The organism is Streptomyces sp. CC228A, assembly GCF_021390935.1.
In the GTDB taxonomy this organism is placed as follows: Bacteria; Actinomycetota; Actinomycetes; order Streptomycetales; family Streptomycetaceae; genus Streptomyces.
Map to the genome: position 1 here is coordinate 1026643 of NZ_JAJPUI010000001.1, position 57671 is coordinate 1084313.

Sequence of the window (57671 nt, forward strand, 5' to 3'; positions counted from 1 at the left end):
CGCGTGCGGAGTACCCCTGGCTGCTGCCCTCCGACCTGGCCGGCGCCGCCGGACTCCCCGATCCCGCCGACCCGGCGGCCGGGCCGGCGGCGCCGGCCGGCCCCGCCGCCGTACCGTGCGGGACTGGATCGTCGACACGGTCGCCTTCGTCCTGGCCGTGCTCGTCGGCGTCGTCGCCGTCACGGCCGTGGAACGGGCCGCCGACCCCAGGCCGCTGCTGCTCGCCGACGCCGTCGTCGGGGCCGCGGCCTGCCTCTCCCTCTGGGCCCGCCGCCACTGGCCCTTCGCCGTGCCCGTCGCCATCTCCGTGGTCGGCTCCATCGCCCCGTCGAGCGGCGGCGCGCTCCTCGTCGCCGTGTTCGGCGCCGCCGTGCGCGTGCCGTTCCCGAGACTCGCCGTCGTCGGCGGCGCCGCTCTGGCAGGCAGCGTGGTGCAGGGCTTCATATGGCCGGACCCCGAGTTCCCGCCGCTGGTCAACCTCGTCGCCAGCCTCCTCCTGCTGCTCCTGGTCATCGGTTGGGGCATGCTCGTACGGGCCCGCCGCCAACTCGTCGCCGCCCTCCGCGAACGGGCCCGCCGCGCCGAGGCCGAGGCCGGGCTGCGCGCGCAGCAGGCCCAGCGCGCCGCCCGCGAGGCCATCGCCCGCGAGATGCACGACGTGCTCGCCCACCGCCTGACGCTCCTCAGCGTCCACGCAGGCGCCCTGGAGTTCCGCCCGGACGCGCCCCCCGCCGAAGTGGCCCGAGCCGCCGGCGTCATCCGCGACAGCGCCCACGAGGCGCTCCAAGACCTGCGCCAGATCATCGGCGTCCTCCGCGCCCCGGGAGAGGCGGACGACGGGCACGGCGACCGCCCGCAGCCCACCCTCGCCACACTCGACTCCCTCATAGCCGAGTCCCGCAACGCGGGAATGGCGGTCACCTTCGACAACCGTACGGGGGACCCCGCCACCGTCCCCGCGGCCACCGGCCGCACCGTCTACCGCATCGTGCAGGAAGCCCTCACCAACGCCCGCAAGCACGCACCCGGCACCGCCGTGACCGTCACCCTCGGCGGCCGGCCCGGCACCGACCCCTGGGCCGCCCCGGAACGCCTCCCGGACCAGGACCGCGGCCTGACCGTCGAGGTACGCAACCCCGCCCCCGACGGTCCCGTGCCGGACGTTCCCGGCTCCGGCCAGGGCCTCATCGGCCTGACCGAACGCGCAGCGCTCCTCGGCGGCCACCTGACCCACGGGCCCGAACCCGAGGGCGGGTTCGCCGTCCGGGCCTGGCTACCGTGGCCCTCATGACCATCCGTACCATCCGGCTGATCGTCGTGGACGACGACCCGCTGGTCCGCGCGGGCCTCGCCCTGATGCTCGGCGGCGCAGACGACATCGAGATCGTCGGTGAGGCCGCCGACGGCGCGGCCGTGCCCGCTCTCGTGGACCGGCTGGCCCCCGACGTCGTCCTCATGGACATCCGCATGCCCGGCGTCGACGGCCTCACCGCCACGGAGCGGCTGCGGGCCCGGCCCGCCGCCCCCGACGTCATCGTCCTCACCACCTTCCACGCCGACGAGCAGGTGCTGCGGGCGCTGCGGGCCGGCGCGGCCGGGTTCGTCCTCAAGGACACCCCGCCCGCCCAGATCGTCGACGCCGTACGGAAGGTGGCCGCGGGTGACCCCGTGCTGTCCCCGGCCGTCACCCGCCAGCTGATGACCCATGTCGCCGCGGCAGCCCCGCCGTGCCCGGCACCGCCGCCGGGGACACGACCCGGCGCGACGGCGCCGCCACCCGGCTCGCGGCGCTCGCCGAACGGGAGCGCGAGGTCGCCCTCGCCGTCGGCCAGGGCCGCTCCAACGCCGAGATCGCCACCGCCCTCTACATGAGCGTCCCCACGGTGAAGGCCCACGTCTCCCGCATCCTCGGCAAGCTCGGCCTCAACAACCGCGTCCAGATCGCCCTGCTGGTGCACGACGCCGGCCTCCTGGAGGAAGAGGGACCGCTCTAGAGAGGGACGGCGAGGAGCGCCGCCCCGCGGCGCCGGGCGGGCGGCGTCCGCCGCCTGCCTGCGCATGGCAGGCGCGGGCCACCGCCGAGGAGCCCCGGCGGCCTGCCCGGTGACGACGGACCCGCCTGCCCGGGAACGACGGCCTGCCCGTCAAGTGCCGGTAGCCGGAAGGCACTTCGAGGACACGACCTAGGCTGGGGTGATGACCGTCATCGACCTGGCAGAGTTCGGACCGGACTTCAACGCCGACCCCTATCCCTTCTACGCCCGGATGCGCGCCCGGGGCCCAGTCCACGAGGTACGCGACGGGGGTGGCAACCGGTTCTGGCTGATCGTCGGGCACACCGAGGCCAAAGCCGCCCTCACCGACCCCCGGTTGTCCAAGTCCGCCGCGACCATCGGCGCGACCATGCTCGACGAGGAGGTCATCGGCCGCCACATGCTGGGGCTGGACCCGCCGGACCACACCCGTCTGCGCCGCCTCATCGCCCGCGAGTTCACCGCGCGGCGCGTGGACGCGCTCCGGCCCCGGATCCAGGACGTCACCGACGGCCTGCTCGACGCCATGGCGGCCGAGCCCGACCGGCGCGCCGACCTCGTCGGCGCGTTCGCCTTCCCGCTGCCGATCACCGTCATCTGCGAACTGCTCGGGGTGCCCACCGCCGACCGGGACCGGTTCCGCGACTGGTCCAACGAAGTCGTCGCCCCCACCGGGCCCGACACGGAGAAGGCCGCCGTGCACGGCCTGGCCGCGTACCTGGACGCGCTCATCGAGGACAAGCGGCGCTCAGCAGCCGACGACCTGCTGTCGGCGCTGCTGCGCACCAGTGACGAGGACGGCGACCGGCTCTCCGCCAGCGAACTGCGCGCCATGGCCTACCTGCTGCTCATCGCCGGCCATGAGACGACCGTCAACCTCGTCTCCAACGGCGTCCGGGCCCTGCTCGCGCACCCGGAGCAACTGGAGGCCCTGCGCGGCGACTTCGGGCTGCTGGACGGGGCGATCGAGGAGATGCTGCGGTACGACGGGCCGGTGGAGACCGCCACCTTCCGCTTCACCCGCGAGCCGGTGCCCCTCGGCGGCACCGTCATCCCGGCAGGCAGCTCGGTGCTGGTCAGCCTCGCGGCGGGCGACCGGGACCCCGGAAAGTACGCGGAACCCGACCGCTTCGACATCCGCCGCGACCCGGCGGGGCACCTCGCCTTCGGGCACGGCATCCACTTCTGCCTGGGCGCCCCCCTGGCCCGGCTGGAAGCACGGATCGCCCTCCGCTCGCTCCTGGAGCGCTTCCCCGGCCTGGCGCTCGACCCCGACCCCTCCGGGGCGCCGCTCGACTGGCTGCCCGGCCTCCTCATGAGGGGCGTACGCCGGCTCCCCGTCAGGTGGTGAAGCAGCGATGACCGATCCCACGACCGACCCCGCCCTGGAACTCGCCCGCAAGGTGCTCGACGGCCAGCCCTTCAGCCGGCTCCTCGGCGCCCGGGTCACCGCCTTCCGGGAGGGGGCGGCGACGCTGGAGCTCGACATCCGGGAGGAACTGCACCAGCAGAACGGCTTCGTCCACGGCGGCGTCCTGTCGTACGCGGCGGACAACGCGATCACCTTCGCCGCCGGGACCGCCCTCGGGCCCGCCGTGCTGACGTCCGGGTTCTCGATCCAGTACGTACGCCCCGCCACGGGGCGCACCCTCGCGGCCCGCGCCACCGTGGTCCACGCCGGACGCCGCCAGGCAGTGGTGCGCTGCGACCTGGTGACCCGGGACGAAGGCGGCGCCGAGACGCTGTGCGCCGTCGCCCAGGGCACGGTGCTGGCGGCCGCCCCGGCGCCCGCGCCCGCAACCGCCCCGGGGCACGGCGCCGGAGCCGCGCCCGGGAGCTGAGCAGGCGGCGCAGCCGGGAGCTGAGCAGCGGCGCAGCCGAGGACCACCGCGGGCGCACCGCTCATGCAGGCGGTGCGAGCCCGGCGATCTCCTCCAGCCGCACCGGCCGGTGCTCCCGGCGCGACCGCTCGCACGCCTCCGCGACCCGCAGCGCCTCCAGGGCCTCGCGCCCGTCGCACGGGTTGCCGCGCTCGCCGCGCACGATCCGTACGAAGGCGTCCAGCTCCGCCTGGTACGCGGAGGCGAACCGCTCCAGGAAGCCGGGCCAGGGGCGGGTGGCGGGGGGCGGGCCCTTGGGCTCGGTCGACGTGATCGGGGTGCGGTCGTCGAGGCCCACCCCGAGCTGGTCGCGTTCCCCGGCCAGCTCCATGCGCACGTCGTAGCCGGCGCCGTTGCAGCGGGTCGCCGTCGATGTGACGAGCGTGCCGTCGTCCAGGGTGAGCAGGGCGGCCGCGGTGTCCACGTCCCCGGCCTCCCGGAACACCGGAGGCCCCGCGTCCGAGCCCACGGCGTAGACCTCCGTCACCTCGCGGCCCGTCACCCACCGCACCATGTCGAAGTCGTGCACCAGGCAGTCCCGGTAGAGCCCGCCGGAGACCGGCAGGTACGCGGCCGGCGGCGGCGCCGCGTCGGACGTCAGGGTCCGTACGGTGTGCAGCCGCCCCAGGCGTCCCGCCCGCACCGCCTCGCGGGCCGTGGCGTACCCGGCGTCGAACCGGCGCATGAAGCCGATCTGCAGCGGCGTACCGGCCTGCGCGACCGCGTGCAGGGCGCGCAGCGTGCTGTCCAGGTCGGGGGCGATCGGCTTCTCGCAGAAGGCGGGCAGGCCGGCGCGCGCCGCGCGGATGATCAGCTCGGCGTGCGCGGAGGTGGCGGAGGTGATGACCACCGCGTCCACGCCCCAGGAGAACACCTCGTCGACGCTGGGCGCGGCCGTGGCGCCGATGGCCCGTGCGACCTCCGCGGCCCGTTCGTGGTCCACGTCGGTGACGAGCAGCCCGCCCACGTGCGCGTGCCCGGCCAGCACCTTCGCATGAAAGGTGCCGATACGCCCGGTTCCGATCAATCCGATACGCATGTCCCCAAGTGCTCACGCTCGGGATGCCGTGTCAAGCATCGCATCCGACATTTGTCCGGACAATGTGACTTCACGACTTCCCGTCATCATTTCCCGCGGTTACGCTCGCCCCGTGGCCAAGCAGACCCGAGACGCGACCGGACCCGCCGTCGAGCTGCCGCTCGGCGTGGACCGCACCAGCCCCGTGCCGCTCTACTACCAGCTCTCCCAGCAGTTGGAAGCGGCCATCGAGAACGGGACCCTCACTCCGGGCAGCCTCCTCGGCAACGAGATCGACCTCGCCCACCGCCTCGGCCTGTCCCGCCCCACCGTGCGCCAGGCCATCCAGGCCCTCGTCGACAAGGGCCTCCTCGTCCGGCGCCGAGGCGTCGGCACCCAGGTCGTCCACAGCCAGGTGAAACGCCCCCTCGAACTCAGCAGCCTCTACGACGACCTGGAGGCCGCCGGGCAGCGTCCCGCCACCCGGCTCCTGGCCCAGCGCACCGAACCCGCGAGCGCCGAGGTCGCCGCCGCCCTCGCCGTCCCGGAGGGTGCCGACGTCCTGTACGTGGAACGGCTCCGCAGTGCTCACGGCGAGCCCATGGCGCTGCTCCGCAACCACCTGCCCGCGGGGCTGCTCGGCCTCGACGGCGGGCGGCTGGAGGCCACCGGCCTCTACCGGCTGATGCGCGGTGCGGGCATCACCCTCCACAGCGCCCGCCAGGCCGTCGGCGCCCGCGCCGCCCTGGACGCGGAGGCCGAGCTGCTCGGCGAGCCCGCGGGCGCGCCCGTCCTGACGATGGAGCGCACCACGTACGACGACACCGGGCGCCCCGTCGAGTTCGGCTCCCACATCTACCGGGCCTCCCGCTACGCCTTCGAGTTCCGACTCCTCGTGCGCGGCTAGGTCCTACCGCCTCCCCGCAGCCGCCTGCGCGGCGTGCCCCACGGCCGCAGGCCCGGCTCGCAGGACCGGGCCGAAGCCGACCCTCACCGTGGGCGACGAGACCGGGCGGGCCCGCCGCGTGCAGCGGGGCCGCCGCAGGGCCCGCCGGGCTCCGGCCGCACCGCGACCGGCCCGTGGAGGAGGGTGGCGGGCCCTTTCTGCCCCGCCCTTCCAGCGGGGCCGTGCTGCGCGACGGGTAAACGAACGGGGCGGCAGCGCAAGGCTCCTGCCGGCCTGTCTGGGTTCCTGCGCGGCTGCGGGTGTGACCGTTTCCTGTACGACCCGTGGCCCGCCACCACGCGGGTGTGCCGTGCCCGGAGCGCTCGGGGCACGGCACACCTCGGCGGGGTTCCGGTGGCGTCAGGTGCGCTGACCGGACTTCGCCAGGCCCTTGTCGGCGGCCATGGGGCCGGCGCCCGGCACCGGCACGCTGCGGGCGGCGACCTCCTCACCCGGCTGCGGGCTCGCGGGAGTCCACACGACGGGGTCCGAGCAGTCCAGCAGGTCCGGTTCGCCCCGGTCGACCTCGCAACTCGTCTCGTAGACCTCGCCCTCGGTGGTGACCACCTCGACGATGACCTCGTTCATGGTCTCCGCGATGGAGATGCCGCAGGGGTTCTCCGGGTAGCCCACGGCGCCGTCGGTGAGGTCGTACCAGGTGTACGCGGGCTCGTTCGGGTTCGGCGCGTTGAAGTCGTAGACACCGGCGTACGCGGTCCCGTCCGGGGTCAGGACGGCCTTGTACTTGACCTCCTGCTCGTCCCAGGACGTGGCGACGGACACGCACGGCCCGACGGGGCCCGTGGCACCCGTCGCACCTGTGGCGCCGGTCGGGCCGGTCGGTCCCGTGGCGCCGGTGGCGCCCGTCGGGCCCGTGGGGCCGGTGGCGCCGCCGCCCGGGCCGGCAGGACCGGTCGGGCCCGTGGCGCCGGTGGCGCCCGTGGGACCGGTCGGACCCGTGGGCCCGGTGGGGCCGGTCGGCCCGGTGGCCCCCTTGCACTTGTCCTTGTCGTGGCCGTGGTCACCGCCCGCGGCCGGGGAACCGGCCAGCGGCCCGTACAGGTCCTCGTCGGGGCCGCCGTTCTCGTGGGGCCGGCACTTGTCGCCGGTCGCCGGTACCGCGGCCGCCTGCGACGGGGACACGCCCGTCTGCGTCGCCAGTGCGGTGCCGCTGAAGCCCAGCAGGACGAGTGCCACCGAAGCCATGGCCCCGCCGGCCAGCCACGTGCCCCTGGAGGGGAGGGGGCCGAGGGGGGAGGGGGTCCTGTTCTCAGGACTCATGGGATGTGCTCCTCGTGGAAGCGAATGGAGTGGGTGCGGAGGCTTCAGGCCTCCATACGCATGAATGTGATCGAACGTGCACACACACGACGGACAAATCGTTCGATTCGTCAGATCGGATGACCGGAAGTGCGTCAGGGGGAGCAGCCTCCGGGAGCGGCCGCTCCGGGAGCGGGCCTCGCCTGCTTCGTCTCGGCTGTTCGGAGGATTCCGGCCGCAGCGGAGGGCGTCCGAGGGCCTGTCCGGAGCGGCGCTGGCATCGTGAGGGGCCTGGAACCCCGCTTCCGGAAGGGCACCGTCATGCAGGCACCCCCCACCCCGAGCCTCGCGTTCCCGCCCCGGCAGCCGGCCGCACCCGAAGAGGCGGAACCGGCGGCGCCGCGCGGCAGCGGCCCCGGCATCACCTGGTGGATGTGGTCCCTGGCGGGGGCCCTCTTCCTCGCGTACACGACGCTGTCGCTCCGGCTCCACCAGCGGATGCTGACGAACGCCTTCGACCTGGCCATCTTCGAACAGGTCGTGCAGTCCTACGCCGCCGGACACCTGCCGGTCTCCGAGGTGAAGGGACCGGACTTCCCCGTACTGGGGGACCACTTCCATCCCGTCCTGGCCCTGATCGCGCCCCTCTACCGGCTCTGGCCCTCACCCGTGGTGCTGCTCGTCGTCCAGGCCGCCCTGATCGCCGGGAGCGTCCTCCCCCTGACGCTGTGGGCCCGCCGGGCCCTCGGCACGGGCCCGGCCGCCGTCATCGGCGGCTGCTACGGCCTGTCCTGGGGGATCGCGAGCGGTGTCGCCGCCGACTTCCACGAGGTCGCCTTCGCGGTCCCCCTCCTCGCGTGCTCCCTGAGCGCCCTCGGCAGCGACCGGCTGACGGCCGCGGCGTGCTGGGCCCTGCCCCTGGTGCTGGTGAAGGAGGACCTCGGGCTCACGGTGGCCGTGATCGGCCTCCTGATCGCGGCCCGCGGCCGGCGCCGCCTCGGGTACGCCACAGCCGCGGCCGGCCTGGCCGGCACGGCCCTCGCCATGCTGGTCATCCTCCCGGCCTTCCACCCCGCGGGGTCGTACGCCTACACGCACTGGGTGGCGGGCAGCGGTGCCGGCGGGGCGGCGGACCTGCTGCACAAGGTCACGATCGGCATGATCACCCCGGAGGCCAAGGCCACCACCCTGCTCCTCGTGCTGGCGCCGACCCTGTTCCTGGCCCTGCGGTCGCCGCTGCTGTGGGTGGCGCTGCCGACCCTCCTGTGGCGCTTCGCCTCCGACCTGTCCACCCACTGGGGCACCGGCTACCACTACTCGCTGGTGCTGATGCCGGTCGTCTTCGCCGCCTTCGTCGACGCCCTGGCCCGGCGCCGCCCCGACCGCGGCAGCCTCCGCCGCCACCTCGCCGGCTGCGCCGCGGTCACCCTCCTGCTGCTGCCGAGCTACCCGCTCTGGTGGCTCGTGCAGCCGGAGACCTGGCGGCACGACCCGCGCGTCGCCACGGCGCACCGCCTGATGGACCGGATCCCCGACGGGGTCACGGTGCAGGCGTCCAACCAGCTCGTGCCGCAGCTCGCGGACCGGACCAGCGTCAGTCTGTACGGCTGGGCGGACAGCCGCCCCGACCCCGAGTGGATCATGGTGGACACGCGGGTACCGCAGCACCGCCGCTGGCCCCAGGACTTCTTCGCGGAGCGGAAATCACTGCAGCAGGCCCGGCAGCAGGGCTACCGCACCGTCGCCGAGCAGGACGGCTTCGTCCTGCTCAGCCGCTCCCGCTGACCACGCGCCCCGCCTCGCCTGCGCCCCGGCTCCCCTCCACCCAGCCTCCCTCCGCCCCGCCTGTCCCTGCGCCCCGCCTCTCCCGGCCGTCCGTCCCGCACGGGCGGCCCTTCCTCGGGGTACGCGGGGGGCGGGGGAGCGGCCGCCGCCGCGGGACGACCGCCTTGCTCACGGGGCGGTACGGCGGGGGCCGGGGCGCCGGCTCCGTACGGATCCGGACGCCGTACGGGTCCGCAGGCCGTATGGAGCCGGGCGCGGTACGGTCCGGGTGTTGCCGCGCCGTCGACGGACTTGAACAGCGCCATGCCGTAAGGCTGTTCCGTGTCGGCCGGATTGTCGGCGGGAAAGGAGCACCGGGGTCCTTGCGCGTCCCTTTCCCGCAAGCCGCCCCTATTCCGGATGTGGTGGCGATCCCGGTGGCACGGACTTTGCCGGTGGCGGCCCCTGCGTAAATCCGTTGAGGGTGCGAACTGCGCGGCGGACGGATTCCCCGATCCCCGTCCGGCCCGTTTCCCCGCACGCGCCGGCCCGCTCGCAGAGATCATCTCGCTGGGAAAGGCCCAGGGTTCCCCGGAGGCAGTGGCCGAAGCGGGGGGAATATCCCGGAGTGACTGTTTGCCTTCCAATCGTGATCCTCAATTTCCGCTCAAACGGGATGGCAATTCCCGCGCCCCGCGCCTAGCGTCCTCGGCGACCCGAACGGGGCAGAGGCGAGAGCGGCAGATGGGCGGAGCGTCAGTGGCGAAGAGCGCGGTGGTTGCCGCGGCGACTGACGGCCCGTCGGCGCCACCGGGCGGGCATGGAGGCTGTCGGCCCGCGTCCCGCAGGACATCGGGCTGATCGCAGCCGCGGCGAGGTGGAGGTCCGGAGATCCGGGCCGGGGCGGGCCATCTCGCGGCGCGCGGTCGGCGCCCCGGAAGCCGACCGGTCCGGGCGCGCCACCGCACGACGGCGGAGCACCCCCTTTCTCTCCGGACCTCTGTCACCGACCCCTCTGCATCCACGACTTGAGAGATTCCCGCATGAAGCTGCCCAAGGCCTCAGCCGCCGCCTCCGCCGTCGTCCTCGCGCTGACCCTCACCGCGTGCGGCGAGGAGAGGGCCGACGACGCACGGTCGATCGCCCCGGAGACGCCCCGATACGAGGTCGCGCAGGATGTCGAGCTGGACTCCCCGACGCTCGCCAAGGCCAAAGAGCGCGGCCGGCTGATCATCGGCTCGAAGGCCGACCAGCCGTACCTCAGCTACGAGGACCCGGCCACCAAGCAGCGTTCCGGCTTCGACATCGAGATCGCCCGGATGATCGCCGCGGACCTCGGCTTCGGCGAGGACCGGATCGAGTGGAAGACGGTCCAGACCGGCGTCCGCGAGGAGGCCATCGTCCAAGGACAGGTCGACTACTACGTCGGCACGTACACCATCAACGACCAGCGCAAGGAGCTCGTCGGCTTCGCCGGGCCGTACTACAGAGCCGGTGCGGACCTCCTCGTCCGGAAGGACGAGGAGAGCATCACAGGCCCCACCGCGCTGGACGGCAGGAAGGTCTGCTCCATCGTCGGGTCCACCGCGCTGCAGGAGATCAAGAAGCCCAAGTACGGTGCGCAGACCACGGAGCTGTCCAAGTACTCCGACTGCGTGCAGCAGCTCCTGGACGGCCACGTCGACGCCGTCACGACGGACGACGCGATCCTCAAGAGCTACGCGGCTTCCGACCCCGACAAGCTCAAGGTGATCGGCAGGGCCTTCACCTACGAGCCGTACGGCATCGGCATGGCCAAGGACGACAGGCCGCTCCGCGAGTTCGTCAACGACTCGCTGGAGCGGCGCTGGAAGGACGGCACCTACCGCAGGATCTACGACGCCACGCTCGGCCTGTCGGGCTCTCCCTACGACGAGCCGCCGGCCGTCGAGCGCTACTGAGCCGGACCGCGAGGCCGCCCCGCGCCGGCCTCGGCGCGGCCTCGCTCGGGGCGGGTGCGGGGCGTGGTCCCCGGCCCTGCGGCGGCGCGGTCCCGCTCCCGTCCGGACACCGGCCACGTCCACCGCGCACCGGCCGCGCTCGGGGCGGGTGCGGGGCGGTACCGCTCGCAGCGGTGCGGTGGCCTGCGGCCTCCGGTCCCGTGGCGCCGCGGCCCGGTCTCCCCGCCCCGGTGCCGCTCTCGTCCGTCCGGCCCGCGCCGCCCGGCGGGACGCGTGGGCCGGGCCCCAGGCGCGGGCAGTGCGGAGAACCCGTCCGCACCGGGATCGGCCGCCCGACACACGCGGCAGGTCTGCCGCAGCGTGCTTGTAGCGGCCCGGCCGACTGGATAGCGTCCCACGCGACGGTCTGCGCCATCGGAACGGTTGGGATGGGCCCGGTGAAACCAACAGTCTGCCTGAACATGATCGTCAAGAACGAGGCGCCCGTGATCCGCCGCTGCCTCGCCTCCGTACGGCCCCTGGTCGACACGTGGACCATCGTCGACACCGGGTCCACCGACGGCACACAGGACGTCATCCGGGAAGCCCTCGCCGATCTGCCGGGCACCCTGTACGAGCGGCCCTGGAAGGGCTACGACGGGAGCCGCACCGAGGCGATCGAGCTGGCCCGCGACCGCGCCGACTACCTCTTCTTCATCGACGCGGACGACGTCCTGGAGACCGAACCGGACTTCACCGCGCCCGACCTCTCCCACGACGCCTACCGGGTCACGCTGCACGACACGGGCATCGTCCACTGGCGGCCCGCCCTCGTGTCGACGCGGCTGCCCTGGCGCTACGTCGGGGTCCTGCACGAGTACATCGACTGCGGAGGCCCGTACACCCTGGGCACCCTCGAAGGGGCCCACATCCGCTCCGTCGGCGGCGGTGCGCGGCTGCGGGGCGAGGGGCTGCGGCAGAAGTACCTCCGCGACGCCGCGATCCTGGAGGAGGGCCTCGCCCGGGAGCCCGGCAACGCCCGCTACGTCTTCTACCTGGCCCAGAGCTGGCGGGACGCGGGCGAGCCGGAGAAGTCGCTCGCCGCGTACGACCGCCGGGCGGCCATGGGCGGCTGGGAGGAGGAGGTCTTCTGCTCCCGCCTCTACGCCGCACGCCTCGCCGCCGCCCTGGAACGGCCCGAGGCCGAGGTCGTGGACCGCTACCTCCGCGCCCACGAGAGCCGCCCCGCCCGCGCCGAGGCCCTCGGCGACCTCGCCCGCCACTGCCGCCTCAACGGGCCCCGCTGGCCGCTGGCCCACCTCGTCGCCCGGCAGGCGGCCCGCACGCCGTTTCCGGCGGACATCCTCTTCGTCGAGCACGAGTGGTACGCGTGGCGGGCCCTCGACGAGCTCGCCGTGGCGGCCTACTGGGTGGGGGAGTACGACGAGGCGCGGGAGTGCTGCGAGCGCCTCCTCGACGGCGACGCCCTGCCCGCGGACCACCGCGACCGCGTGCGGCGCAACCTGGAGTTCGCCTGGCGGGGAGCGGGAGCGCCGGGACTCGTCGACGCGTGACCGCCGACGCCCCGACGCCCCTGCACGCCACCCGCCGCCTCTCCCCGCCGCTCGTCGCTCGTCGCTCGTCGCTCGCCGGGCAGCCCGGCAGCCCGGCCGCCCGCCCGTCGCCCCTCCCCGCCGCCCGCCGCCCGCCTGGCCGATCTCCTCCCTTCCGACCGCCGGTCGGCGCTCCTCCTCCACGCCCGCCGGTCCGGCGTACTTCCCCGCCGCCCGCCGGGCCGGGCGGCGGCCGGCGCCCCCGTCTCCGGGCGCCGATCCGCCATGACCGATACTTGACCCGGCCGGGAGCGGACAAAAGCCCCTTCCCGGCCTCGGTACGGCAGCAGGACGGACAAGCGGGAGGCGGGCCATCGTGGCAAGGGCGCGGACGACAGGTCGGGCGGGTGCACGCGGGGCGGCCGCCGTGCTGGCGGTGGTGCTCGGCCTGATCGCGGCCACCGGCTGCAGCGCCACCGGCGGCAAGCGCGCCGAGGACGCGCGCAAGGCCGCCGCGGCCGCACAGAACGGCCGCCCCGCCGTGGACACCCCCCGCTGGACCATCGCCATGGTGACGCACTCCGGCGACGGCGACACGTTCTGGGACATCGTCCAGAAGGGCGCCCGCCAGGCCGCGGCCAAGGACAACGTCGACTTCCTCTACGCCCACAGCGACCAGGGCCAGGAGCAGGCCCAGCTCGTCGACGCGTACGTCGCGAAGAAGGTCGACGGGCTGATCGTCACCCTCGCCAAGCCGGAGGCGCTCAAGGCGTCCGTCGCCCGCGCGGTCGCCGCCGGCATCCCCGTCGTCACCGTGAACTCCGGCTCCGAGCAGTCCGCCGCCTTCGGCGCCCTCACCCACATCGGGCAGGACGAGACCGTCGCCGGCCGGGCCGTCGGCGACGCGCTCGACGAGCGGGGCCGCAAGAAGGCGCTGTGCGTCCTGCACGAGCAGGGCAACGTCGGCCACGAGCAGCGCTGCGACGGCATCCGCGAGACCTTCGACGGCGAGCTGCAGAACCTGTACGTCGACGGCACCAACATGCCCGACGTCACGGCGTCCATCGAGGCCAAGCTCCAGACCGACCCGGCCCTGGACGCCGTCGTCACCCTCGGCGCGCCCTACGCCGACGCCGCCGCCCAGGCCAAGCGCACGGCCGGAGCGAAGGCGGAGATCGCCACCTTCGACCTCAACGCCAAGGTCGCCGCCGCCCTCGGCAGCGGCACCCTCGCCTTCGCCGTCGACCAGCAGCCGTACCTCCAGGGCTACGAGGCCGTGGACCTGCTGTGGCTCCACCGCTACAACGCCCATGTCCTCGGCGGCGGCCGCCCCGTCCTCACCGGCCCGCAGATCGTCACGGAGAAGGACGCGGCCGCACTGGCCGAGTACACCGAGCGAGGCACCCGATGACCGCCACCGCCCCGCCCCGGCCCCAGGGCCCCGGCCCCGCCGAGCAGCTGCCTGCCGCGCCGCCCGCGAGGCGGCTCGCCCGCAGGCTGCTCACCCGGCCCGAGCTCGGCTCCGTCGTCGGTGCCCTCGCCGTCTTCCTCTTCTTCGCCGTCGCCGCCGACGGCTTCCTCACCGCCGCCGGCCTCGGCACCGTCCTGTACGCCGCGTCCACGATCGGCATCATGGCCGTCCCCGTCGCCCTCCTCATGATCGGCGGCGAGTTCGACCTGTCGGCCGGCGTCCTGGTCACCACGGCGGCGCTGACCTCGTCGATGGTCAGCTACCAGCTGACCGCGAACGTCTGGGTCGGCGTCGGCGTGTCCCTGCTGGCGGCCCTCGCCGTCGGGCTGTTCAACGGTTTCCTGCTGACCCGCACCCGGCTGCCCAGCTTCATCGTCACCCTCGGCACGTTCCTGATGCTGACCGGCCTCAACCTCGGCGTCACCAAGCTCGTCAGCGGCACCGTCTCCACCAAGACCATCGCCGACATGGAGGGCTTCCCCTCGGCCCGCGCCGTGTTCGCCTCCGAGCTGACCCTCGGCGGCGCCACCCTCAAGGTCACCATCCTGTGGTGGCTCGGCCTCGTCGCCGCCGCCACCTGGATCCTGCTGCGCACCCGCTTCGGCAACTGGGTCTTCGCCGTCGGCGGCGGCGCCGACGCCGCCCGCGCCGTCGGCGTCCCCGTACGGCGCACGAAGATCCTCCTCTACGCGGGTGTCGCCTTCGGCGCCTGGATCGCCGGCCAGCACCTGCTGTTCTCGTTCGACGCCGTCCAGTCCGGGGAGGGCGTCGGCAACGAACTGATCTACATCATCGCCGCCGTCATCGGGGGCTGCCTGATCACCGGCGGATACGGGTCCGCCGTCGGCTCCGCCGTGGGCGCCCTCATCTTCGGCATGACCGGCAAGGGCATCGTGTACGCCGAGTGGAACCCCGACTGGTTCACCTTCTTCCTCGGAGCGATGCTGCTCCTCGCGACCCTGCTCAACGCCTGGGTCCGCAAGCGCGCGGAGGCCACCCCGTGACGACCGCGACCACCCCCGCACCGCTCGTCGCACTCGACGGCGTCAGCAAGCACTACGGCACCGTCCGCGCGCTGGAGGACGTCTCCCTCCAGGTCCACGCCGGGCAGATCACCTGCGTCCTCGGGGACAACGGCGCCGGCAAGTCCACCCTCATCAAGATCATCGCCGGGCTGCACGCCCACGACGCGGGAACCCTGCGCATCGACGGCGAGGAGACCGTGCTGTCCTCCCCGCGCGACGCCCTCGACCGCGGCATCGCCACCGTCTACCAGGACCTCGCCGTCGTCCCCCTCATGCCGGTGTGGCGGAACTTCTTCCTCGGCTCCGAGCCCACCACCGGCAAGGGCCCCTTCCGGCGGCTCGACACCGCCCGCATGCGCGCCACCACCCGCGCCGAACTGCTCCGCATGGGCATCGACCTGCGGGACGTGGACCAGCCCATCGGCACCCTGTCCGGAGGCGAGCGGCAGTGCGTCGCCATCGCCCGGGCCATCCACTTCGGCGCCAAGGTCATCGTCCTGGACGAGCCCACCGCCGCCCTCGGCGTCAAGCAGTCCGGCGTCGTCCTGAAGTACGTGGCCGCCGCCCGGGACGCCGGCCTCGGCGTGGTGCTCATCACCCACAACCCGCACCACGCCCACCTCGTCGGCGACCGCTTCGTCCTCCTCCAGCGCGGCCGCATGGCGGCGAGCCACGCCAGGGGCTCCGTGACCCTCGACGAGCTCACCCGCCGGATGGCCGGGGGCAGCGAACTCGACGACCTGCGCCACGAACTGGAGCGGCCCACCGGAGCCTGAGCCGCCAGGGCCCCCGCCCGCCGACCGACCCGCACCCGCCGGCCCCCGCCCGCCGACCGACCCGCACCCGCCGGCCCCCGCCCGCCTTCCGGCCCGCGCCCGCCGCCGGGCGCGGCCCGCCGCCCCCGTACCGAAGGCGCGGGCCGCCGCGCCCGCCCGCCGCCACGGCCCGGCGGCCCGCGCGCACCGCCGCCCGGGACCGCGCACCTGGCAGAATCGGGGCGGCGGGCGCCGTCCGCCGCCGGACCGCCCCGGCCCGGCCCACCACCGCAAGGCGACAGGACCTCGTGAGCACCCACCGCGACCTCAGCCACCGCGGCAGCGCCCGCGGCACCGTCCTGCGCACCGTGGGCACCCGCGAACGCCGCTCCCACCTGAGCGCCCCCCGCGTGCCCACCGTCGGCATCGACATCGGCGGGACGAAGGTCATGGCCGGCGTCGTCGACGCGGACGGCGCCATCCTGGAGAAGGTCCGCACCGAGACCCCCGACAAGTCCAAGAGCCCCAAGGTCGTCGAGGACACCATCGTCGAGCTCGTCCTGGACCTGTCCGACCGGCACGACGTGCACGCCGTCGGCATCGGAGCGGCCGGCTGGGTCGACGCCGACCGCAGCACCGTCCTCTTCGCCCCGCACCTGGCCTGGCGCAACGAACCCCTGCGCGACAACCTCCAGAGCAGGCTCGCCGTCCCCGTCATGGTCGACAACGACGCCAACACCGCCGCCTGGGCGGAGTGGCGCTTCGGCGCGGGCCGCGGCGAGGACCACCTCGTCATGATCACCCTCGGTACCGGGATCGGCGGCGCCATCCTGGAGGACGGCCGCGTCAAGCGCGGCAAGTACGGGGTCGCCGGCGAGTTCGGCCACATGCAGGTCGTCCCCGGGGGCCACCGCTGCCCGTGCGGCAACCGCGGCTGCTGGGAGCAGTACAGCTCGGGCAACGCCCTCGTACGGGAGGCCCGCGAACTCGCCGCCGCCGACTCGCCGGTCGCCCACGGCATCATCGAACGCGTCAAGGGCCAGGTCCCCGACATCACCGGCCCCCTGATCACCGAGCTGGCCCGCGAGGGCGACGCCATGTGCGTCGAACTGCTCCAGGACATCGGCCAGTGGCTCGGCGTCGGCATCGCCAACCTCGCCGCCGCACTCGACCCGTCCTGCTTCGTCATCGGCGGAGGCGTCAGCGCCGCCGACGACCTCCTCATCGGACCCGCCCGGGACGCCTTCCGCCGCCACCTCACCGGCCGCGGCTACCGCCCCGAGGCCCGTATCGCCAAGGCGCAGCTCGGCCCCGAGGCCGGCATGGTCGGCGCCGCCGACCTCGCCCGGCTCGTCGCCCGCCGCTTCCGCCGCGCCAACCGCCGCCGCGTCGAGCGGTACGAGCGGTACGAGCGCTACGCACAGGCGTTCCGCGGCGGCGCGGGGGGCCTCACCGGCCGCACCGTCCGCGACAGGAACACCGCCACCGGCGGCACCGCCCGCCCCGCCAAGGAACCCGAGGCATGACGACGACCCCCACCGACGTCACCCCGACCGCCCCCGCCGCCCCGAACGGCCCGGAGGAGCGGCGCGCCAGGATGCGGCACCGCAGACTCGCCGCCCTGGTCATCGCGCTGCTCGTCACCGCGTCCACCACGTACTACCTGATCTCCGCCGAGCAGAGCCGCTCCAGCGGCCGCGACAAGCAGGCCGAGTCCTCGGCGGTGGGCCTGCAGGACAGCTGGCCGTCCAAGATGAAGCGCCGCATCTACGAGGTGCCGATCCCCGGCGGGTCCACGGACGTCGCCTACTTCGAGACCAGCAACTGGAAGACCAGCCGGCTGTACGTGCAGTTCACCACCAACTCGACGGGCCTCGACCGGTACCTCGAACGCTCCGGCACCGAGCGCGCCGCCCTGGAGCACGGCCGGGTCACCGTCGGCGAACGGGACGCGGACACCGTCGGCTGGGACTTCGCCGCCGACCGCGACTGGGCCGCCACCACCGTCCCCAACGCCGACCCGCGGCCCACCCGGGACATCACCGTCGACCTCACCGACCCGGCCGTCCCCCGCGTGTACGTGGTCTCCACCACGACCCCGTAGCCGCCGGGCGCCACCCGGCGGCCGGCGCCCGGCCCGCGTCACTACCCTGGGCCCGTGACCGAGGTGACCGAGACGACGACCCCCACGCGCGGCCCCGACGCGGCCGGCCCCGCCGCCCGGAAGACGCCGCGGCGCCGCGGACCGCGCCGCCGTCCGCCCCGCAGTCCCCCGCCGGGCCGCCCCCGCCGAGCCGTCCCGGCGCCGCCCCAGGACGCTGCAGCACCGCAGCGACGGCCCCGAGGACGCCCCCGTCCTCGTCCTCGGCCCGTCCCTCGGGACCACGTGGCACATGTGGGACCGCCAGCTGCCCGGCCTCACCGCCCGCTGGCGGGTCGTCCGCTTCGACCTCCCCGGACACGGCGGCGCCCCCGCGGAGCCCGCCTGCTCCGTCGCCGAGCTCACCGACCGGCTCCTCGCCACCCTCGACGGACTCGGCGTCCAGCGCTTCGGCTACGCGGGCACGGCCCTCGGCGGAGCCGTCGGCGCCGACCTCGCGCTGCGCGCTCCGCACCGGCTCGCCGCCCTCACCCTGATCGCGGCCTCACCCCGCTTCGGCACCGCCGACGAGTACCGCCAGCGCGCGGTCGCCGTCCGCGCGGGCGGCCTCGAACCCCTCGCCGCCGGCGCGCCCGAGCGGTGGTTCACCCCGGGCTTCGCCGCCGCCCAGCCGGCGATCGCGGACTGGGCCGTCCAGATGGTCCGCACCACCGACCCGGGCTGCTACATCGCCGCCTGCGAGGCCCTCGCCGCGTTCGACGTCCGTGCCGACCTCGCCAGGATCGGCGTGCCCACGCTGGTCCTCGTCGGCTCCGAGGACCGGGTCGCCGGCCCCGCCGAGGCCCGCACCCTCGTCGCCGGCATCCCCGACGCCCGGCTCGCCCTGGTGCCGGGCGCCTCGCACCTCGCCCCCATCGAGCAGCCCGCCGCCGTCACCGACCTGCTCGTCCGGCACTTCTCCGGCGCCCTGCAGGACACCCTCGCCGCCCTCCCCTCGCCGCCGCAGCCCCCGCGCCGCCCTTCACCCCCGGGCCCGCACCCGCACCGGCCGCCCCGGCGCAGCCGCCCGCCCCCGTGCCCCGCATCGAGGCAGACCCGTACGAGGCCGGTCTGCGGACCCGCCGCGAGGTCCTCGGCGACGCGTACGTGGACGGCCTCCTCGCCGCCGCCGACGACTTCACCCGGGACTTCCAGGACCTCGCCACCCGCTACGCCTGGGGCGGGGTGTGGACCCGCGACGGGCTCGACCGGCGCACCCGCAGCTGCGTCACCCTCGCCGCGCTGGCCGCCCGCGGCCACACCGACGAGCTCGCCGCCCACACCCGCGCCGCCCTCCGCAACGGCCTCACCCCGGCCGAGATCCGCGAGGTCCTGCTCCACACCGCCGTCTACTGCGGGCTGCCCGCCGCGAACGCGGCGTTCCGCGTCGCCCACCAGGTGATCAAGGAGGAGACGGCGCCCAGGCCATGACGGCGGGACATCGCGAAGAACCGCGTACGGAAGGCAGGATGGGCCCATGAAGCTGACCAAGAAGTCCCACGCCTGCGTCCGCCTGGAGAAGGACGGGCGGACCCTCGTCATCGACCCGGGCGGGTTCAGCGAGGAGGACGCCGCCCTCGGCGCCGACGCGGTCCTCATCACCCACGAGCACCCCGACCACTTCGAGGAGGGCCGCCTCCGGGCCGCTCTGGAGGCCGCCCCCGGCGCCGAGGTGTGGACGCTGCGCAGCGTCGCCGAGCGGATCTCCGCCGCCTTCCCCGGCCGCGTGCACACCGTGGGCGAGGGCGACACGTTCACCGCCGCCGGGTTCGACGTGGAGGTGCACGGCCAGTTGCACGCCGTCATCCACCCGGACCTGCCGCGCATCACCAACGTCGGCTATCTCGTGGACGGGTCCGTCTTCCACCCCGGTGACGCCCTCACCGTGCCCGGGCGGCCCGTCGAGACGCTGATGCTGCCCGTGATGGCGCCCTGGAGCAAGATCTCCGAGGTCATCGACTACGTCAGGGAGGTCAAGCCGCAGCGCACCATCGACGTCCACGACGCCCTGCTCACCCCGCTCGCCCGGCCGATCTACGACACCCACCTGGGCAACCTGAGCGGCGCCGAGCACCGGCGGCTGACCCCCGGCGCGTACACCGAGCTCTGACCCCGCGGCGGCGGGCGGCGGCCGTTGTCGGACCCCGCCGTTAGGCTTGCCGTCATGCGCATCGCCACCTGGAACGTCAATTCGATCACCGCCCGGCTCCCGCGGCTGCTGGCCTGGCTGGAGAGCAGCGGCACGGACGTGCTGTGCGTCCAGGAGACCAAGTGCACCGCCGAGCAGTTCCCCACCGCCGAGCTGCGGGAGCTGGGGTACGAGTCGGTGGTGAACGCCACCGGGCGGTGGAACGGCGTGGCCCTGGTGTCCCGGGTCGGCCTGGAGGACGTGGTCACCGGCCTGCCCGGAGGGCCGGACTACGACGGGGCGCAGGAGCCGCGGGCCGTCTCCGCGACCTGCGGTCCCGTCCGCCTCTGGTCCGTGTACGTGCCGAACGGCCGCGAGGTCGCCCACGAGCACTACGCGTACAAGCTGCGGTGGCTGGAGGCCCTGCAGGGCGCCGTCGCGGGGGACGCGGCCGGTGCCCGCCCCTTCGCCGTGCTCGGCGACTTCAACATCGCGCCCACCGACGACGACGTCTGGGACCGGTCGTTCTTCGAGGGCTCCACGCACGTCACCGCGCCCGAGCGGGCCGCGCTGGAGGGGCTGCGGGGCGTCGGCCTGAGCGATGTCGTGCCCCGCCCGCTCAAGTACGACCGCCCCTTCACGTACTGGGACTACCGCCAGCTGTGCTTCCCCAAGAACCGGGGCATGCGCATCGACCTCGTCTACGGCAACAAGGCGTTCGCGGCCGCCGTGCAGGACAGCTACGTGGACCGCGAGGAGCGCAAGGGCAAGGGCGCCTCCGACCACGCCCCGGTCGTCGTCGACCTGGACGTGTAGCGGACCGCGCCGCAGGGCGCGCAGGCGGACCGGAGCGCCGCCGCGCGCGCCCTGTCGTGCCCGCGGCGGCACCGGTGCCACCCTGGGCCGTATGAACTTCCCTTTCCTGGCCGCCTGGCGCAAGCGGCGCGGCGGCGGGCGGCACGCGACACTCGCCACCGCCTTCGAAGAGGACCCGGAGGGGGTCGCCGGCCTGCTGTCCGAGTGCTCCCTGCTGCGCGCCCGGGCGGCGGCCGCCGGAGTGCGCCTCGACGACAGCCCGCGCTCCCTGGAGGCCCTGGACCAACTGCTGCCACGCTGGCGCGAGGACCCCGAGGAGCTTCCGTGGGTGGGCAACGACGCGGGCCTGTACCTCGGCACGGTGATCGTGCGCACGGTCCCCGGGGCGGTGTGGGACGTGCTGCCCGCCGGGCGGCCCGTGGTGCGGCTGGTGTCGGGGCGGGAGCTGGACGTGGTCGCGGCGGGCCTGGACTGGGCGGTCACCGGCTCGCCGGAGCTGTCCCAGCGGTACGGCGAGGCCGCCGAAGGGTGACAGCCGCGACCCGTATGAGCGGTTCGCCCAGTTCACCCCCTTACGCAGCTTTTTGGGTAAATAGCGCTATTCCTGAGCCGTGCGTGTCGAGCTGTGGAGCGTCCCGGCGGCGCGCATAGTGTGCGCTGACCTCGAAACCTGCCCGGCCGAGGCCGAGGATCACTGCTCGCGCAGCGGCACCGACACGTACGAGGGGTCGGTGGGCGGCGAGGAGAAGGTCAGCCGCGCGCCGGTCGGGTTGTGGTCGATGTACAACGGGTCGACGCCGTCGAGCACCAGCGCCAGCCGGTGCCCGGCCGGCACGTCGTACGCGGTGGAGAACAGCTCCAGGTCCACGGTGAACGGCTCGCCCGGGGTGCGGCCGTGGAAGGTGTGGGGTGCGTTGCTCACCAGCCTGCCGAAACCGAGGGGGCCGACGTCGTAGAGGTACGCCACGAAGGTGCCGCTGCTGTCGGCGCTGGTGACGGTCGTGTGGAGGGTCGCGGTGCCGCGCACCTGCCGGGTGGTGCGGAACCGCTCGGACTGCCACACGGCGGCACGGGAGCGGGGGAGCAGCGGCACCGACACCGTGGGCGGCACGCGGAGGAACTGGTCGAGGGCGTTCGACAGCAGCGCGGTGCCGCCGTTGGCGCCCGAGTCGGCGTTCGCGTGGATGCGCTGCTCGCCGCCGAGGGGGATCCGGTGCCGGCGCTCGCCGACCGACCGCCAGTCGGGGTAGCCCTCGTAGGGGCCTCCGCTGCGGGACTTCAGCCGGACGGGCTGCTCGCGGTCGATGCCGTTGTCCGCGCCCTTCAGGTGGTGGTCGAACCAGCGCCGCGTGCTGGTCCACACGTCGTTCGGCAGGCCGAGCAGGCCGCCGGCCTCGGCGGTGGCGTGGTCGCCGGGGCGCAGTTCCAGCCGCTTGGGCCCGGCCAGTTTCTCGTAGAAGGAGGCGTACTGGTTGGGCGGGAAGACCGTGTCCCCCCAGGCGTTGCCCATCAGGATCGCGGGCCGGTGGGTGTTGAGCCGGTCCAGGTAGGTGGCGGGGGAGCGCTTGCGGCCCCAGTCGATCATCTCCTGCTCCCGGGACAGGTCCGAGGAGAGGAAGTCGTGCAGCACCTGGCGGAGCTCCGGACCCGGGCGTCCGGTGAGGTAGCCGGTGCCGCCCAGCAGGGCGGCCGCCTGGAGGTGCTGGGTGCGGCCGCTGTAGATGGAGTCGATGAGGTCGGCCCAGCCGCTGAGCGCCGCCACGGCCTTGATCCTCGGGTCGTGGGCGGCGGCCATGAGGCTGATGCCGGCGCCGTACGAGACGCCCGCCATGCCGATGCGCTCCGGGTCGGCGGGGGTGTGGGCCAGGGCCCAGTCGAGGACCGCGGAGGCGTCCGCCACGTCGGCGGGTCCGGCGACCTCGATGTGGCCGCCGGACTGCCAGAACCCCCGGGAGTTGTACGTGAGGACCACGTAGCCGGAGTCGGCGAGCTTGCGGGCCTGGGCGAGGTACTCGATCTGCGGGGTGGCCCAGCTGGTGGGGAGCACGACGAGCGGGAAGCGCCGGGTGCCGTCCGCGTGGGCGGGGGCGACGACGTTGGCCTTGAGTACCACCCCGCCGTGGCCGGTGATGTCGACGAACCGTATACCGGCCGCGGCCGCCGGTGCGGCGGCCGTCCGTGCGGGCTGCGCCGCCGCGGCGGCGGACCCGAGGGCCGTGCCGGCCGCCAGGGCGGCCGAGACCGCGCCGATGGCCGCGGTGCGCAGGGCGTTACGCGAAAGACCCACGGGTCACTCCTCACGTCGTCGCGTGATGGTTGAAAGTGAACCGAAGGTAACCGCAGCGGCTTACCGGAGGTAACTCCCCGGTAAGTTACGCGATGGTAACAATCGCGGCGGGCCCGGCGGCCGGATTCACCGCAGGGCGCTCTTCGCCTGCCACTGCTCCCACGACAGGTTCCACTCGCCGTAGCCGTTGTTCAGGGCCTGGGTGCCCTTGGCGTCGTCCCCCTCGATCTCGAACGGGTCGCCCACCTGCACCTGCCCGTACACCCACCGGGCGTCGGCGTCGGTCATGCCGATGCAGCCGGAGCTCCTGTTCGCGCTGCCCATGTACCGGGCGTTCCAGGGCGCCGCGTGCGCGTACATCCCGGACCAGGTCAGCCGCATCGAGTAGTCGACCATCTTGTCGTACGCGTCGCCGAGGCCGACCGTCTCGGAGTTCATGTTGATGGTGCCCTCCTTCGACATCAGGACGGTCCGGCCCCGCCACGACGCCTTCTCCCCGCCGGGCGTCCCGGCCGACATGGGGATCTCCTTGACGGTCTGCCCGTCACGCACGAGCGTGAGCCGGTGGCCGTCGAGGTCGACCTTCACGACCTGGTTCCTGCCGACGGCGAAACCGGTGACGTAGTCGCGGACGAACCAGCCGCCGTCCGGACCGGAGTCCACCCCGTTCAGCTCGGCGTTCAACGTGACCTTCGTACCCGGCTTCCAGTACTCGCGGGGCCGCCAGTCGACGCGGTCCTTGCCGGACCAGTCCTGCATCCAGCCCCAGGAGCCCTCCGTGCCGTTCGACGTGGTCACCTTCAGCGCCTTCTCGACCGCCGCCTTGTTCTTCACCGGGTGGTCGAAGACGATCGACAGCGGCTGGGCGATGCCGACCGTGGTGTTCTTGCCGGGGGCGAGGGTCAGCTTGTTCACCTTCTGCGCCGCGGCGGTCGCGAACTCCGCCTTCGCGGTGCCCCCGCCGGCATCGCGCGCCTCCACCGTGTAGCCGGTGCCCGGCGCGGCGCCGCGCGCGGACGTCCAGCTCCTCCCGTCGGCGGCCACCTCGCCGGCGAGCACGGCGCCCTGCGAGTCGGTCACGGTGACCTGCTTGAGGGTGCCCTCGGCCAGCGACACCTTCACGGGGCTGCCGGGCGCGGCCTCCTTGCCCGTCAGGTTCACGGCGATGCGGGTCTCGGGCTTGGCCTTGCCGTCCTGGCCGGCTCCTGCGGCGCCGCCGCCGGAGGGGCCGCTGCCGCCCGAGCACGCCGTCAGGGCCGCGGCGAGGACCGCGGTGCCGGCGAGGGCGCCGGCGCGGAGCGCGGTGCGGGGACGTATGCGGGCGCGACTGAGGGCGCGGGTGCGGCTCAACGGACAACCTCCGGTGTGTTCCTTCGTCTCTGGGAGAGAGGGCGAACAGCGGGGGCGGGTTGCGGAGAAACCGAAGAATTTCCGACGTGTCGGTCTGGGGCTGGCACGACCTCGACTCCCTGCTGAACACCAAGAACATCGACAACCAGAGCCGCGCCTCGCTGGGCGGCACCGTCCTCAAGGCCGGCAACCGCCACCAGCTGGCGGAGGCCATGGCGGAGGTCCGGGCGGCCAAGCACGCCGCCGACGCCGAAGCCGCGGACGGCACCAAGGTGTACGCGGCGGTGGGCGCCAAGAAGGGCCGCCAGTCCGTCGACTTCGGGGACGGCACGTCGGCCGACGTCAGCGCCATCGACGACGCGGACGTCGTGTACAAGGGCAAGGACGGCAAGGTCCATGTCGTGGAGGTCAAGAACACGGCCAACGCCACCACGCAGGCGTCCATGCCGGCCCAGGCCGAACGGCTCGCGGACTGGGCCGCGCAGGACGGGGCGAACCCGCCTCGGGCCGCCCGCTACGAGATCCAGACCCAGCAGGGCTGGGACAGGATTTTCGACGGCTTCCAGCGGGACAAGAAGACCGGCACGACCCCGCCCGGCACACCCGCGCAGACCTTCGCGGACAACGGACTCACCGCCCGCGTCGCCGGCCAGGACATCACCCCGTCGCAGCTGACGGCCATGAACGACGCGTGGAACGCCAAGTCCGACGCCGAGAAGCAGGCAGCCCGCGACTCCGGCAAGATGAAGGACCCGAAGACCGCGATGGAATACCTGGGGGTCTCGTGACCGAGGAGAAAGCCCTGGAACTGAGGCCGACGGACCCTGTTCCGGGCGAGACGCCGCTGCTGCCCGAGGTGGTGCGGGCGTACCCGTTCTCCTGGGGCGACGGCTTCGCATGGCCGCCGGAGACGGAGGAGAGCGACCGGTCACTCGGCTACGCCCGTGCCGTCTTGGAGGCCTGTCTGCCGCAGGAGCCGCCGGCCGGGCCGGAGCCGCCGGGCGAGCGGGGGAACGCGTTCGAGGACGAGTACGGAGGCTGGCCCGAGTGGTCGGCGGTGCGCCGAGTGCTGCGCGGCCGCATCTCGTACGCGAGCGAAGTGACCCGCGCGTCCATGGAACGCGCCGAGGCCGAGTGCGCGGCGCTGGGCCTGGACACGACCGCGTTCACCGAGCGGTGGGTGCTGCGGATCAAGGGCTGGATCGCCGAGGAGACCCTTTACTGGTGCGGCCTCATGGTCGACGACGAACAGGCCCTCGCCCCGTGGCTGCCGGAGCTCGCGGAGCGCTACGCCCGACGGGGGTTCGCCGCGCGGGAGGCCGTGGTCGCCCTCCTGTGCACCAAGGCGCTCCCGGAGAGCCAGGACGCCCTCCTCCGGCTCCGGGACTGCCCGACGCTGGACGAGGAGACACGCGAGCGCGTCGCGTACTGGTACGAAAAGGAGTACGAGGGACCGCGGGGCTAGGTGGTGGGGCTCTGGGCCGCGACCGGCTCGGTCGGGGCCGGGATCGGGGCCGGGGTCGTGGCATTGCGGGTGATGTCGGCGGACAGTTCGACGACGTCCGGGCCGTACGCCTCCGAGTTCACCACCTTCAGGAGGAGGACGAACGGCTCCCGCTTGTACGTGCGGGCCAGCTTCTCGTGGTGGCGGACCAGGTAGCGGGTGGCGGCCTGGTTGGTGATGGAGCTCTGGCCGCAGATGAGGAAGACCGGGCGTTCGCCCTCGCCCGCGGTGAGCCGGGCCAGCAGCACGTACTCGCTGGTCTTGGGCTCCTGCCGGTACTCGTCCGGGCCGATGTGGAAGACCACCCTGCGCGGCTCGGCCTCGAAGTCCACCCGCACACCGGGGAGCAGGGTGCGGAGGTGCGCCTGCGTGCGCTGGTTCGAGTACGGGCCGCCCAGGCAGAACTCCGTGCGCTCCCCGAAGCCCTGCTGCGCCTGGTCGTGGCGGACGATGCGGGCGTGCGCGTCGCAGTCCCGTATCAGCGCGGACAGCTCCAGCAGCGCGAACACGTCGTTGCGGTGCACGCCGTCGCCGTCCGCCTCCCGGTTCACCACCAGCAGGCACTCGGAGTTCCCCGGCAGGCCGAAGAACGCCTGCTTGCGCCGGAGCCTCCTGCGCCACAGCGCCGTGCGCGCCAGCCAGCCCAGCGAGGCGCTCACTCCGGCGGCCGCCACGCCCAGCACGATGTCCCGCAGGTTCTCGTCCATGAGGGCGCATGCTAGCGGGGACACGCGCCGGTGTTCGAGGGGGTCCTGGCCCCCGGAGCCGGCCGAAGTTACCGTGTGCGGACGGCCGTTGACTGGAGGTATGCGGTGCTGCGTCGGTCCCGTCGGTTCCTCGTCCGGTACGCCTCCCTCGTCGCCGTCTCCGCGACGGCGCTGACCACCGGGGCGGCGCCGCCTCCGGCCCCCGCCCCGCCCCCGCCCGCCAAGACACCCGTCGCCGTCGGCCACGGCGGGGCCGTGGCCAGTGTGGACGCCGACGCCTCGGCCGCCGGCATCGCCGTGCTCAAGGCCGGCGGCAACGCCGTGGACGCCGCCGTCGCGACCGCGGCCGCGCTCGGCGTCACCGAGCCGTACTCCGCGGGCATCGGCGGTGGCGGCTACCTCGTCCACTACGACGCCCGCACGCGCACCGTCCACACCATCGACGGGCGCGAGACCGCACCCGCGTCGGCGACCGCGACCCTGTTCCTCGACGGCGCAGGCGCGCCCCTGCCGTTCGGCGAGGCCGCGACCAGCGGACTCGCCGTCGGCGTGCCCGGGACTCCCGCGACCTGGGACGCGGCCCTGGACGCCTGGGGCACGAAGTCCCTGCGCGAGCTGCTGAAACCGGCCGAGCGGCTGGCCCGCGAGGGCTTCGTCGTCGACGAGACGTTCCGCGCGCAGACCCGGGCCAACGAGGACCGGTTCCGCGACTTCCCCGCCAGCGCCGCACTGTTCCTGCCCGGCGGCGCGCTCCCCGAGGCCGGCTCGGTCCTGCGGAACCCCGACCTCGCCCGCACGTACGCCAAGCTCGGCCGCCAGGGCAGCACCCGCGCCATGTACCGGGGCGACCTGGCGCGCGACATCGTCCGCACGGTGCGCAACCCCCCGGTACGGGAGGGCGCCGGACGCACCGTACGGGCCGGGGACCTGACGGCACGCGACCTCGCCGCGTACGAGACGGTGCGGCGGCGGCCCGCGAAGGTGTCGTACCGCGGGCTCGACGTGTACGGCATGGCGCCCTCCTCGTCGGGCGGGACGACGGTGGGCGAGGCCCTGAACATCCTGGAGGGCACGGACCTGCGACCCGCCGCCGCCCCCGAGGACGCGTACCTGCACCGGTTCGTCGAGGCCAGCCGGATCGCGTTCGCGGACCGCGGCCGGTGGGTCGGGGACCCGGCGCACGAGGACGTGCCGCTGGAGGGGCTGCTGTCGCAGCGGTTCGCGGACGCCCGGGCCTGCCTCATCAAGGACGACACCGCCCTCACCAGCCCCCTGCCCCCGGGCGACCCGCACGACGCCGCCCCCGGCTGCGAGCCGTCCGGGAAGGCGGTCCCCACCCCGTACGAGGGCGAGAGCACCACGCACCTGACGACCGCCGACCGGTGGGGCAACGTCGTCGCCTACACCCTGACCATCGAGCAGACCGGCGGCAGCGCCATCACCGTGCCGGGCCGCGGCTTCCTGCTCAACAACGAGCTCACCGACTTCTCCTTCGCCCCCGCCGACCCCGCCGTCCACGACCCGAACCTGCCCGGCCCGGGCAAGCGCCCCCGCTCCTCGATGGCCCCCACGATCGTGCTGGACCGCCACGACCGCCCGGTCCTCGCCCTGGGCTCCCCGGGCGGCGCGACCATCATCACGACCGTGCTGCAGACCCTGACCGGGGTCCTCGACCGGGGGCTCCCGCTGGTGGACGCCATCGCCGCGCCCCGGGCCAGCCAGCGCAACCAGGAACGCACCGACATCGAGCCCGGACTCGCCGGACAGCACCGGGCCCGGCTGGCCGAGCGCGGCCACGCCTTCCGCGAGGTCCCCGAGATCGGCGCGGCGACGGGCGTGCAGCGCCTCCCCGGCGGCCGCTGGCTGGCGGCCGCCGAGAAGGTGCGGCGCGGCGGCGGCTCCGCCATGGTCGTCCGCCCCGCGAGCTGACCCGGGAGCGAAGCCTCCGGTTCGCAAACTCCCCGTAGCGGCGCCGTAACACGACTCGGGTCGAATGCGGTGCGTGGCAGGGTCGCCGTCGAAGCGTGCAGGGGCGTGGGTGTGCCGATGACCGAGCAGCAAGCCGGCCGGGCTTCCGTGGAGTTCGCACACTGGCTGGGGGAGCTGACCGCGCTGATCGACCCCGGGAGCGGGTGGTACGGCGTCTTCCTGGCGCGGGACCCGGACGGCATGCGGGCCTGCCTGTCCGGGGACGAACTGCCGCCCTGGGACGTCGTGGAGGCGCTCCTCGGGGACTTCGCGGAGCTGCGCGGCGAGGAGCCCGGCCGGGCGCAGACCGCCCGGGCCCGCCGGCTCCACGCGTCCGCCGCCGCAGAGCGCGACGCCCGGCCCGGCGCGCGCCGCGCGCTCCTCGACCGGCTGCAGGCGGCCCTGCGGGAGCAGGCCCGCGCCGCCGAACGCGCCCGGGAGCTCACCGCGCGGGCCGGCACCGCACCCGACGGGGCGGGGCGGCTCGCGCACGACCTGGCGTGGCTGCGCGACGACCACGCCCGCGCCACCGCCCGGGCCGCCGAACTGCGGGCCCGGCTCGCGGCCCTCCCGCAGGACGCCGGACCGCGCCCCGCGCCCGTACGGCCCGAGCCGACCGCCCCCGCGGAGAGCGGGGCCGCAAGCGGCGCAGGCCCCGCGGTGCCCGGTACGCCTGGCTGGACGAGTCCGGCGGGGACGGCGGGCCCGTGACCGCTCCCCCGAGGCCGGGCCCGCCGTCCCCGCGGGGGCCGCGCCGACCGGCGCCCGCTTCGGCGGCGGGGGCGCGGACGACGGGCCGCCCCGCCCGCCCTGCCCGAGGCGGGACCCGTCGCCGCCGGTGACCGGGCCGCGGTCGCCCGCGCCGTGTCCGCGCTCCTCGGCCTGCGGGCCGGAGGCCGCGGCGGCGAGGCGCACGCGCTGCTGTGCGAGGCCGCCCGCTGGCCCGCCGTACGGCTGCCGCTGCTCGCCGCGGGCTGCACCGCGCCGGGCTGGCCGCCGACTGGGCGACCCTGCTGTGGGAGGCGGTGTCCCTGCCGACCGCGCACCTGGCCGACGTCGCCGCGGCGCTCGCCGCCGCCGGCCGGGAGGACGACGCCCGGCAGCTCCTGCGGCAGGGCGTGACCCGGCCGGGCGAGGACGTCGCGGCGGCCGTGACCGGGCAGCGCGCCTCGCGGTGGGGCGCCCGTGCCCTCGTCGAGGTCTTCGTCGCGGTGCGGTCGCCGGAGGACACCGCCCGGTTCGCCGCCTGCGCCCCGCACCGGCTGGTGCCCGAGGTGCTCCGGGCCGTGCGGACGGCGGCCCCGGCGCGCGAGGCGGCGGTCGTGCACGCCCTGCGCGTGGCGGGCCTCGTCGTCACCTGAGGTGCCGACGGGCGCGAACCGTCGCGGCACGGCCTCGGTGTGACCGCTATGGACCAGTCGGGTGCGAAAAATGATCGACTTCAGTGGGCGACAGCGGCGGTCTTGCCCCGGGATGTGACGGGGCTTACGTTCTCCTCCTACGCATCGCTCTACGTGCGTAGAGGCTCTCTGACGCCGTGCCGAAGGAGCAGCTCATGTCCCAGCCCGCCCAGACCGTGCGCGCCGCGCTCGTCCAGGCCACCTGGACCGGCGACACCGACTCGATGATCGCCAAACACGAGGCCCACGCCCGCGCGGCCGCCCGCCAGGGCGCCCGGGTCATCGGCTTCCAAGAGGTGTTCAACGCCCCCTACTTCTGCCAGGTGCAGGACACCGAGCACTACCGCTGGGCCGAGCCCGTTCCCGACGGGCCCACGGTCCGCCGCATGCAGGACCTGGCCCGCGAGACCGGCATGGTGATCGTCGTCCCCGTCTTCGAGGTCGAGGACTCCGGCTTCTACTACAATACCGCCGCCGTCATCGACGCCGACGGCAGCTACCTCGGCAAGTACCGCAAGCACCACATCCCGCAGGTCAAGGGGTTCTGGGAGAAGTTCTACTTCCGGCCCGGCAACCTCGGCTGGCCCGTGTTCGACACGGCCGTCGGCAGGGTCGGCGTCTACATCTGCTACGACCGGCACTTCCCCGAGGGCTGGCGGCAACTCGGCCTCAACGGCGCCCAGCTCGTCTACAACCCCTCGGCCACCCACCGCGGCCTCTCCTCCTACCTGTGGCAGCTGGAGCAGCCCGCGGCCGCCGTCGCCAACGAGTACTTCGTCGCCGCCATCAACCGCGTCGGCCAGGAGGAGTACGGCGACAACGACTTCTACGGCACCAGCTACTTCGTCGACCCCCGCGGCCGGATCGTCGGCGACACCGCCTCCGACAAGGAGGAGGAACTGGTCGTCCGCGACCTCGACTTCAGGCTCATCGACGAGGTCAGGCAGCAGTGGGCGTTCTACCGCGACCGGCGCCCCGACGCGTACGAAGGACTGGTGGAGCCGTGAACGACGACCTCCTCGCCCGCCGCAGGACCGTGCTGCCCGACTGGCTCGCCCTCTACTACGACCGCCCGATCGAGATCACCCGCGGCGAGGGCCGCCACGTCTGGGACGCCGACGGCCACCGCTACCTCGACTTCTTCGGCGGCATCCTCACCACCATGACCGCCCACGCCCTGCCCGAGGTCACCCGGGCCGTCAGCGAGCAGGCCGGCCGCATCATCCACTCCTCCACCCTCTACCTGAACCGCCCGATGGTCGACCTGGCCGAGCGGATCGCCGCCCTCTCCGGCATCCCCGACGCCCGGGTCTTCTTCACCACCTCCGGCACCGAGGCCAACGACACCGCGCTCCTCCTCGCCACCGCGTACCGCCGCTCCAACCAGATCCTGGCGATGCGCAACAGCTACCACGGCCGGTCCTTCTCCAGCGTCTCCGTCACCGGCAACCGCACCTGGACCACCAGCACCCTGTCCGCGCTGCGCACCCTCTACGTGCACGGTGCCGTCCGCACCCGCGGCCCCTTCGCCCGGCTCTCCGACGCCGACTTCACCGCAGCCTGCGTCGCCGACCTGGAGGACCTGATCGGCCACACCGGGGACATCGCCGCCCTCATCGCCGAACCCGTCCAGGGCGTCGGCGGCTTCACCGCACCGCCCGACGGGCTCTACGCGGCGTTCCGGGAGGTCCTCGACCGGCACGGCATCCTGTGGATCAGCGACGAGGTGCAGACCGGCTGGGGCCGCACCGGCGAGCACTTCTGGGGCTGGCAGGCGCACGCCGCCGGCGGCCCGCCCGACATGCTCACCTTCGCCAAGGGCATCGCCAACGGCATGTCCGTCGGCGGCGTCGTCGCCCGCGCCGAGGTGATGAACTGCCTGGACGCCCAGTCCATCTCCACCTTCGGCGGCTCCCCCGTCACCATGGCCGCGGGCCTCGCCAACCTGTCGTACCTCCTCGAACACGACCTCCAGGGCAACGCCCGCCGCGTCGGCGGCCTCCTCCTGGAGCGGCTGCGCGCCATCTGCGCCGCAGTCCCCCTCGTCCGGGAGGTGCGGGGCCGCGGCCTGATGATCGGCGTCGAACTCGCCGACCCCGACACCGGCGCCGCCGCCCCCCAAGCCGCCGCGGCCGTCCTCGAAGCCGCCCGCGACCGCGGCCTGCTCATCGGCAAGGGCGGCGGCCACGACACCAGCGTCCTGCGCATCACACCGCCGCTCAGCCTCAACGTCGCAGAGGCCGAGGAGGGCGCCGCCCTCTTCGCACAGGCCCTGCACTCCGTCCGGTGAGCCCGGTACCCGTCCGCGTCCACGGCAAGCAAGGGGGCCGACCCGCACCATGAGCACCCGCATTCTCGTCCGAGGCGGCCTCGTCGTCACCGCCGCCGAGGAGACCCACGCCGACGTCCTCATCGAGGACGGCCGCATCGCCGCGCTCGCCGCGCACGGCAGCAGCGCGGCGGAGACCTGGGCCGACGGCGCCGACCGCGTCCTCGACGCCACGGGCAGGTACGTCATCCCGGGCGGCGTCGACGCCCACACCCACATGGAACTGCCCTTCGGCGGCACGTTCGCGTCCGACGACTTCGAGACAGGCACCCGCGCCGCCGCCTGGGGCGGCACCACCACCATCGTCGACTTCGCCGTCCAGACCGTCGGCCACACCCTGCGCGAAGGACTGGACGCCTGGCACGCCAAGGCCGACGGCAAGTGCACGATCGACTACGCCTTCCACATGATCCTCTCCGACGTCGACGACTCGTCGCTGAAGGAGATGGACCTCCTCGTCCAGGAGGGCGTGACCAGCTTCAAGCTCTTCATGGCGTACCCGGGGGTCTTCTACAGCGACGACGGCCGCATCCTGCGCGCCATGCAGCGGTCCTCCCTCAACGGCGGGCTGATCATGATGCACGCCGAGAACGGCATCGCCATCGACGTCCTCGTCGAACAGGCCCTGGCACGGGGCGAGACCGACCCCCGCCACCACGGAGAGGTGCGCAAGGTCCTGCTGGAGGCCGAGGCCACGCACCGGGCCATCCAGCTCGCCCGGGTCGCCGGAGCCCCGCTGTACGTGGTGCACGTGTCGGCGGAGGAGGCCGTCGCGGAGCTGGCCGCCGCACGCGACAAGGGCCTGCCGGTGTTCGGGGAGACCTGCCCGCAGTACCTGTTCCTGTCCACCGACAACCTCGCCGAGCCCGGTTTCGAGGGCGCCAAGTACGTGTGCAGCACGCCGCTGCGGCCGCGCGAGCACCAGGCGGCGCTGTGGCGGGGCCTGCGCACCAACGACCTCCAGGTGGTGTCCACCGACCACTGCCCGTTCTGCTTCAAGGGCCAGAAGGAACTGGGCCGCGGCGACTTCTCCAAGATCCCCAACGGGCTGCCGGGCGTGGAGAACCGCATGGACCTGCTGCACCAGGCGGTGGTGGACGGCCACATCAGCCGCCGCCGCTGGATCGAGATCGCCTGCGCGACCCCGGCCCGCATGTTCGGGCTCTACCCGAAGAAGGGCACCATCGCCCCGGGCGCGGACGCGGACCTCGTCATCTACGACCCGCACGCCCGGCAGACCCTGTCCGCCGCCACCCACCACATGAACGTCGACTACTCGGCGTACGAGGGCAGGACCGTCACCGGACAGGTCGAGACCGTCCTCTCCCGCGGCCGGGTCGTCATCGACCGCCGCACCTACACCGGCCGCCCCGGACACGGCGTCTACACCCCGCGTTCCACCTGCCAGTACCTGGACTGAGGAAACCCCATGGACTTCGGACTCGTCCTGCAGACCGACCCCCCGGCCTCCCAGGTGGTCAGCCTGATGAAGCGCGCGGAGCGCAACGGCTTCCGCTACGGCTGGACGTTCGACTCCGCCGTGCTGTGGCAGGAGCCGTTCGTCATCTACAGCCAGATCCTCGCCCACACCACGAAGCTGCACGTCGGCCCGATGGTCACCAACCCCGGAACCCGCACCTGGGAGGTCACCGCCTCCACCTTCGCCACACTCAACGACATGTACGGCAACCGCACCGTGTGCGGCATCGGCCGCGGCGACTCGGCGATGCGGGTCGCCGGCCGGAAACCCGACACCCTGGCCCGCCTCGGCGAGGCCATCGGCGTGATCCGCGACCTGGCGGAGGGCCGAGAGGCCGAGGTGGACGGCCGGCCCGTCCGCATCCCGTGGATCCGCGACGGCCGCCTGCCGGTGTGGATGGCCGCGTACGGCCCCAAGGCCCTCGCCCTGGCCGGGCGGAAGGCCGACGGGTTCATCCTCCAACTCGCCGACCCGTTCCTGACGGAGTGGATGGTCAAGGCCGTCCGCCGGGCCGCCGCCGACGCCGGCCGCGACCCCGCGTCGGTCACCGTCTGCGTCGCCGCGCCCGCGTACGTCACCGCCGACGACTCGCCGGCCGCCCTGGCCCACGCCCGCGACCAGTGCCGCTGGTTCGGCGGCATGGTCGGCAACCACGTCGCCGACCTCGTGGCCCGCTACGGCGAGCACTCCGACCTGGTCCCGGAGGCCCTCACGGCGTACATCAAGGACCGGCAGGGCTACGACTACAGCCACCACGGCCGCGCCGGGAACCCCTCCACCGACTTCGTCCCCGACGAGATCGTCGACCGCTTCTGCCTCCTCGGCCCCGCCGAGGCCCACCGCGACAAGCTGCGCCGCCTCCAGGACCTGGGCGTCGACCAGTTCGCGGTGTACGCCATGCACGACCACCGCGAGGGCACCATCGACGCGTACGGCTCGGACGTCATCCCGGTGGTCGGCTGAACACCGCCGCCTCGGGCTGCTGCGTCAGCACGTTCCCCTGCGGGTGCGCCTGCCCTCTGCCGCTCCGCGGTGTTCGCGCGGCGCGTGCTGCCGCTCCCCGACGTACGGGCCTCGACCCGCACAGCGGACGGTGGGGAGCCCCGGCGTGGCCGCATGACGGCCTCGCCGCGGGCCCGCCACACCGGCGGGCACACGACTGCGGTACAGGGCGGGCCGGCCGCCCGCGCAGCAGATCGCCGTCGGCCGGGAGCGGTGGGAGGAGGTGGCAGGCCGTTCCTGTACGACTGCGGCATGACCCGCACGGCACACGACCAGGGGACGTGGAGCGATACCGGCGGCCGCCGCCCCGCTGCAGTGCGCGCCGCCCCTCAGGCCGCCCGGCTCCGGCGTGCCGAGCCGGAAAGGGCGGTGGCCTGCCTGCCTGGGCGCGGGCAGGCGGTGAAGCGTGACTTTGGTGAGGACGCAGGGCTCGCCCCACCCCCCGGCGCGGCTGGGCGCACTGATAGAACCCCGTCATGACATACCGGTTCATCGCCCGTGTCGTCACGACCGAGATCGACCCCGACGGGTACTTCACCGAAGCCGCTCTTGCCGAGGGTGAGGACGGAAGCGGTTTCCTCATGATGTTCATGGCAGGAGAAGAAGACCCCGATGAGCAGGAGGCCGCCCTCGGGATGGACACGCACTGCCTGGTCACGGCCGGACAGGGCACCGCGTACGGCTGTGTTCGGGAAGCCGTCCTGACGGGCAACGTCCTCCGCATCGTGCTTGACCCCGAAGCGCTGGGAGATCTGCGGCTGACCGACCCCGAGGTCGAGGCCGTCCTCGAGGCACCGGCCGAGGACGTCAGGCGGTTTCGCGAAGTCCTCGCTCAGGTGCTCGGGTACGGGCGGGTGGACGCGGTGCCCAGCCGGGTCGGTATCTGACGCGCGGTCTGCGGAGGCATCCACGGCTGACAGCCCTGCCGATCGGCGGGACCACCGTCGCCCGCCGCCCCGTAGGGCCATCCGGGAAGGGCCGGGGCGCCTGCGCCCTCATCACCGTTCCCCTCGCCCCGCCCGATTCGTCCACGGCATCGACGCGCTTCGACACCTGTGCGGAGGCGGGAACCACGAGACGGGATCAGGGTCGGGGTGTTCATGAAGCTCGACCGCACCCGCACGGGGCGACTGGGGAAGAGGCCGAGCACTGGCGTATGTTCGCGCCTGTGACACGTACCGTGAGATCCCGACGGCCGGCCCGGTGAGCGGCTGGTGGAAGTATCTGGATGAGCGGACCCGGCGGGAGGTCGATGCCGACGTGCTGCGCGACCGCCGGCTGCCGGCGGTCAGATCCGTCCGGGAGGCGTTGCGCCCGCTGGGGGTGGGCCTGCACGAAGCGGAGGGGGTGGTCCGCGCGCGGTACGAGGCCCTGGGCGACCGCGTACAGCACACGCCGCCGGATCCGCTGGACCTCCCCTCGCTCGCCGCCCGCGCCGCGGCTCTGCCGGGCCGTGTGGCGGCGGTGGAGGCGCTGTGGGACGGGGACACGGTGCACGACTGGTTCGTGCTCCTGGTCGCGGTCCTGGACTCCCCGGAAGGGGAGGGCCACCTGGCGACTGTCCACCGCCGGTCCGACGGCCCTCCCCTGGGTGTCACGGCCACCGAGGCCGGGCAGGCGCTGGCCGACCACCTTTGCGTGCCCTTCCACTTTGCGTCTCCGGACCTCCCTGATGACGACGCCCCGCGCTGGAGGACGACCCGACGGTCGGTGGAGGACCCGTGACCGGGGGCGTGGAGCGGGGAGCGGGAGGAGGGCCCGCCGCGAGGCCCACTGCGGGGACACCGCGTGAGAGGGCATGCCGGCACGGCGGTGCCCGCCGGGCGGCGGCACCCGGCGGGCGCGGGTGGCGTCAGGCGCCCGCCCTCCGCTTGTTCCACACGTCGAAGCCGACCGCCGCGAGCAGCACGAGGCCCTTGATCACCTGCTGCCAGTCGGTGCCCACGCCGACGAGGTTCATGCCGTTGTTGAGCACGCCGAGGACCAGACCGCCGATGATGGCCCCCAGGACGGTCCCGACGCCCCCGCTCATCGACGCTCCGCCGATGAACGCGGCGGCGATGGCCTCCAGTTCGAAGGTCACCCCGGCCTTCGGGGAGGCCGCGTTGAAGCGGGCCGCGAAGACGAGACCGGCGAGGGCCGCGAGCATGCCCATGTTGAGGAACACCGCGAAGGTCACCTTCCTGTCCTTGACGCCGGACAGTTTCGCGGCGGGCAGGTTCCCTCCGATCGCGTACACGTGGCGGCCGATCACCGCGTTGCGCATCACGTAGCCGAAGCCGACCAGCAGCGCGGCCAGGATCAGCAGGACCACGGGCGCGCCCTTGTAGCTGGCGAGCAGCAGGCTGGTGACCAGGACGGCGGCGACCAGCGCCGTCACCTTGAGCGCGAACAGGCCCGCGGGGAGCGTCTCCAGGGCGAACTCCCGCTGGCGACGGCGGTCCCGCACCTCCTGGAACACCACGTAGGCGATCAGCCCCAGGCCGAGGAGCAGGGTGAGATTGTGGTAGTTCGTCTGCGGGCCGACCTCGGGCAGGAACCCGTTGGCGACCTGCTGGAGCCCTTCCGGGAAGGGGCCGAGTGTCTGGCCCTTGAGGAAGATCTCCGTGAGCCCGCGGAACAGCAGCATCCCGGCGAGGGTCACGATGAACGACGGTATGCCGACGTACGCGATGAAGAATCCCTGGAGCGCGCCCGCGACGGCGCCGAGGAGCAGGGTGAGGAGCACCGCGACGGGCCAGGAGACCCGGTGCTCGACCATGAGCACCGCCCCGACGCCGCCCACCAGGGCCATGAGGGAGCCCACCGACAGGTCGATGTGCCCGGAGATGATGACGATCATCATGCCGATGGCCAGGATGAGGATGTAGCTGTTCTGCAGCACCAGGTTGGAGACGTTGCGCGGTAGCAGGAGGTCGCCGCCCGTCCAGACCTGGAACAGGAGCACGATCAGGCCGAGCGCGAAGAGCATCCCGTACTGGCGCATGTTCCGCCGGACGCCGTCCAGGAGGACCCGGCCCACCGGTGTCCCGGTGGACGGGGGTCCGCTGTCCCCGGGCGCCGGGGCGTTCGTCCTCGTGCCGACTTCGGTGCTCATGCCTGGTGCCCTTCGCTGGAGGCGGGGTCTGCGCTGACCGCCGGTGGTGCGGGGGTGTCCTGTGTCATGTGCCGCATCAGCACTTCCTGGGTGGCGTCCTCGCGGGAGACCTCGCCGGTCAGCCGTCCGGCGGCCATGGTGTAGACGCGATCGCACATGCCGAGCAGTTCGGGCAGCTCGGAGGAGATGAGGAGGATCGCCTTGCCCTCGGAGGCGAGCCGGTCGATGACGGTGTAGATCTCGTACTTGGCCCCGACGTCGACTCCGCGCGTGGGCTCGTCGAGGATGAGGACGTCCGGTCCGGCGAGGATCCACTTGCTGAGGACGACCTTCTGCTGGTTGCCGCCGGAGAGCCGGCCGACCGGTTCGAGGACGTTCGGGGCCTTGATGTTCATGGTCCGCCGGTACTGTTCGGCCACCTTGCGCTCCTCGTGCCCGTCCACGATGCCGCGGCGGGCGAGGGTGCCGAGGGACGCGAGGGAGATGTTCCGGCTCACGGAGTCCCCGAGGTCGAGCCCGTAGTGCTTGCGGTCCTCCGTGACGTACGCGATGCCGTGGGCGACCGCCTCGGGGACCGTACGGGTCCGTACCTCGCGGCCGTCCCTGAGCACGGCGCCCCGCTCGTAGCGGCCGTAGGAGCGGCCGAAGACGCTCATGGCGAGCTCGGTCCGGCCGGCCCCCATGAGTCCCGCGACGCCGACGATCTCGCCGCGGCGGACCCGGAGCGAGACGCCGTCGACGGCCTTGCGGCCGCGGTCGACCGGGTGGCGCACGGTCCAGTCCCGGATCTCCAGGGCGGGTTCGGCGTCGGTCGGGCCCTCGTACGGCGTGCGGTCGGGGAAGCGGCTGTCGAGGTCCCGTCCCACCATGCCGCGGATGATGCGCTCTTCGCTGGTGGCCGGGTCCCCGACGTCGAGGGTCTCGATGGTCCGCCCGTCGCGCAGGATGGTGACGGAGTCCGCGATCCGGGCGATCTCGTTCAGCTTGTGCGAGATGATGATCATGGTGACGCCCTGGCTCTTCAGCTCCCGCATCAGCCGCAGCAGCTTCGCGCTGTCCTCGTCGTTGAGCGCCGCCGTGGGCTCGTCGAGGATCAGCAGCCGGACGTCCTTCGCCAGCGCCTTCGCGATCTCCACGAGCTGCTGCTTGCCGACCCCGAGGTCACCGACCCGGGTGCCCGGGTGTTCGTCCAGACCGACCCGCCTGAGCAGGGCGGAGGCGCGGCGCAGCGCCTCGTGCCAGTCGATGATCCCGCGCCGGGCCGGCTCGTTGCCGAGGAAGACGTTCTCGGCGATCGAGAGATGGGGGACGAGCGCGAGTTCCTGGTGGATGATGACGATGCCGCGCTGCTCGCTGGCCCTGATGTCCTTGAAGCGGCACGGCTCGCCGTCGAGGAGGATCTCGCCCTCGTAGGTCCCGTGCGGGTGGACGCCGGACAGGACCTTCATGAGGGTCGACTTCCCGGCACCGTTCTCTCCGCACAGGGCGTGCACTTCGCCGCGCCGCACGGAGAGGGTCACCTCGGAGAGCGCCCTGACCCCGGGGAAGGTCTTGACGATGGACCGCATTTCGAGGACGGGGCCGCCCTGGGACGTGACCGGGATCCCGGGGGAGTGCGGCGGGGCGGGGGTGCCGGGGGAGTGCGGCGGGGCGGGGGTGCCGGGGGAGTGCGGCGTGGCGGGGGTGCCGGGGGAGTGCGGCGCGGCGGGGGTCACCGCAGCTCGCCGGCGTCGATGTAGCCGGAGTCGACCAGCACCTGCCGGTAGTTCGACTTGTCGACGCTGACCGGGTCGAGCAGGTAGGCCGGGACCACCTTCCTGCCGTTGTCGTAGGTGGTCTCGTCGTTGGTCTCGGGCTTCTCGCCGGCGAGGACGGCGGTCACCATGTCCGCGGCGACCTGCGCGAGTGCGCGGGTGTCCTTGTAGACGGTCTGCGTCTGCTCGCCTGCGATGATCGACTTCACGGAGGCGACCTCCGCGTCCTGGCCGGTGACGATGGGCAGCGGCTTGTCCGCACTGCCGTAGTCGTCGGACTTCAGGGCGGACAGGATGCCGATGGAGATGCCGTCGTACGGGGACAGCACGGCGTCGACGCGGGCCGTGGAGTACGAGGAGGTCAGCAGGTCGTCCATGCGCTTCTGCGCCGTCCCGCCGTCCCAGCGCAGCGTGGTCACCTGGTTGAGCCGGGTCTGCTGGGAGCGAACGACCAGCTGCTTGGTGTCGAGGTAGGGCTTCAGCACCTTCATCGCGCCGTTGAAGAAGTACTTGGTGTTGTTGTCGTCGTTGGATCCGGCGAACAGCTCGATGTTGAAGGGGCCCTTCTTCGCGCCGCTCTCCAGTCCCAGCTTCTCGACGATGTACGAGGCTTGGAGCTCGCCGACCTTCGCGTTGTCGAAGGACGCGTAGTAGTCGACGTGGGGCGAGCCCAGGATGAGCCGGTCGTAGGCGATGACCGGGATGCGGGCGTCCGCGGCCTGCTGGAGGACGTTGGACAGGGCCTCGCCGTTGATGGCGGCCACGACGAGGGCGTCGACGCCCTGGGTGATCATGTTCTCGATCTGCGCGACCTGCTGGTCGGGGTCGTCCTCGCCGTACTGCAGGGTCGTGGAGAAGCCGGCCTTCTCCAGGCTCGCGGTCATGTTGCGGCCGTCGGCGATCCACCGCTCGGAGGACTTGGTGGGCATGGCGATGCCGATGGTGAGGTCCTGCTTGTCCTTCGAGTCCTGGCTGCCCCCCTCGCTGTCCTGTCCGCAGGCGGTCAGAAGCAGGGCGCAGCTGGTGGTCACGGCCAGGAGGGCGGATACGGATCGGAACTTCTTCATGGGCGTTACCTGGCAATCCCGTCGTCGAGGGCGGCTCCGGCCGGGACGGCCTCAGCGGCGGCGCGTGTCCCCGCACCACCGGGACGGCACCGCTCCGGCTGGGTGGCCGGGGCGTCCGCACCCCGGTCGAGCTAGATTGTTAGCGCTCACAACAGCGTGATACAAGAGGCGCTAAGGTTTTTCTCGCATCGATACGCAGCCGTGAGCAGGGAGAGGGAAGGCAAACGTGGCGCATCCCGCGGAAGGCGTCCGCCCCCCGACGATGGCCGACGTCGCACGGGAGGCCGGGGTCTCCCACCAGACCGTCTCCCGCGTGCTGAGCGGTCACCCGAACGTGCGCGCGGCCACCCGCGAGCAGGTCACCCTGGCCATCGACCGGCTCGGCTACCGCCGCAACTCCGCCGCGCGCGCCCTCGTGACGCGCCGCACGAGGACGCTGGGCGTCATCGCCGTCAACACCGCCCTCTACGGCCCCGCCAGCACCCTGACCGGCCTTGAGGAGGCCGCCCGCGAGGAGGGCTACCTCGTCTCGACCGTCAGCCTGCGCTCGGGAGGGGGGCAGGGGCAGGGGCTCAAGGACGCCATCGACCACCTCGCGGCCTGGGGCGTGGAGGGGGTCGTCGCCATCACCCCGCAGCGCTCCCACGTGCAGGCGCTCGCCGAACTGGACGCGCCCTTCCCCGTGGTCACCGTGGAGGGAGGCCACCAGTTCGACCTGCCCGGGGTCTCCCTCGACCAGGAACGCGGCGCCCGCATGGTCACCGAGCACCTGCTCGCCGCCGGGCACGCCAACGTCTGGCACGTGGCGGGGCCCGACGACTGGCTGGAGAGCGAGGCCCGGACGGCGGGATGGCGCGCCGTCCTGGAGGAGAGCGGCATCCGCCCGCCGCGCGTGCTGACGGGGGACTGGAGCCCGCTGTCCGGCTACCGTGCGGGGCAGGAACTCGCGGGCCTCGCCCTGAGCCGCCGGGGGGCCACGCCCGTCACGGCCGTCTTCGTCGCGAACGACCAGATGGCCCTCGGCGTCCTGCGGGCGCTGCGCGAGGGCGGCATCCGCACCCCCGCGCAGGTGGCCGTCGCCGGCTTCGACGACATCCCGGAGGCCGAGTACTTCCCTCCGCCGCTGACGACGGTCCGCCAGGACTTCGCCGCCATCGGGCGCCGCAGCATCGGGCTGCTGGTGGACCATATCGAGGGACGCGCCCGGAAGGCCGAGCACCTCCTGGTCGAACCGCAGCTCATCATGCGCGCGAGCACCCGCCCCCCGTACGAGCCCTGACGCATGCCGGGCGGCTCGCGCCGCCGCCGCCCGGCCCCCGGGCGGGAGACCTCCTGCGGGAGGCCTCCGGTCGGTCGCGCGTCGCGGTGCGGCGTGCGTGCGACGGTGCGGGCGGGGGTGAGTGCGGGGGCGCCGGCGGGTGCGGGTGGGTGCGGGGGCGCTGGTCCGGGTGGTGCTGGGGCGTTGGTCGTCGGCTCGCTCGTGGTCTGGCGGTGTGCGGTTGCCGGTTCGCCCGCGCCGGTGTTGGGTCCGGGCGGCGTTGGATTCGGCAGCGTTGGGTGCGGCTGGCGCTGGTCGGGGTGGCGTTGGGTGCGGGTGGTGCTGGGTCGTTGGTTGTCGGCTCGCTCGTGGCCTGGCGGTGTGCGGTTTCCGGTTCGCCCGCGCCGGTGTCGGTCTGCCGGTCGTCGGGGTGCGTGACCGGCTTCCCCCGCGTGCAGAGTGAGCGCTCACTCTGCACGCCCCCTTTTCCTCGTGTGCCGGACAGAACCGCTCTCGGTCTTGCCCCACAGGATTGTTAGCGTTAACAATCTGAGTGCTCCTCCGGCCCTGCCCATCACGAGAGAGACCCACTGTGACCGCACCCGCCCTTCCCGACCCCGCGGACCGCCACCACCCCGGGGCCTGCACCATCGGAGTCGACTTCGGCACCCTCTCCGGGCGTGCCGTCGTGGTCAGGGTCCGGGACGGCGCCGAACTCGGTTCGGCGGTCCACGAGTACCGCCACGCCGTCATCGACGACCGCCTGCCCTCCGCGGGAGCCCTGCTGCCGCCCGACTGGGCCCTGCAGCACCCCGAGGACTGGCGCGACGTCCTGCGCACCGCCGTTCCGGCGGCACTCGCCGACGCCGGAGTCGATCCGGCCCGCGTCATCGGCATCGCCACCGACTTCACCGCCTGCACGGTGCTGCCGACCACCGCGGACGGGACCCCGCTCGCCCTGACCCCCGAGTGGGCCGACCGCCCCCACGCCTGGCCCAAACTGTGGAAGCACCACGCGGCCCAGGCCCAGGCCGACCGCATCAACACCCTCGCCCACGCCCGCGGCGAGAAGTGGATCGCGCGGTACGGCGGCAGGATCTCCGCCGAGTGGCAGTACGCGAAGGCCCTGCAGGTCCTGGAGGAGGACCCCGCCGTGTACGCCGCCTGCGCCCGCTGGATCGAGGCGGCCGACTGGATCGTCTGGCAGCTGACCGGCACCGAGTCCCGCAACGCCTGCACCGCCGGCTACAAGGGCATCCACCAGGACGGGGCCTACCCGTCGCCCGCCTTCCTCGCCCGGCTCCACCCGGACTTCGCCGACTTCGCCGCCACCCGCCTGGAGCACCCGCTGTCCCCGCTGGGCTCCCGCGTCGGCGCCCTGAGCGGCCGGGCCGCGCACTGGACCGGACTGCCCGAAGGCATCGCCGTCGCCGCCGGCAACGTCGACGCCCACGTCGCCGCACCCGCCGCGGGCGCCGTGGAGAACGGCCGGATGCTCGCCATCATGGGGACCTCCACCTGCCACGTCCTCAACGGCGCCGCACTCGCCGAGATACCCGGCATCTGCGGGGTCGTCGACGGCGGCATCGTCGAGGGCGCCTACGGCTACGAGGCCGGCCAGAGCGCGGTCGGCGACATCTTCGCCTGGTGGCTCCGCCAGGGCGTCCCGGACCACTACCGCGCCGAGGCCGAGGCCACGGGCGAGGACCTGCACGCGCTCCTGACCCGCAAAGCCGCCGACCAGCCGGTCGGCGCGCACGGTCTGGTCGCCCTGGACTGGATGAACGGCAACCGCTCCCCCCTGGTCGACCACCACCTCTCCGGGGTCATCGCCGGTCTGACCCTCGGCACCCGCCCCGAGGACGTCTACCGCGCCCTCCTCGAATCCACCGCCTACGGCACCCGCGTGATCGTCGAGAGCTTCGAGAGCGGCGGCATCCCCGTCGAGGAGTTCATCGTCACCGGGGGGCTGAAGAAGAACGCCCTGCTGATGCAGATCCACGCCGACGTGCTGCGCCGCCCCGTCTCCGTCGGCGCCTCCGACCAGGGGCCGGCGCTCGGCTCGGCGATCCACGCCGCCGTCGCCGCGGGCGCCTATCCCGACGTCCGCTCCGCCGCCTCCGCCATGGGCAGCGTCCAGCGCCACGCGTACGTGCCCGACCCCGTACGGGCGGACGCCTACGACGCGCTCTTCGGCGAGTACCGCGCCCTGCACGAGCACTTCGGCACCGGCACGGACCTCCTCCTGCACCGGCTGCGGCGGATCCGCAACGCCGCACGCGCGGCCACGGCCGGCTGACCGGCCGCAACGCCGCACGCGCGGCCACGCCGGCTGACCGGGGCGCCCCTTCGCGCCGCTCCGCCTCCCGGCCTGCCTCGCCCCGACCCGTCCGCCCCAGCACCTGCGAGGAGCACCATCGACATGACGCCCGCCCCTTCCGACCGCGAGATCTGGTTCCTCACCGGGAGCCAGGCGCTCTACGGCGACGACACCCTGGCCCAGGTCGCCGACCAGTCCCGCGCGATCTGCGACACCCTCGCCGGCCGGACCGAGATGCCCGTCCGCCCGGTGTGGAAGCCGGTCCTCACCGACGCGGCCGCCATCCGCAGGGTCTGCCTGGAGGCCAACGCCGAGGACCGCTGCATCGGCCTGATCGCATGGATGCACACCTTCTCCCCGGCCAAGATGTGGATCGCCGGCCTCGACGCCCTGAGCAAGCCCCTGCTGCACCTGCACACCCAGGCCAACCGCCGGCTCCCGTGGTCCACCATCGACATGGACTTCATGAACCTGAACCAGGCCGCGCACGGCGACCGCGAGTTCGGCTTCGTCCAGACCCGCCTGGGCGTCCCCCGCAAGACGGTGGCCGGCCACGTCTCCACCCCCGGTGTGGTCGACCGCATCGCCGGCTGGGCCCGCGCCGCCGTCGGCCGGTCCGAACTCACCACCCTCAGACTCGCCCGGTTCGGCGACAACATGCGCGACGTCGCCGTCACCGAGGGCGACAAGGTCGAGGCGCAGCTGCGGTTCGGCGTCTCCGTCAACACCTACGGCGTCAACGACCTCGTCGCCGCGGTCGACGCCGCCCCCGACGACGCCGTCGCCGCCCTCCTGGAGGAGTACCAGGACCTCTACACCCTCGCCCCCGAACTGCGGCCCGGCGGTGAGCGCCACGACTCCCTGCGCTACGCCGCCCGCATCGAAGCCGGTCTGCGGGCCTTCCTCACGGAAGGCGGCTTCCGCGCCTTCACCACCAACTTCGAGGACCTCGGCGGGCTGCGCCAGCTGCCCGGCCTCGCCGTCCAGCGCCTGATGGCGGACGGCTACGGCTTCGGCGGCGAAGGGGACTGGAAGACCGCCGCCCTGCTGCGCACGCTCAAGGCGATGGCCCACGGACTGCCCGGCGGCACCTCCTTCATGGAGGACTACACCTACGACCTCACACCCGGCCGGGAACTCGTCCTCGGCGCCCACATGCTGGAGGTCTGCCCCTCCCTCACGACGGCGGCGCCCGCCTGCGAGATCCACCCCCTCGCCATCGGCGGCCGCGAGGATCCCGTACGCCTCGTCTTCGACGCGGATCCCGGCCCGGCGGTCGTCGTCGGCCTCGCCGACATGGGGGACCGCTTCCGCCTCGTCGCCAACCGCATCGACGTGGTCGCCCCGCCCGAGCCGCTTCCCCGGCTCCCCGTCGCCCGGGCCGTCTGGCGGCCCCGCCCCGACCTGCGCACCTCCACCGAGGCGTGGCTGACGGCCGGAGCGCCCCACCACACCGTCCTGACCACCGCTCTCGGCGGCGAGGAGCTCGACGACCTCGCCGAGATGCTGCGGACCGAACTCGCCGTCGTCGACGAGCGCACCACCGTCCGGCACTTCACGCGCGAACTGCGCTGGAACCAGGCGTACCACCGTCTGGCCCAGAGCCTGTGAGCACCCCCGCCACCTCCACCCCGACCAGGACGGAGCCCACGTGAGCACCACCGTTTCCCGGGAACTGCGCCGAGAGGTCCTGGAGGCGAACCTCCGCATCCCCGAAGCCGGCCTGGCCACCCTCACCTGGGGCAACGTGAGCGGGGTGGACCGACGCGCCGGCGTCTTCGTCATCAAGCCGTCGGGTGTGGCCTACGACGCACTGAGCGAGGACGACCTGGTCGTCGTCTCGCTGTCGGACGGGAGCGTCGTGGAAGGCCGTCTGCGGCCGTCCACCGACACGGAGACGCACCGGAGCCTCTACCTGGCCTTCCCCTCCATCGGCGGCGTGACCCACACGCACTCCACCCACGCCGTCGCCTTCGCCCAGGCCCGGCGTCCGATCCCGGTGCTCGGTACGACCCACGCGGACACCTTCAACGGTCCCGTCCCGGTCACCGCGCCGCTCACCCCCGAGCAGTGCGCCGCGGACTACGAGTACCACACCGGTCAGGTCATCGTGGACCTGCTGGAGGGCGACGACACCCGGGCCAGGGAGGTCCCCGGCGCCCTCGTCGCCCACCACGGGCCCTTCACGTGGGGGGCCGACGCCACCGGCTCCCTGGAGCACGCCGTCATCTGCGAGGCGGTGGCCGAGATGGCCCTGCACACCATCGCCCTCGGCACGGTGGAACCGCCGCAGCACGTCCTGGACCGCCACTTCACCCGCAAGCACGGTCCGGGCGCCTACTACGGCAACCCGGCCTCCGCCTGACCGCACCGGCCCGGCGGCGGCGTGTGCCGGGCGGGACGCCGCGCTCCGACGCACCCGGAAGACGACGCGCCCCCGGCGGCGCCGCACCCGCCCCTGCGCGTGAGCCGACGGGTGCGGGTGCCGGGGGCGGTCAGGGAGCCGGGATCCTCCCGGCTCCCCTCGTCCGCCGCGGCGTCAGGTGCGGGTCCAGCGCTGGTTGCCGCCGTTCCAGCAGGAGTAGAGCTGGATCAGGGTGCCGTTGGCCGTGCCGTTGGCAGCGGCGTCGAGGCAGAGACCGGACTGCACGCCGACGATGGACCCGTCGGCGTCGAGGCGCCACTTCTGGTTGTCGCCACCCCAGCAGCTGTGGATCTGGACCTTGGCGCCGTTGCCGGTGCCGGCGGCGTCCAGGCACTTGTCGCCGTAGACCCTGAGCTCGCCTGCGGCGGTGTGGGTCCATTGCTGGTGGGGGCGGCCGTTGCAGTCCCACAGCTGGAGCTGGGTGCCGTCGGCCGTGCTCGCCCCCGGCACGTCCAGGCAGCGGCCCGAGGCGACTCCCTTGATCTGTCCGGAGCCGGGCGGCGGCGTGGGCGCGGGGGAGGCGGCGTTGAGCGCGTCCAGGACGGCGGCGTAGGCGGGCTTCTTGCTGCCGTCGCCGTTGAACAGCAGCGGTGTGTGCTCCGCTCGCCACGAGTCGGTGTCGCGCACCCCCCAGACGGTGATGCCGACGCAGCGCGACACGGCCAGGCAGTCGTTGGCCACCTGGGCGTAGGTGGCGGGTGAGGCGCCCTGGATGTCGAGTTCGGTGACGGCCACGTCGACGCCGAGGGCGGCGAAGCTCTGCAGGGTGGTGCGGAAGTTGCCGTGGTAGGGGTTGCCGGTGTTGAAGTGCGACTGGAAGCCGACGCAGTCGATGGGCACGCCGCGCTGCTTGAAGTCGCGGACCATGGCGTACACGGCCTGCGTCTTGGCCCAGGTCCAGTTCTCGATGTTGTAGTCGTTGTAGCAGAGCTTGGCGGCCGGGTCGGCGGCGCGTGCGGTGCGGAAGGCGACCTCGATCCAGTCGTTGCCGGTGCGCTGCAGGTTGGAGTCGCGCCGGGCTCCTGTGCCGTCCGCGAACGCTTCGTTGACGACGTCCCACTCGACGATCCTGCCCTTGTAGTGGGCCATCACGCCGTTGATGTGGCCGACCATGGCCTGGCGCAGCGCGCTGCCGCTGAGGCGCTGCATCCAGCCGGGCTGCTGGGAGTGCCAGGCCAGGGTGTGGCCGCGTACCTGCTTGCCGTTCTGCACCGCCCAGTTGTGGACGCGGTCGCCGGCCGTGAAGTCGAACCGCCCTTGCTGGGGTTGGGTGGCGTCGATCTTCATCTCGTTCTCGGCCGTCACCGAGGTGAACTCGCGCGCCGCGATCGTCGTGTACGTCGAGTCGCTGAGCCTCCCCGAGGCGATGGCGGTGCCGAAGTAGCGGCCGCTCTGCGCGGCGGCGCTGCCGAGCGTGCTCTCGGCGGCGTGTGAGGCCGGCGGCGCCGCCAGTACGGTGGCGGAGCCGAGGACGCCGACGATCAGCGCCGCCCACAGGCCGCTGATTCTCCGGCGGGCGGTGGACGGGAAGACGGTGGGTGAACGCATCACGGGACCTCCAGGAGTGGATCGCGGAAGGGTCGGAGTGACGGCGGCCATGACAAGCTCCCCATAGGCGGCCATTTACCGCCCCACTGATGGCCACGGGATTCCCCGAGTACGGCCAGATTTCTCCCCGCTCGCCCCGACAAGTCCTGCTCGGCGACGCTTGAGCGGGTGAAGAACAGCAGGGAGATCATGGAAATCCTTGAGGCTTACGACCTCACGGGGAGTTACCGCGCTGCGGCCGAGCTGGCCGGGTGCGACCACCACACGGTGGCCCGTTATGTGAAGATGCGGGCCGCCGGCCAGAACCCTGGCCAGCACCGTCACCGGGCGAGGGCGATCGACGACTATCTGCCGAAGATCGAAGAGCTGGTGGTCCGCTCGCAGGGCAAGGTCCGTGCGGACGTGGTGCACAAGCGGATCACCGCGATGGGCTTCACGGGCGGGGAACGCACCACCCGCCGCACCGTCGCCGAGGCGAAAGCCCAGTTCAGGGCCGGTCGGCGGCGGATCTATCGGCCGTGGGTGACCGAGCCGGGGCTCTGGCTTCAGTACGACTTCGGCGACGGCCCGGTCATCGGCGGCCGCAAGACCACGCTGTTCTGCGCATGGCTGGCCTGGTCCCGTTTCCGGGTCGTCATCCCGATCTGGGACAAGACGCTGCCGACGATCACCGCGGCTCTGGACGCCACGTTCCGCCGGATCGGCGGGGTCCCGGCGTTCGTGCTGACGGACAACGAGAAGACGGTCACCACCGACCACGTTGCCGGGATCGCCGTCCGCAATCCGGAGATCGTCGAGGTCGCCCGCCACTACGGCACGACCATACGAACGTGTCTGCCGGCCGACCCCGAGACCAAGGGCGGATCGGAGTCGACCGTGAAGATCGCGAAGGCCGATCTCGTCCCGAAGGACGTGAACCTCCGCGAGAACTACAAGAGCTTCGGAGAGCTCGAAGCGGCCTGCCGGGCCTTCTGCGACGAGGTCAACTCCCGCACTCACCGGGCGACTCGGAGCAAGCCCGCCGACCGGATCGCCGAGGAACGCCAGCGGCTGCACCCTCTGCCGCGCGAGCCGTTCACCGCGACCTTCGGCACCACCCGCCGGGTCACCTGGGAATCGACGATCTCGGTCGAAGCGGTCCGCTACTCGGTCCCGCACGAGCTGATCGACACCCGCGTCTGGGCCCGTTTCCACGGCGACGAGCTGATCGTCACCGCCGCCGTCGACGAGGACGGATCGGCTCGCGAGGTCGCCCGCCACCGCCGCGGCGAGCCCGGCAGCCCGGTCCTGGACGACGGCCACTATCCGCCGCGCGAGGACAAGGAAGCCGACCGCACCCCGCGGGCCACCTCCGCCGAGGAGGCTGCGTTTCTCCAGCTCGGTCCGGGTGCTGCGAGCTGGCTGGTCGAGGCCGGGGCGGCCGGGGTCCGCCGGATCAAGGCGAAGATGGCCGAGGCAGTCGCGCTCTCGAAGCTCTACTCGATAGCGGAAGTCGACCGCGCGCTCGGCACCGCCGCGGTCACGGCCCGCTTCGCGGACAAGGACCTCATGTCGATCCTCGACTACCAGGCCGTCCACGGGATCACCGAGCCGGTCCGCTGCAGCGAGAACCACTCGCTGCAGCCCGGCACCTCCGCCTGGTCCGCCCTCGGCGCCGCCGCCCCGAGCACCTCTGATCTTTCCGAGTACGACGAAAGCGACCAGCTCTGATGGCCACCCCTCTTCGCACCGTTCACGGCACCAACGGCGACCCGCTCGCCGAGGCCATCGAACTCACCCGCAGGCTCAAACTCCCGCACATCCGCAGGTCGTTGACCGACATCATCCCCACCGCGAAGGCCCAACGCTGGGATCCCGCCGAGGTCGTCCGCGTCCTGCTGGCCGAGGAAGCCGCAGGCCGCGACCGCGCCAACCTCCACACGCGCCGCAAGCGGGCAGGCTTCCCCACCGGCAAGACCTTCGGGGACTGGCACGAGAACAAGTCCTCCATCCCCAGGGCCACCCAGGACGCGCTCAAGAGCCTGGAGTGGGTCGGCCGCCGCGAGAACTTCTGCATCTGCGGACCGTCGGGGACGGGAAAGTCGCACTTCACCGAGGCACTCGGACAGACCGCGGTCGAGGCCGGCCTGACCGTCGCCTGGTTCACTATCGAGGACCTCGGAGCCCTGGTCCGCCGCCACCGCGCGGACGACTCCATCGCCCGGGCCCTCGCGAAGATCGTCCGCTCGGACCTGATCATCGTCGACGACATCGGCCTGCTGCCCGTCTCCGAGGACGCCGCCGAGGGCTTCTACCGCCTGGTCGACGCTGCCTACGAACGACGCTCGATCGCTGTCTCCAGCAACCTCCACCCGTCCGGATTCGACGAGATCATGCCCAAGACCCTCGCCACCGCGACCGTCGACCGACTCCTCCACCATGCCCACGTCACCGTCACTCAGGGTGACTCGTTCCGCTTCACCGAGGCCACCACCGGAAAGGGAGTCAAGCCCTTCAGCTGATCCACACCGACCCGAGGGCGGGGAGATATCTGGCCGCCACCGGGGAAGTTCCACTGGCCGTCAGTGGGGAGAACTACTGGCCGCCTCTGGGGAGAACTACATGGCCGTTGACATCGGAGTGCGGTAGTGGGGTGCGGGTGCGGCGTCACGCCGTGGACGGAGGCCGCCGGCGCCGCTGACGCGCCGTCGGTTCAGACCGGTCGGGGATACGCGAGGTCGAACCAGGCGAACCGTGCCCGGCCGGTGGACGGCCGGCTGTCGGACGTGGCGTACAGGCCGAGCTGGACACTGGTGAACAGAGGGGTGAGGAAAGTGGCTTCGACGGTGGCCAGGTCCTGCCAGGCCCCGTCCGGAGCGGCGTAGGCGAAGGTGTGGCGGAAACCGCGGATGCGGACCCCCAGGCGCACGGGGCCCGGAGGGGCGGCGACGCGGGCCAGGACGTCGGACCCGCGCTGGACGCGGAGTCCTTCTGCGGAGCGCAGGAGGAGGACATGGGTGTCGTCGTCGATGACGACGGCGAGGCCGGCCTGTTCGCCGGGTCCCGCGGGGGTGAAGTGCAGTTCGGTGGAGACGTCGCAGTCGGGCTGCTCCTGGGGGCGCACCAGGAGGGACGGGGTGGTGCGTTCGCCGAGGCGTTCGGGGCGGAGCCGCAGGTGGAGCCCGTCGCCGGTGGTCCAGAACGGTGTGCGCGGGGTGCGCAGCGTGCTCCAGTCGGGGGAGAGGGCGGCGAAGTCGTCGTGGAGGGGGCGGCGACGGCCGGTGTGGGGGACGGGCGAGAAGACCGGCCGGCCGTCGTCCCAGGAGACCCGGCTGAGGAACGTCTCACGGCCGATGGCGGAGCCCGGGCGGACACCCAGCAGGACGGCCCGCCAGCCGCCGGACGGGGTGCGGACGAGGTCGGCGTGCCCGGTGCACGTGACCGGGCCCGTGGACGGAGGCAGCACCGGGTTGCCGGGGGCGCCGCTGTACGGGCCCGTCACGCGGTCGGCGCGGGCGGCCACCACGCTGTGGTCCACGTCGGTGCCGCCCTCCGCGGTGAGCAGGAGGTAGCCGCCGTCGACCCGGTACAGGTGGGGGGCCTCCGACCAGCGGGCTCCCGGGTGGCTTCCCGACCACAGGACGTACTCGGGTCCTGTGAGCCGCCGCTCGCGCGGAAGGTACTCGCGCATCCAGATCTCGGTGCGCCCGGCGGCCTCGTCCAGGACGCGGGCGGCGGTGAACCAGGCCCGGCCGTCCCCGCCGTCCTGCCGCTCGTCGAAGAACAGCGACGGGTCGAAGCCCTCGCCCTCCAGCCAGTGCGGCTCCGACCACGGGCCGGCCGGGTCGGTCGCCGTGACGACGAAGTGGCCGGGGCCGTCCATCAGCGTGCAGACGAGATGGAACTCCGCGTCATGGTGACGGATCGTCGGGGCGAACAGGCCGCGTGAGGGCCCGCACCCGTCGAGGTCGAGCTGGGACGGCCGGTCGAGGGCGGAGCCGAGGCGCCGCCAGTCCGCCAGGTCGCGGCTGTGGAACACGGGCAGGCCCGGGAACCACTCGAAGCTGGACGTCACCAGGTAGTAGTCCGCTCCCACCCGGCACACGGACGGGTCGGGACGGAACCCGGGCAGCACGGGATCACCGAACGACGTGTTCACGGGACCGGGACGATCTCGACCGGCACGGACAGGACGCGGTCGGCCGCCGGGTGGCGCACGGGGCCGTACAGGGTGAAGGACCCCTGCAGCGGAAGGTCGCCGCTGGACCGTCCGACGGCCACGCCGATCTCTCCGGGCTCCACCCGTCTGCGCAGGTCGAGCCCGGTGAACGAGGTCCGGTCCGCATGGACGGAGAAGGTGACCCGGGCGGCCGCGCCCGGCTGCAGCTCGACCCTGCCGAATCCGGCGAGCCACCGCTCCGGCCGGACCACGGACGCCTCGGGGTCCGAGAGGTACAGCTGGACGACCTCCGTCCCGGGCACCTCCCCGACGTTGCGGACGGTGACCGAGACGGCGACGAGGCCGTCCGTCGGGGCGAGGGGGTCCACCGCGAGGTCGGAACACGTGAAGCTGGTCCAGCTCAGCCCGTGTCCGAAGGGGAACAGGGGCGTCGGGTCCACCGAGCTCCAGTCGGTGCGTCCGCCGAGCCTGGAACGCAGGTAGGTCCCGGGCTGGCCGCCGGCGCGGCGGGGCAGGGAGACGGGGAGCCGCCCGGAGGGTTCCGCGGCCCCGCTGATGATCCGGGCCAGTGCCGCCCCGCCCTCCTGGCCGGGCAGGAACGCCTGGAGCACGGCGGAGGCGCGTTCGGCCAGCGAACCGAGCGCGTAGGGCCGCCCGGAGACGAGGACCAGGACGGTCGGCACTCCGGAGTCGAGGACGGCCGAGGCGAGGGCGGCCTGGTCACCCGGCAGGTCGAGGGTCTCGGCGTCGCAGCCCTCTCCCGAGGTGCCCCGGCCGAACATGCCGGACCGGTCCCCGAGCACCAGCACGTGCACGTCCGGCTCGTCCGCGGTGACCGTGAACCCGGCGTCGGCGAGCGCCTCGCCGAGCGTCGGGACCTCCGGTCCCGGGCCGCCGGGCAGGGCCACGTGGTTGGGGAAGGAGTAGCAGCCCAGGAACGCCTGGGGGTCGTCAGCGTACGGCCCGCTGACCGCGACGCGGCACGGCCGCAGCGGCAGGGTGCCGTCGTTGGAGAGCAGCACGGTGGACCGTTCGGCCAGGAACCTCGCCAGCGCCCGGTTCTCCGGCGGGTCCAGGTCGACCGGCTCCGGCTTGACGGGTTCCCAGTCGGGGTCGAGCAGGCCCAGTTGGGCCTTCTGGAGCAGGACCCGCTGCGCCGCGCGGTCGACGAGCGCTTCGGGAACGCGTCCCGCGCGCACGAGTCCGGTCAGCGGCTCGCCGTAGCAGCGGGCCGTGGGCAGCTCGACGTCGATCCCGGCGGTCAGGGCCAGCGCGCCGGCCGCGCCGCGCGACCCGGCGACGCCGTGCCGGGTCTCCAGGAAGGAGACGGCGTAGTAGTCGGCGACGACGACACCGCCGAAGCCGAGCTCGCCCCTGAGCAGCCCGGTCAGCAGCGTTTCGTCGGCGGCCGCGGGGACGCCGTCCACGTCGGTGTAGCTGTTCATCACCGACCGGGCGCCCCCCTCACGCAGCGCCCGTACGAACGGCTCGACCAGGATGTCGGCGAACTCCCGCGGCCCCGCGGCGGCGGGGGCCATGTTCCGGCCGCCGCGCGACGCCGAGTATCCGGCGAAGTGCTTGAGCGTCGCCACGATGCCGGCGCCTTCCAGGCCCTGCACGTAGGCGGTGCCGATCGCTCCGACGAGATACGGGTCCTCGCCGATGCACTCCTCGGTCCTGCCCCAGCGGTAGTCCCGGACCACGTCCAGCACCGGCGCCAGCCCCTGGTGGACACCGACCCGCCGCATCCCGGCGCCGATGGCGGCCGCCATCCGGCGCACGAGCCCGGGATCGAAGGACGCACCCCAGGCCAGGGGCCCGGGGAAGACCGTCGCGCCGAGCGTCATGAACCCGGTCAGGCACTCCTCGTGAGCCAGGGCGGGGATCCCGAACCGGCCGGCTCCGGTCACCCGCTGCTGGAGCGAGGCGAGCCGCTCCATGCCGGCTTCCGCGGTGACCGGGGCGGTGCCGAACACCCTCGTGAGCTGGCCGAGTCCGTGGACGACGAGGTCGTCCAAGCGGGGCGCGGGCTCGCCGGAGTCGTCCTCCATCGGCGCGACAGGTGCTCCCGGACGCGAGGGCAGCGCCCAGAACCCGGTGAGTTGCCCCGCCTTCTCCTCCAGCGTCATCCGGTCCAGCAGATCGGCGACGCGCACGGGCGCGGGCAGGAGGGGGTCGCGCCATGGCTCGTTCACGGGGTACTCCTAGGGACGAGGCGGGGCGGTGGAAAGCCGGACCTTGAGCTCGGTCGAGAGCTCCATCCGGGGGCTGACCAGGGGCTGGTCCTCCAGAAGCTGGAACAGGGTGCGGGCGGCGACCCGGCCCATCTCCTCCAGCGGCTGGCGCACCGTCGTCAGCGGCGGTGACAGCCACGCGCACATCGGCAGGTCGTCGAAGCCGACCACGCTGAGGTCCTGCGGGATCCTCAGCCCGGCCCGCCGGGCGGCTTCGTAGACGCCCATCGCCTGCTGGTCGCTGCCGGCGAAGACGGCCGTCGGCGGCTCGGGCAGGGCCAGCAGCTCCCGGGCGCACCGGAACCCGCCCTCGTGCTGGAAGTCCCCGAACCGGATCAGGCCGCGGTCGACCTCGATGCCGGCCCGCTCCAAGGCGGTGCGGTACCCGTCGATGCGGGCCCGGCTGCAGAGCATCTCCTTCCGCCCTCCGATGGCGGCGATCCGGCGGTGCCCCAGCTCCAGCAGGTGCTCGGTCGCGGCGAGCCCGCCGGCCCAGTTGGTCGCTCCGACGCTGGGCACGCCGTTGCCCGGCAGGTCGATCGGGTCGATGACGACCAGCGCCACCCCGGCCCGTTCCACCTGGGCGCGCTGGGCGGGGGTGACCGAGGCGGTGACGAGGATGACGCCGTCGCTGTGGTGCAGGACCGGCAGCGCCGCCCAACTCGACGGCGTGGCCTCGCCCGGCGGGACGAGCGACACGACGGTGCCGACGCTCCGCCGGGCGCACTCGGCCTCGACGCCGCGCAGGATCTCCACCGCCCACGCGCTGTCCAGGCCACCGATGATCAGGTCGACGAGACCGGACCTGCGGGCCCTGCCCTGCCGGCCGGGCGGGAGGTAGTTGTGCGTGCGCAGCAGGCCCTCGATCCGTTCGCGTGTCGAGGGAGCGACATCGGAGCGCCCGTTGATCACCTTCGACACGGTGGCCTGGGAAACCCCGGCTTTCGCGGCGATCACGGCCAGGGTCGGGCGCTGCTCGGTCAACTTCTCTCCTCTGTGCGGATGTCCGCGGCCGACGACATGTATCGCAAACTTTCGATGAGTTTCCGGTTGTCCCGACGCGCTGTCAAGGCTCTCAACAACCGTGATTTCGAAGAGAGATGAGTGCGAGGTCTTGACCGGCAAGCCCTGCGTTCCTAGTTTGTGGCAGCGCGGAATTCGAGAGTATTTCGAAAAGTTTTCGGGCACGAACCGGCATTCCCCACCCCGGAGGTCCCATGGCCAGCACCCTCCCGAGCCGACGAAGTCTCCTGGCGCTCTCGGGCCTGACCGCCCTGTCCGCCACCATGACCGCGGCCTGCGGAACCAGCGGATCCGGAGCCGGGAAGACGGCCGACGGCAAGGTGTCCTTCGCGTGGTGGAACATCGCCACGACGGAACCGGGCAGGTCCCTCTTCCCGCGGATCTCCGCGGCGTTCACCACCGCCCACCCGGAGATCGTGATCCACACGACCTCGCTGGAGAACGAAGCGTTCAAGTCGAAGCTGACCGCAGCCACCTCCTCGGGCAAGCTCCCCGACGTCTTCCAGACCTGGGGCGGCGGCGTGCTGCAGCAGCAGGCCGACGCGGGGCTGATCGAGGACCTCACTGACGTGTTCGGCTGGTCGTCCGAGCTCACCCCGGTCTCGCTGCAGCCCTACCGGTTCGGCGGCCGGACCTACGCGGTGCCCTACGACATCGGCATGGTCGGCTTCTGGTACAACAAGAAGCTCTTCGCCAAGGCGGGCATCACCACCCCGCCGGCCACCTGGGCCGAACTCCTGGACGACGTCAGGAAGCTCAAGGCGGCGGGCGTCACCCCGATCGCCCTCGCGGGCAAGGAGAAGTGGCCGGGCCACTTCTACTGGGCCTACCTCGCGATGCGCGTCGCCGGCCTCCCCGCACTGCGGCAGGCCGCCGCCGCCAAGGACTTCACCGGCGCCGGGTTCGTCCGGGCAGGCGCCCACCTCAAGGAGCTGGTCGACCTCCGGCCGTTCCAGGAGGCCTTCCTGGGAGCCGGCTACGCCACCCCCGGCGGCCAGGCGGCGACCATGGGCAACGGGCTGGCCGCCATGGAGCTGATGGGGCAGTGGGGGCCGTCGGTGCAGAAGGACGCAGGCGCCGACCTCGGAGCGGACCTGGGCTTCTTCCCCTTCCCGACGGTCGACGGCGGTGCGGGCCGGGCCACCGAGGTGTTCGGCGGCGGCGGCGGCTTCGCGCTGCGCAGGGGCGCCCCCAAGGAGGCGCTGGACTTCCTGAGGTTCTTCGTCCTGGAGAACCAGTCCGAGCTGCTGGCCTCCGACGGCTACCTGCCGGTGGTCAGGGGCGCGGAGCGGCAGCTGACCGACGCGAACCGGCGGGTGGTGGCCGACAGCCTGGTCAAGGCGACGGGCTTCCAGCTCTTCCTCGACCAGGCGTACCCGCCGGCGGTCGGCCAGGAGGTCAACGACAGCGTCGCCGACCTCATCGCCGGCAAGAAGACGCCGCAGCAGGTCACCGCCTCCATCACCGAGGCTGCGAAGGGTGCCTAGCCCCGTGTCCGCCCTGACGGAAGAGCGGACGGAACGCGCCGCGCCGGTGCCCGCCCCCGCGCCGGTCCGATCGCTCCTGCGCGGGTGGGGGGACTGGGCGTCGGTCGCCTGGTTCCTCGTCCCGGCCCTGGTCCTCTTCCTCGTCTTCGTCCTCGCCCCGATCGCCGTCGCCGTCCACACCGGATTCTTCCGGTGGGGCGGGATCGGACCCGTGGACGACTTCGTGGGCTTCGCGAACTACACCAGGCTGTTCGGCGACCGGGTCTTCCTCGGCGATCTGGGGCGCGGACTGTACCTGATCGTCCTGTCGGTCGCGGTGCAGCTGCCGTTCGCCCTCCTCACCGCGGTCCTGCTCAACCAGAGGCTGCGCGGCCGGGCCGTCTACCGCATGCTGTTCTTCGCGCCGTACGTCCTCTCCGAGGTGGTCACGGCCGTCCTCTTCACGATGATCTTCCTGCCCGGCGCCGGCATGGCAGACCACCTCGTGGGCCTTCTGGGCCTGGAGGGGCTGCAGGGCAGGTGGCTCGCCGATCCCTCGACGGTCATGCCGACCCTGTTCGTCGT

45 protein-coding genes and 3 pseudogenes (2 of these 48 only partly in view) are annotated in these 57671 nt (G+C 73.2%); 36 read left to right on the forward strand and 12 right to left on the reverse strand.

Annotation, left to right across the window (positions count from 1 at the left end; all coding sequences use genetic code 11):
• The 4 genes and pseudogenes from L6E17_RS04550 to L6E17_RS04565 all read left to right on the forward strand — a co-directional run.
• Positions 1-1291: pseudogene (locus tag L6E17_RS04550) on the forward strand (sensor histidine kinase); it begins 4 nt to the left of the window's first position.
• Positions 1288-1994 (forward strand): annotated as a pseudogene (locus L6E17_RS04555) (response regulator). The pseudogenes L6E17_RS04550 and L6E17_RS04555 overlap by 4 nt, the downstream one beginning before the upstream one ends.
• Before the next feature lie 202 nt (positions 1995-2196).
• Entirely contained in the window at positions 2197-3384 is a 1188-nt protein-coding gene (locus L6E17_RS04560; RefSeq protein ID WP_236239427.1) for a cytochrome P450, read from the forward strand.
• Positions 3385-3391: 7 nt separating this feature from the next.
• A complete protein-coding gene (locus tag L6E17_RS04565; protein WP_236239428.1) occupies positions 3392-3874 on the forward strand; it encodes a PaaI family thioesterase in 483 nt (160 codons plus the stop codon).
• A 61-nt stretch (positions 3875-3935) separates the two neighbouring features.
• On the opposite strand, the gene L6E17_RS04570 is transcribed toward L6E17_RS04565, so the two are convergent.
• On the reverse strand, positions 3936-4952 hold the full coding sequence (locus L6E17_RS04570) for a Gfo/Idh/MocA family oxidoreductase (protein ID WP_236239429.1): 1017 nt from the start codon (positions 4950-4952) through the stop codon (positions 3936-3938).
• A gap of 166 nt (positions 4953-5118) precedes the next feature.
• Between L6E17_RS04570 and L6E17_RS04575 the strand changes: the two genes are divergently transcribed.
• Positions 5119-5838, forward strand: a complete 720-nt coding sequence (locus L6E17_RS04575) for a GntR family transcriptional regulator (protein ID WP_236239659.1) — start codon at positions 5119-5121, stop codon at positions 5836-5838.
• 399 nt (positions 5839-6237) lie between these two features.
• Here the strand turns inward: L6E17_RS04575 and L6E17_RS04580 are convergent, their stop codons facing one another.
• Positions 6238-7158 (reverse strand): hypothetical protein, encoded by a 921-nt coding sequence (locus L6E17_RS04580; RefSeq protein WP_236239430.1) that lies wholly within the window; start codon positions 7156-7158, stop codon positions 6238-6240.
• A gap of 300 nt (positions 7159-7458) precedes the next feature.
• On the opposite strand from L6E17_RS04580, the gene L6E17_RS04585 reads away from it, so the two are divergent.
• The 12 genes and pseudogenes from L6E17_RS04585 to L6E17_RS04640 all read left to right on the forward strand — a co-directional run bounded on the left by L6E17_RS04585 (position 7459) and on the right by L6E17_RS04640 (position 21240).
• Positions 7459-8922: a DUF2079 domain-containing protein gene (locus tag L6E17_RS04585; RefSeq protein WP_236239431.1), complete on the forward strand. Its 1464-nt coding sequence runs from the start codon at positions 7459-7461 to the stop codon at positions 8920-8922.
• 1022 nt (positions 8923-9944) lie between these two features.
• The gene (locus tag L6E17_RS04590; RefSeq protein WP_236239432.1) at positions 9945-10841 is read left to right on the forward strand and encodes a glutamate ABC transporter substrate-binding protein; all 897 of its coding nucleotides are present in this window, start codon (positions 9945-9947) and stop codon (positions 10839-10841) included.
• A 437-nt stretch (positions 10842-11278) separates the two neighbouring features.
• Entirely contained in the window at positions 11279-12394 is a 1116-nt protein-coding gene (locus L6E17_RS04595; RefSeq protein WP_236239433.1) for a glycosyltransferase family 2 protein, read from the forward strand.
• Positions 12395-12749: 355 nt separating this feature from the next.
• A complete protein-coding gene (locus L6E17_RS04600) occupies positions 12750-13784 on the forward strand; it encodes a sugar ABC transporter substrate-binding protein (protein WP_236239434.1) in 1035 nt (344 codons plus the stop codon).
• Positions 13781-14848 carry an ABC transporter permease gene (locus L6E17_RS04605; RefSeq protein ID WP_236239435.1) on the forward strand — a complete coding sequence of 356 codons (1068 nt, stop codon included), beginning with the start codon at positions 13781-13783 and terminating at the stop codon, positions 14846-14848. The genes L6E17_RS04600 and L6E17_RS04605 overlap by 4 nt, the downstream gene beginning before the upstream one ends.
• Positions 14845-15645, forward strand: a complete 801-nt coding sequence (locus tag L6E17_RS04610; protein ID WP_236239436.1) for an ATP-binding cassette domain-containing protein — start codon at positions 14845-14847, stop codon at positions 15643-15645. The genes L6E17_RS04605 and L6E17_RS04610 overlap by 4 nt, the downstream gene beginning before the upstream one ends.
• A gap of 287 nt (positions 15646-15932) precedes the next feature.
• Complete coding sequence (locus L6E17_RS04615; RefSeq protein ID WP_236239437.1) at positions 15933-17150, forward strand: ROK family glucokinase; 1218 nt, start codon at positions 15933-15935, stop codon at positions 17148-17150.
• Positions 17147-17728 carry a hypothetical protein gene (locus L6E17_RS04620; RefSeq protein ID WP_236239438.1) on the forward strand — a complete coding sequence of 194 codons (582 nt, stop codon included), beginning with the start codon at positions 17147-17149 and terminating at the stop codon, positions 17726-17728. Before L6E17_RS04615 ends, L6E17_RS04620 begins: the two co-directional genes overlap by 4 nt.
• A 289-nt stretch (positions 17729-18017) precedes the next feature.
• Positions 18018-19195: pseudogene (gene pcaC / locus L6E17_RS04625) on the forward strand (4-carboxymuconolactone decarboxylase).
• Positions 19196-19241: 46 nt separating this feature from the next.
• Positions 19242-19874, forward strand: coding sequence for an MBL fold metallo-hydrolase (locus L6E17_RS04630; protein ID WP_236239439.1), 633 nt, complete (start codon positions 19242-19244; stop codon positions 19872-19874).
• A 54-nt stretch (positions 19875-19928) separates the two neighbouring features.
• Positions 19929-20708: an exodeoxyribonuclease III gene (locus L6E17_RS04635; RefSeq protein WP_236239440.1), complete on the forward strand. Its 780-nt coding sequence runs from the start codon at positions 19929-19931 to the stop codon at positions 20706-20708.
• A 91-nt stretch (positions 20709-20799) separates the two neighbouring features.
• Positions 20800-21240, forward strand: a complete 441-nt coding sequence (locus L6E17_RS04640) for a DUF6278 family protein (protein WP_236239441.1) — start codon at positions 20800-20802, stop codon at positions 21238-21240.
• Between the two features lie 159 nt (positions 21241-21399).
• Here L6E17_RS04640 and L6E17_RS04645 read toward each other — a convergent pair whose 3' ends face one another.
• Together L6E17_RS04645 and L6E17_RS04650 are read right to left on the reverse strand one after the other, a co-directional pair.
• Positions 21400-22995 carry an alpha/beta fold hydrolase gene (locus L6E17_RS04645; RefSeq protein ID WP_236239442.1) on the reverse strand — a complete coding sequence of 532 codons (1596 nt, stop codon included), beginning with the start codon at positions 22993-22995 and terminating at the stop codon, positions 21400-21402.
• A 126-nt stretch (positions 22996-23121) separates the two neighbouring features.
• Positions 23122-24345: an Ig-like domain-containing protein gene (locus L6E17_RS04650; RefSeq protein WP_268984703.1), complete on the reverse strand. Its 1224-nt coding sequence runs from the start codon at positions 24343-24345 to the stop codon at positions 23122-23124.
• An 86-nt stretch (positions 24346-24431) separates the two neighbouring features.
• Here L6E17_RS04650 and L6E17_RS04655 point away from each other — a divergent pair, with 86 nt between their 5' ends.
• Positions 24432-25133 carry a hypothetical protein gene (locus tag L6E17_RS04655; RefSeq protein WP_236239443.1) on the forward strand — a complete coding sequence of 234 codons (702 nt, stop codon included), beginning with the start codon at positions 24432-24434 and terminating at the stop codon, positions 25131-25133.
• The gene (locus tag L6E17_RS04660; RefSeq protein WP_236239444.1) at positions 25130-25810 is read left to right on the forward strand and encodes a hypothetical protein; all 681 of its coding nucleotides are present in this window, start codon (positions 25130-25132) and stop codon (positions 25808-25810) included. Before L6E17_RS04655 ends, L6E17_RS04660 begins: the two co-directional genes overlap by 4 nt.
• Here the strand turns inward: L6E17_RS04660 and L6E17_RS04665 are convergent.
• A complete protein-coding gene (locus L6E17_RS04665; protein WP_236239445.1) occupies positions 25807-26556 on the reverse strand; it encodes a hypothetical protein in 750 nt (249 codons plus the stop codon). The two genes, L6E17_RS04660 and L6E17_RS04665, sit on opposite strands and share 4 nt — an antisense overlap.
• A gap of 105 nt (positions 26557-26661) precedes the next feature.
• On the opposite strand from L6E17_RS04665, the gene ggt reads away from it, so the two are divergent.
• The 9 genes from ggt to L6E17_RS04705 all read left to right on the forward strand — a co-directional run bounded on the left by ggt (position 26662) and on the right by L6E17_RS04705 (position 36460).
• Positions 26662-28485: a gamma-glutamyltransferase gene (gene ggt / locus L6E17_RS04670; RefSeq protein ID WP_236239446.1), complete on the forward strand. Its 1824-nt coding sequence runs from the start codon at positions 26662-26664 to the stop codon at positions 28483-28485.
• A 117-nt stretch (positions 28486-28602) separates the two neighbouring features.
• Positions 28603-29235, forward strand: coding sequence for a hypothetical protein (locus tag L6E17_RS30870; protein WP_308315822.1), 633 nt, complete (start codon positions 28603-28605; stop codon positions 29233-29235).
• A gap of 212 nt (positions 29236-29447) precedes the next feature.
• Positions 29448-29885: a hypothetical protein gene (locus L6E17_RS30875; protein ID WP_308315823.1), complete on the forward strand. Its 438-nt coding sequence runs from the start codon at positions 29448-29450 to the stop codon at positions 29883-29885.
• Positions 29886-30079: 194 nt separating this feature from the next.
• Positions 30080-30931, forward strand: a complete 852-nt coding sequence (locus L6E17_RS04680) for a nitrilase-related carbon-nitrogen hydrolase (RefSeq protein ID WP_236239447.1) — start codon at positions 30080-30082, stop codon at positions 30929-30931.
• On the forward strand, positions 30928-32214 hold the full coding sequence (locus tag L6E17_RS04685; protein WP_236239448.1) for an aspartate aminotransferase family protein: 1287 nt from the start codon (positions 30928-30930) through the stop codon (positions 32212-32214). The genes L6E17_RS04680 and L6E17_RS04685 overlap by 4 nt, the downstream gene beginning before the upstream one ends.
• Before the next feature lie 49 nt (positions 32215-32263).
• On the forward strand, positions 32264-33673 hold the full coding sequence (hydA, locus tag L6E17_RS04690; RefSeq protein ID WP_236239449.1) for a dihydropyrimidinase: 1410 nt from the start codon (positions 32264-32266) through the stop codon (positions 33671-33673).
• A 9-nt stretch (positions 33674-33682) separates the two neighbouring features.
• Complete coding sequence (locus L6E17_RS04695; protein WP_236239450.1) at positions 33683-34696, forward strand: TIGR03842 family LLM class F420-dependent oxidoreductase; 1014 nt, start codon at positions 33683-33685, stop codon at positions 34694-34696.
• Positions 34697-35211: 515 nt separating this feature from the next.
• The gene (locus tag L6E17_RS04700; RefSeq protein ID WP_236239451.1) at positions 35212-35622 is read left to right on the forward strand and encodes an Imm10 family immunity protein; all 411 of its coding nucleotides are present in this window, start codon (positions 35212-35214) and stop codon (positions 35620-35622) included.
• Between the two features lie 316 nt (positions 35623-35938).
• On the forward strand, positions 35939-36460 hold the full coding sequence (locus tag L6E17_RS04705) for a hypothetical protein (RefSeq protein WP_236239452.1): 522 nt from the start codon (positions 35939-35941) through the stop codon (positions 36458-36460).
• 127 nt (positions 36461-36587) lie between these two features.
• On the opposite strand, the gene mmsB is transcribed toward L6E17_RS04705, so the two are convergent.
• The 3 genes from mmsB to chvE all read right to left on the reverse strand — a co-directional run bounded on the left by mmsB (position 36588) and on the right by chvE (position 40653).
• Entirely contained in the window at positions 36588-37832 is a 1245-nt protein-coding gene (gene mmsB, locus L6E17_RS04710; RefSeq protein ID WP_236239453.1) for a multiple monosaccharide ABC transporter permease, read from the reverse strand.
• The gene (mmsA, locus tag L6E17_RS04715) at positions 37829-39400 is read right to left on the reverse strand and encodes a multiple monosaccharide ABC transporter ATP-binding protein (RefSeq protein ID WP_236239661.1); all 1572 of its coding nucleotides are present in this window, start codon (positions 39398-39400) and stop codon (positions 37829-37831) included. Before mmsA ends, mmsB begins: the two co-directional genes overlap by 4 nt.
• 143 nt (positions 39401-39543) lie before the next feature.
• On the reverse strand, positions 39544-40653 hold the full coding sequence (gene chvE, locus L6E17_RS04720; RefSeq protein WP_236239454.1) for a multiple monosaccharide ABC transporter substrate-binding protein: 1110 nt from the start codon (positions 40651-40653) through the stop codon (positions 39544-39546).
• Between the two features lie 226 nt (positions 40654-40879).
• Between chvE and L6E17_RS04725 the strand changes: the two genes are divergently transcribed.
• From L6E17_RS04725 to araD, 4 genes are all read left to right on the forward strand, one after another.
• A complete protein-coding gene (locus L6E17_RS04725) occupies positions 40880-41932 on the forward strand; it encodes a LacI family DNA-binding transcriptional regulator (protein ID WP_236239455.1) in 1053 nt (350 codons plus the stop codon).
• A 571-nt stretch (positions 41933-42503) separates the two neighbouring features.
• Positions 42504-44210 carry a ribulokinase gene (araB, locus tag L6E17_RS04730; protein WP_236239456.1) on the forward strand — a complete coding sequence of 569 codons (1707 nt, stop codon included), beginning with the start codon at positions 42504-42506 and terminating at the stop codon, positions 44208-44210.
• A gap of 123 nt (positions 44211-44333) precedes the next feature.
• Entirely contained in the window at positions 44334-45842 is a 1509-nt protein-coding gene (araA, locus tag L6E17_RS04735; protein WP_236239457.1) for an L-arabinose isomerase, read from the forward strand.
• 40 nt (positions 45843-45882) lie between these two features.
• A complete protein-coding gene (araD, locus tag L6E17_RS04740; RefSeq protein WP_236239458.1) occupies positions 45883-46596 on the forward strand; it encodes an L-ribulose-5-phosphate 4-epimerase AraD in 714 nt (237 codons plus the stop codon).
• 174 nt (positions 46597-46770) lie between these two features.
• Here araD and L6E17_RS04745 read toward each other — a convergent pair whose 3' ends face one another.
• Entirely contained in the window at positions 46771-48204 is a 1434-nt protein-coding gene (locus tag L6E17_RS04745; RefSeq protein WP_236239459.1) for an endo-1,4-beta-xylanase, read from the reverse strand.
• 168 nt (positions 48205-48372) lie between these two features.
• Between L6E17_RS04745 and istA the strand changes: the two genes are divergently transcribed.
• Together istA and istB are read left to right on the forward strand one after the other, a co-directional pair.
• The gene (gene istA / locus L6E17_RS04750; RefSeq protein WP_236239460.1) at positions 48373-49914 is read left to right on the forward strand and encodes an IS21 family transposase; all 1542 of its coding nucleotides are present in this window, start codon (positions 48373-48375) and stop codon (positions 49912-49914) included.
• Complete coding sequence (gene istB, locus L6E17_RS04755) at positions 49914-50705, forward strand: IS21-like element helper ATPase IstB (protein WP_236239461.1); 792 nt, start codon at positions 49914-49916, stop codon at positions 50703-50705. The genes istA and istB overlap by 1 nt, the downstream gene beginning before the upstream one ends.
• 191 nt (positions 50706-50896) lie before the next feature.
• On the opposite strand, the gene L6E17_RS04760 is transcribed toward istB, so the two are convergent.
• Genes L6E17_RS04760 through L6E17_RS04770 form a run of 3 tightly spaced genes read right to left on the reverse strand, consistent with a single transcriptional unit; the run spans position 50897 to position 55581 of the window.
• On the reverse strand, positions 50897-52342 hold the full coding sequence (locus tag L6E17_RS04760; protein ID WP_236239462.1) for a glycoside hydrolase family 43 protein: 1446 nt from the start codon (positions 52340-52342) through the stop codon (positions 50897-50899).
• Complete coding sequence (locus tag L6E17_RS04765; protein ID WP_236239463.1) at positions 52339-54558, reverse strand: glycoside hydrolase family 3 N-terminal domain-containing protein; 2220 nt, start codon at positions 54556-54558, stop codon at positions 52339-52341. The genes L6E17_RS04760 and L6E17_RS04765 overlap by 4 nt, the downstream gene beginning before the upstream one ends.
• Positions 54559-54567: 9 nt before the next feature.
• A complete protein-coding gene (locus tag L6E17_RS04770; protein WP_236239464.1) occupies positions 54568-55581 on the reverse strand; it encodes a LacI family DNA-binding transcriptional regulator in 1014 nt (337 codons plus the stop codon).
• Between the two features lie 233 nt (positions 55582-55814).
• Here L6E17_RS04770 and L6E17_RS04775 point away from each other — a divergent pair, with 233 nt between their 5' ends.
• Entirely contained in the window at positions 55815-57107 is a 1293-nt protein-coding gene (locus L6E17_RS04775; protein ID WP_236239465.1) for an extracellular solute-binding protein, read from the forward strand.
• 76 nt (positions 57108-57183) lie between these two features.
• Positions 57184-57671, forward strand: partial view of a carbohydrate ABC transporter permease gene (locus L6E17_RS04780; RefSeq protein WP_236239662.1) — the 5' portion only. The gene runs 418 nt beyond the window's last position; the window shows 488 of its 906 coding nt (coding positions 1-488); it begins with the start codon at positions 57184-57186; its stop codon lies beyond the right edge, outside the window.

Bases quoted from the DNA above. Each gene is read 5' to 3' on its own strand.
- L6E17_RS04775 (WP_236239465.1), top strand. From the start codon at position 55,815: ATGGCCAGCACCCTCCCGAGCCGACGAAGTCTCCTGGCGCTCTCGGGC.
- L6E17_RS04665 (WP_236239445.1), bottom strand. From the start codon at position 26,556: ATGGACGAGAACCTGCGGGACATCGTGCTGGGCGTGGCGGCCGCCGGA.
- chvE (WP_236239454.1), bottom strand. From the start codon at position 40,653: ATGAAGAAGTTCCGATCCGTATCCGCCCTCCTGGCCGTGACCACCAGC.
- L6E17_RS30870 (WP_308315822.1), top strand. From the start codon at position 28,603: ATGACCGAGCAGCAAGCCGGCCGGGCTTCCGTGGAGTTCGCACACTGG.
- mmsB (WP_236239453.1), bottom strand. From the start codon at position 37,832: ATGAGCACCGAAGTCGGCACGAGGACGAACGCCCCGGCGCCCGGGGAC.
- L6E17_RS04570 (WP_236239429.1), bottom strand. From the start codon at position 4,952: ATGCGTATCGGATTGATCGGAACCGGGCGTATCGGCACCTTTCATGCG.
- L6E17_RS04560 (WP_236239427.1), top strand. From the start codon at position 2,197: ATGACCGTCATCGACCTGGCAGAGTTCGGACCGGACTTCAACGCCGAC.
- L6E17_RS04635 (WP_236239440.1), top strand. From the start codon at position 19,929: ATGCGCATCGCCACCTGGAACGTCAATTCGATCACCGCCCGGCTCCCG.
- L6E17_RS04590 (WP_236239432.1), top strand. From the start codon at position 9,945: ATGAAGCTGCCCAAGGCCTCAGCCGCCGCCTCCGCCGTCGTCCTCGCG.
- L6E17_RS04620 (WP_236239438.1), top strand. From the start codon at position 17,147: ATGACGACGACCCCCACCGACGTCACCCCGACCGCCCCCGCCGCCCCG.
- mmsA (WP_236239661.1), bottom strand. From the start codon at position 39,400: ATGCGGTCCATCGTCAAGACCTTCCCCGGGGTCAGGGCGCTCTCCGAG.
- L6E17_RS04630 (WP_236239439.1), top strand. From the start codon at position 19,242: ATGAAGCTGACCAAGAAGTCCCACGCCTGCGTCCGCCTGGAGAAGGAC.
- L6E17_RS04680 (WP_236239447.1), top strand. From the start codon at position 30,080: ATGTCCCAGCCCGCCCAGACCGTGCGCGCCGCGCTCGTCCAGGCCACC.
- L6E17_RS04565 (WP_236239428.1), top strand. From the start codon at position 3,392: ATGACCGATCCCACGACCGACCCCGCCCTGGAACTCGCCCGCAAGGTG.
- istB (WP_236239461.1), top strand. From the start codon at position 49,914: ATGGCCACCCCTCTTCGCACCGTTCACGGCACCAACGGCGACCCGCTC.
- L6E17_RS04585 (WP_236239431.1), top strand. From the start codon at position 7,459: ATGCAGGCACCCCCCACCCCGAGCCTCGCGTTCCCGCCCCGGCAGCCG.
- L6E17_RS04745 (WP_236239459.1), bottom strand. From the start codon at position 48,204: ATGCGTTCACCCACCGTCTTCCCGTCCACCGCCCGCCGGAGAATCAGC.
- araA (WP_236239457.1), top strand. From the start codon at position 44,334: ATGACGCCCGCCCCTTCCGACCGCGAGATCTGGTTCCTCACCGGGAGC.
- L6E17_RS04700 (WP_236239451.1), top strand. From the start codon at position 35,212: ATGACATACCGGTTCATCGCCCGTGTCGTCACGACCGAGATCGACCCC.
- L6E17_RS04695 (WP_236239450.1), top strand. From the start codon at position 33,683: ATGGACTTCGGACTCGTCCTGCAGACCGACCCCCCGGCCTCCCAGGTG.
- L6E17_RS04640 (WP_236239441.1), top strand. From the start codon at position 20,800: ATGAACTTCCCTTTCCTGGCCGCCTGGCGCAAGCGGCGCGGCGGCGGG.
- L6E17_RS04605 (WP_236239435.1), top strand. From the start codon at position 13,781: ATGACCGCCACCGCCCCGCCCCGGCCCCAGGGCCCCGGCCCCGCCGAG.
- L6E17_RS04580 (WP_236239430.1), bottom strand. From the start codon at position 7,158: ATGAGTCCTGAGAACAGGACCCCCTCCCCCCTCGGCCCCCTCCCCTCC.
- hydA (WP_236239449.1), top strand. From the start codon at position 32,264: ATGAGCACCCGCATTCTCGTCCGAGGCGGCCTCGTCGTCACCGCCGCC.